Source organism: Pseudomonadota bacterium (assembly GCA_018823285.1).
In the GTDB taxonomy this organism is placed as follows: Bacteria; Desulfobacterota; Desulfobulbia; order Desulfobulbales; family JAGXFP01; genus JAHJIQ01.
The window spans coordinates 1-57,671 of record JAHJIQ010000047.1; the positions used below are offsets into that span (position 1 = coordinate 1).

The window sequence follows — 57,671 nt, forward strand, 5'->3', positions numbered from 1 at the left end:
AGAATGGAAATAAATTTCTTCACTCTTCACTCTTCACTCTTCACTCTTCACTCTTCACTCTTCACTCTTCACTCTTCACTCTTCACTCTTCACTCTTCACTCTTCACTCTTCACTCTTCACTCTTCACTCTTCACTCTTCACTCTTCACTCTTCACTGGTGGCCACTGGTCACCTCACAATCTCCCGCCAGTTGATGATCCGGTCATTGCCGCGGTAGATGCCGAAAAATGCTTCAACGGCGAGATCATCCAGCCAGAGCGGGAAGTCGTAGTTGAGGTCAACCGAGCCCCCGGCTGGAGCCGGATCGGCAGTGGGCCATAATGACAGGTTGCCGATGCCGCTTGAGGTCGTGATCGGACTTACGGGGCTGCCGGTGACGGTGATGGTGCCGTTCGGGGTGATCAGGTAAGTAAAACCTGTGCAGCTGTCGCTGGTATTGGTGACCCAGGCGGGGGAGCTGTCGTAATATTCAACCGCTATCGGCATCACCAATGGATTGGCCGCGGTTGCCGTTTCCGGGCCGTAGGCGTTCCCGGCCGTTGAGCGGCCGTGCCGCAGATTGGCCCCGGTGATCCCGGCCCGGGTAAAGGGCAGGCAGCCGGCGCCGAAGCAGACTCCATCGCTGTCGGTAAATTGCGCTGGGTCTGCGGCGAGATCAATGGCGGCGGCAAAGGGCTGGACCGGTGCGGTAACGGCCGGACGGGCATAGCTGAGGCTGTCCGCGACGGTCACGGATATTGAGCCGTTGCAGTCGGTCGTCTCTCCAGCAGCAGGGCTTGCGGTACCGTTTGCCGGGGTGAGAGCAGGTCCGGCCCCGGAGGAATCGGCAAAGGTGTAATTCAGGGTATATGGATCGGGCAGCTTCCAGAAACTGCCGCAGTCATAGTTGCGGGTGGTTGCGCCAACGCTGTTCCTGGCGGTGATGGTCAGGACCGGGTTCACCGTAAAGTTGAGAGGCTGACCGAGGTAGGTGTATCCTCCGACGAGGCATGAGTCGGCAAGAGTCGGCGGGTCGGGTGCAAGGCTTACATTAAAATCTGCCGGGGAGAAACGGCCTACATGACCGGATCTGCCTGTTACGCTGCCGGCGCCCAGATAATTGTTGTCGGTCAGATTGGCTATCAGTTCGATGATCCCGACCTCGTCATAACGGACGTTACCGGATGAAGTTCCGTTGGTAAAACCGGTCACCGTCGGAGTCCCGGCCAGGGCTGGATCATTTCCGCCGCCGGGCAGGAAGAGCAGAGATGAGAGTGTTACGTCTTCAGAGGTTGTTTCCTGTCCGAAATTTAATGCCGCGGTGTTGTCGGCCAGATCAGCATTGTTGGCCGGGTCTGTATCACCATGATTATCCGGGACACCGTCATTATCGGTGTCATCTGCTGCCTGCCAGAGAACGGCGCGGACATCTGCCTGGAAAAGAGTTCCTGCTGCGGTGTACAAATTCCCTGCCGCCGTGGTTGCGCCAGGATTGCCTGCGGCGGAAACATCAAACCCGAAAGGTCGGGCCACAAAGTTGTTGCCGGTTCCGACCATCAGATTGCCCGAGGGTGGTCCGCTGCCGAACGGGATGTCGTAACGGGCGTGGAGCTGAAGTTGTCCCACTTCCGGATAGGTCAGGATAAATGTGGCCGTGGTATCGGTGTTATTGCCGAAGTCGAGTGAGACTCCGGTATAGCTGGCGACCGCTCCGCTGTTATTGGCGGCTATGTCAGTGCCGTTGATGTTTACCAGGTTGGCGGTACAGGTGGGAGGATTAATGCATTCAAAGGCGAGATCGATGGTATTGGCATTGACCAGGGCGGCTTCACATTGGCCGGTATCATCACTGGTCCGGATCGCCTCCAGTTCAAGAGTCTGGTTGCCCGGCGCAATGTTGGAAGCCTTGCCGCCGATCTGATTGCCGATGGCATTGATTACACCTCCTGCCAGAAAATTAAAACCGGCCTCGGCAAAAGCGAGGTCTGCATCCTCAGCCGCCTGGGCTGAACCGGTCAGTTCGGTAGCTGAACCATCGGTCACATTGATGTTGGTGTTTTCAACAAAGGTGTCTTTTAACCCCAGCACCACAGCTCCTGATTCCGTGCCGTCAAAGGTATAGGTCCCGTCACCATCTCCGGAGTTGACAAGATTGGCCGGATTGCCGCTGATGACCGACCAGTCCCCATGGCCGGTGCTGGTGGATAAGGTGATGAGACCGGTATGGGCAGCGATTACCCCATGGGCTGAATCGTGGGCGCTGAAGGTTACCGGTTCCGCCTGGCAGTTGATCCCGTTCCCGTCATGAAGGATTTCGTAATGGTCAACCCCGGCACAGACGGGAGGCGCCGAGGCGGCGATTTCGATGTTGTCGAAATAGACGATGTCGTTATTTGACAAAGTTGACGAACTTAAGAACCTGATACGGGTGTTGGCGGCTATATACAAGCTGATATCATAGGAAAATGATTGATATGCTGCATCATTTCCCGGCCCCGCAAAGCGGCCGCCGGGCAATTCCGTCCACGAGCCGCCGCCGTCTCCTGAGGCATATACCGCCACATAGTCGCTGGCGCCGTCCAGGCCGTTTCTGCGGTAGTCAAAGCTGAGGATGGCGGTTGTGAACAGGGAGAGGTCCGCTTCCCGCTGCACTCCTTCACCTGAACCGTCGTTGTCTTTAACCTGCAGTGAATAGTTGTTGCCGAGATCGGTGACCACCTGCTCATCGCCATTGGTCGGGCCGTCGTTTTCCGATATTTCCAGCCAGTTTGTGGCCCAATTGGCGCTGCCGTCGTTATTGGTATAGGCCCTGAGGTCAAAGTTGTCGGCAAAGGTTTCAGAAAGGCTCCCGGAAAAAACCAGGTCGTTGTCTTCGGCCGGGTCTTCACTTGCAGTCCCGTCGGTGACATTGATATTCAAGGATTCGCTGAAGGTATTCAGCAGGCCGAGGACCACAACGCCTGATTCGCTGCCGTCAAAGGTGTAACTGCCGCTGCCGCCGCCACTATTAACAAGGCCTGCAGGCGTACCGGTTATAACAGACCAGTCTCCATGGCCGGTGGAAGTGGTGAGGTTGATGGTTCCGGTATAGGTGGTCTCGGTGCCATGCAGGTCATTATGTTTGGTAATAGTGATCCTTTCAGCTGAGCAGTTATCGGCGCTGCCGTCATGGGAGATGGCGAAGTGGCCGCTGGAAATACATGGATGGGTCTGGAGCATGACCTGATTGATTTCGGCAGCGCTCAATACTCTGGTATACACCCTTGCTTCGTCTATGCTGCCGTCAAACCGCCAGTTGGTTGTGGATTCACTGTTGCCGTCCACCTCACCGCCGATTGCCGCAAGACCAGGGTCTGTGCCCCAGGTACCGGTGTAGGCCGGAGAATCCTGTACCTGGAGAACTCCGTCCACATAGATACGCCTTACCTTGGCGGCTGCATCATGAACTGCCGTGACAAACTGCCAGGAACCGGTTGTGATGACGGTCGGGCTGTCGAGGCTGACTGGATTGATGTTTCTGGAAAATAAGCGCAACTGTCCATTGCTGTTGTCACCCAGACTGAATGCAAACCCCCCTGAATTTCCGGCGTCATCGACGAAAATGCGCTGGTCTTTATCGATGCGCGTGGGGTTGATCCAGGCGGTAATCGTGAAATCGGTATTGAGGTTCGGGAAGCCCGGGAGTTCGATGTAATCATTCGTGCCGTCGAAAACGCCGTAGCGGCAGGTGCCGGGATTTCCGGAAATAGCCGGGGTTGTAATGTCGGTAAAGGCGCCATTTACCGCCCGGCCATGATAACTGCCCGGCTGCTGGTCAACTACCTCGTTTGCCGTGCCGTTCCAGGTTGCCTCGTCCATCTGCCACCAGGCGGCAAGTCCGGTCAGGACTTCCGAACTGCAGACGGTCATTGCCGCATTTTTGCCGCTGTAATAAACCGAACCGGTGGAGGAGAGCCAGACGTCTTTGAGGTCTTCCGTTCCCTGAGCCAGTTCCTGCCAGGAGGTGCCGTTGTAATACATGACCACCCCGTTGTTGCCGGCACTATATATCTGTCCGGTTGAAGTTGATCCGTAGATACCGTTGAGTTCATGGGTGGCGGTGGCCACCGATGAGCAGGATGAACCGTTGTACAGATAAATGCTGCCGTTTTTACCGGAAAGAATGACATTGCCGGAGGCGTCAATCCAGAGATCTTTGAAATCATCGCTGCTGGCAGCATCGCAGAGAGTGGTATTGCTCCATGTCCCGGCACTCCGGTTGAAGATAAAGAGTTCCCCTCTCTGGCTGAGCACATACACCAGAGCGGAAGTGCCCCAGACTTTTACCAGATTGTCGCTGGGGTTGAGGCCTGGAACCGCAGCCGCGACATCGACCCAGGCGGTCCCGTCATATCGAAGCAGGGTGGCGTTCTTGCCTACCGCATATGCTTCAGTGGCGGACAGGGCCCAGATTCCGTCGATGTCGTGGACTTCTGTTGAAGTCACTGAGCTCCAGATCGTGCCGTTGAATGAAAGAATGGTGCCATGGTCTCCCACGGCGAAGCCTGTGCCGTCAGGGAGCAGAAAAATGTCGCGCAAGGCTCTGACGGTCGGTGAACTCATCTGGGTCCAGGAAGTGCCGTCGAAAATAAAGATATTGCCATTAAGGCCAACGGCAATGACGTTGTAGTCGGAAGTGCCGGATATCCCCTCAAAGTCGTTGCCGCCGGGAAGAGTGGTGGTTGTACAGGTAAGGGCTGCGAATGATTGGGAGACATTGAAGAGCAACAAGAAAGCCAGGAATGGTGTTTGAAACTTCATGTTCTTCCCCGGTGAAGGAATGGATGAAAATTGGTTTTTTTAAGATGCTACAGCATTAATTTATCACAGTCCTGCCGGTACATTCAAAATTATCAGGATGAATATTGACCTTTATAGAAGTGTTGCATATGAAAACAGTCAAGTCGACAAATTGATCACATGAAATACTTCTTAAAATTCCTTTAAGGAGGGCTGGACTTCCGGCAATTTTATGGAGATCGAGTTACGGGCAAGGAAAGAGTTCTGTAAGATGGGAAATGCCAGCCAGCTTGAGTTTCCAGTGATCGTTCAACTATCGGGGATCGTGGTCGCGGTTTAACCGTTCTGATCGAGCAGTGATTGGATAAGGTGTTTAAGTTCGGCAAAGCTTTTTGTGGCGTAGATCTTTTCCCTGATCGATTTTCCATGCAGGACTCCCTTGAAATACTTGCCTGCGTGGTTTTTCATTTTGCCGAGGATGGATTCGGTCGGCTGATACTGCTCCACCAGTTCAAGGTGGCGGGAGAGGGCTTTCAGCCGGAAATGCAGGGAGGGCAGGGGGTTGGTTTTTGCCGAAAAGATCCAGGGGGCGCCCAGGGCGGCCCGGCCGATCATCACCCCGTCGCAGCCGGTCTCGGAGAGCATTTTCAGCCCGTCGTCATGGCACAGGATGTCACCGTTGCCGATGACCGGGATTGAAGTGGCTTCCTTGACCTTGCCGATCATCTCCCAGTCTACAACACCTGAGAAGCCGTCGGTCCAGGTCCTGGCGTGCAGGGTGAGAGCGCTTGCTCCGGCCTCCGCCACCATCTGCGCGAATTCCACCGCCACGATCTCGTGGTGGCTCCAGCCGGTCCTGGTCTTGACCGTTACCGGATGCTTGCTGTTGGCGCAGACTGATCGTATGATCTCTTCGGCGATCTTCGGTTGCCGGATGAGAGAGGCCCCGGCTCCTTTCTTGATCACCTTTTTCACCGGGCAGCCCATGTTAATATCAATGATATCAACAGGATACTCGGAGAGAATTGCAGCCGCCTCCCCCATGACCCCGGGTTCCCCGCCGAAAAGCTGCATGGCCACCGGCCTTTCTGCCGAGACGGTCTGCAGCATGTCGATGGTGTTCTGCTGGCGGTAGACCAGGCCGTGGCAGCTGATCATCTCCGAATAGCAGAGGGCGGCCCCGTATTCCCGGCAGAGCCGGCGAAAAGGCAGATCGGTGTATCCGGCCAGCGGGGCGAGGATGAACGGGTTTTCCAGGGTGAGGTTTTGGATTTTCATGAAAGCTGATATCTGTTTTGTTCATTTTCTTTGCTTGCCCAAAGAAAACGAACCAAAAGAAAAGGCACCCGGCCACTTGTCCCGCCAAGGGCGGGATATCCTGTGCTCCTCGAACCTGCCGGGAGTTTGAAAACTCGCCCCGCTGAAGCGGGTCTCAAACAGTTCAAACTCCTTAATCGGCAGTTTCTGCGGTGCTCGGCTGCGTGACATGGGGAAGGAAATACAGAAAGTTTTGTCTAAGCCCCCTATCAGGGGGGCTTTCTGATTCATCCACTATGCTGGAGGAGAAGCTCTTAACTTAATCAGATAAGTGCTTCGATTTTGTCGACGATGTTTTCGGTGGTGAAACCGAAATATTTAAACAGTTCATCGGCGGGGGCCGATTCGCCGAAGGTGTCGATGCCGACCACGTCGCCGTTTAAGCCGACATACTTGCGCCAGAAGTCGGAAACGCCCGCTTCCACGGCAACCCTGGCCGTAACTGCAGCGGGAAGGACCGATTCGCGGTAGGCAGCGTCCTGGCGGTCAAAGGTGTCGGTGCTGGGCATCGAGACCACCCTGATCTTTTTCCCTTTTTCCTGCAGCATTGCCGCCGCCGCCATGGCGAGTTCCACCTCGGAGCCGGTGGCGATGAGGATCGCGTCCGGGATCTTACAGCCGCAGTCATGGAGGATGTAGCCGCCTTTGGCGATATTGGCGAGCTGTTCACCGGTTCGCACATGGTGGGGCAGATTCTGGCGGGAAAACATCATGCTGGTGGGGCCGTTTTTCCTTTCGATGGCAGCTTTCCAGGCCACCGCCGACTCGACAGCGTCGCAGGGTCGCCAGACACTCATGTTGGGGATCATCCGAATGGTTGCGGTCTGCTCCACCGCCTGATGGGTCGGGCCGTCTTCACCGAGACCGATAGAGTCGTGGGTGAAGACCAGGATATTCTGAATTTTCATCAGGGCCGCCATCCGCAAGGCGTTTCTGGCGTACTCGGAGAACATCAGGAAGGTGGAACAATATGGCATGAATCCGCCATAGAGGGCAAGACCGTTGCAGATGGCCGCCATACCGAATTCGCGGACCCCGAAGTAGATGTAGTTGCCTGCCGGGTCAACGTTCACGCCCTTGCTGCCCTTCCAGATGGTGAGGTTCGAGCCGGCAAGATCCGCCGAGCCGCCGATCAGTTCGGGAAGCGCCGGGCCATAGCCGTTCAGGCAGTTCTGGGAGGCCTTCCTGGTTGCCACCTTCTCGGCCGCCTCGTTGACTGCATTGACGTACCGGTTTGCCTTGCTCTCCCAGTCTGCTGGCAGGTCGCCACTCATCCGCCTGGTGAATTCGGCGGCCAGTTCCGGATACTCTTTGCGGTATGCGGCGAATTTCTCATTCCAGGCGGTTTCAAGATCAGCGCCGGACTTTCTGGCATCCCAGCCCGCATAGATTTCAGCGGGCACCACAAAGGGAGGGTGCTCCCAGCCCAGGGCCTTTCTGGTGAGTGCGATTTCGTCGTCCCCGAGCGGGGCGCCGTGGCAATCTTCCTTGCCCTGCTTGTTGGGGGAACCGTAACCGATGATGGTCTTGCAGCAGATCAGGCTCGGCTTGTCGGTGACTTTCCGCGCCTCGGCAATCGCTTTTTTGATCGCTTCGGGGTTGTGCCCGTCGACCTTGTCGATCACATGCCATCCATAGGAGGTGAAGCGCTGCGGGGTGTTGTCGGTGAACCAGCCTTCGACTTCGCCGTCGATCGAGATGCCGTTATCGTCATAGATGGCGATCAGGTTGCCGAGTTTCAGGGTGCCGGCGAGCGAACACGCCTCGTGGGAGATTCCTTCCATCATGCAGCCGTCACCCATGAACACATAGGTGAAGTGATCGATGAGATCATGGCCGGGACGATTGAACTGGGCGGCCAGTGTTCTTTCACCAAGGGCCATGCCGACCGCGTTGGCGATCCCCTGGCCCAGCGGGCCGGTGGTGGTTTCCACCCCCGGAGCGTAGCCGTATTCCGGGTGGCCCGGCGTTTTGGAATGGAGCTGACGGAAATTTTTGATTTCATCAATCGAGAGGTCATAACCGCTTAAGTGGAGCAGGGAGTAGATCAGCATCGAGCCGTGGCCGTTGGAGAGCACGAAGCGGTCACGGTTGGGCCATTTCGGGTTGGTCGGATTGTGTTTTAGAAAGTCGTTCCAGAGGACTTCGGCGATGTCGGCCATGCCCAGCGGGGCGCCGGGATGTCCTGATTTGGCTTTCTGGACGGCGTCCATGCTTAAGGCTCTGATGGCATTGGCTAGATCTTTACGGGAAACCATGGTTCTCCTCTTGAAGTTGATAGTGTTGCCGGGCGTTTCCGCCTCAATTTTTATTTCTGATAACCGGTCAGGGTGTAAAATACTTCCAGGTAAATCTGTTCACCGATCGCGTTCGCAATGGTCGCCAGGGCAACCTCCTTGTTGCTGCGGGTCCTGACACTGTCACTCGCAACACTGTAGGAGGCCTCCCTGACCGCATTCTGGGAGGTCTTGACCTTTTCCCCGGTTTTACGCCTGACCAGTTGGTAGCTGGTTGTGACCCTCGCCTTCAGGGTGGTCGCCCGGTCGTTACCGGAAAAGGCGGTGGCCGGCAGATCGATGGAATCGATGGAGCCGCTTAAAATATAATCGGCGTCATCCCTGTAGGCGGTCAGGGTGATATGCTTTGATTCCTGCAGCCAGTCACCGATTCTCTGCAAAATTGCCCCATCGAACCCCAGTTCATTGGTGTTGTTCTTCCAGACGCTGACATATACGGTCGCGTTTTCGCTGCTGTCCGCGTTACTTTTGCCATAGGGGCTTTGATAGCCGCAGCCTGTGAGCAGGAGCAGGAGGAGTGCCGGAAGAACCGTGCGGCGGAATGAAGCCTGCTGCATGATCAGGTCGCCACGATGTTGACGAGTTTGCCGGGGACCACGATCACCTTGCGGACGGTTTTCCCTTCAATGAATTTGATGACCTTCTCATCGGCCATCGCCTGTTCTTTCACAGCCTCATCAGCGATGTCGACCGCGACCTGCAATCTGCTTCTGACCTTGCCGTTGACCTGGACGACAACGGTGATTTCATCGTCTTTTGCCGCTTCCGGATCAAAAGAGGGCCATTCTGCGGTATCAAGGGGGGTCGGGTGTCCGGTTGCCTGCCAGAGTTCCTCGCAGAGATGAGGGGTCATCGGGTAGAGAAGCAGGATCGTTGCCTCTACCGCTTCTTTGATGACCGCGGGCTCGATATCTTCTTTTGCCTCCTCACCGGTTAAGGAAAAGAGCAGGTTGGTGAGTTCCATCACCGCGCTGATCGCGGTGTTGAAATGGAACCGGGTCTCGATATCAGTGCCGACCTTGCGGATCGTCTGGTGGGTTTTCCGGTGCAGGGAACGGCTGCTTTCGTTCAGGGTTGCGATATCGACCGCCCGGTCGGTTGCCAGCTTTTCCAGGTTTGCCATCACATAGCGGAACACTCTGAACAGGAAGCGGGAAGATCCGTCAACGCCCTGATCGTTCCATTCCAGGTCCTTGTCGGGCGGGGCGGCAAAGAGGCTGAAGAGCCGGACCGTATCGGCTCCGTACCTGCTGATCAACTCATTGGGGTCGACGACATTGCCCTTGGACTTCGACATTTTGGAGCCGTCTTTGATGACCATCCCCTGGGTGAGCAGGTTGGTGAACGGCTCGTCAATGGTCAGATAGCCCATATCACGCAGGATCTTGGTGAAGAATCGGGCATAGAGCAGATGGAGGATCGCGTGTTCGACCCCGCCGATGTATTGGTCGACCGGGAGCCAGTAGTCGACATCTTCCTTGCGGAGAGGTGCGTCGTCAAGCCTGGGGCAGCAGTAGCGGGCGAAATACCAGGAGGATTCGACAAAGGTGTCCATGGTATCCGTTTCACGACGGGCAACACCGCCGCAGGCCGGGCAGCTGGTGCGGTAGAATTCTTCCAGGGTATGAAGCGGGGATTTGCCGGTCGGGTCGATGGTGACCTTGTCGGGCAGGACGATGGGTAAGGATTCGACCGGTGCGGGCTGAACGCCGCATTTTTCACAGTTGATCATCGGAATCGGATTGCCCCAGTAACGCTGACGGGAAATACCCCAGTCGTGCAAACGGTAGTTGGTCTGCCCCTTGCCGAGTCCTTTTTCCTCCGCATGGGCGATAATGGCCCCTTTGGCCTCCTCGCTTTTCATGCCGGTAAACACGCCGGAAGCGGTCAGGACACCCTGATCGGTGTATGCTTCGCGCATCTCGGCGGCGACCAGTGTTTTTTCCGGCGGATTGATCACAACCTTGATCGGAATCTCATACTTCCCGGCAAATTCAAAGTCCCGCTGGTCGTGGGCGGGAACGGCCATGACTGCACCGGTGCCGTATTCCATGAGGACGAAGTTGGCCACATAGATCGGCACCTCTTCACCGTTGAAGGGGTTCGTGCAGTAGCGGCCGGTGAAGACGCCTTCTTTTTCCATCTCATGGTCGTCTTTCTGAGCCTGTTTGGCGGCAACGGTCTTTTCGACGAAAGCCGCAACCGCTGCTTCCTGCCCGGTGTTTCTGGTGAGTTCCGGAACCAGTGGGTGTTCTGGGGCAAGAGACATGAAGGTCACACCGAAGATCGTATCGGGCCGGGTGGTGAAGATCGGCAGGCTCCCTTCGAGGTCGGCAAGGGGGAAGTTGACCTCGACCCCGACTGATTTGCCGATCCAGTTTCGCTGCATGGTCAGCACCTTTTCCGGCCAGCCGGTCAGGTTGTCGCATTCGGCGAGGAGTTCTTCGGTGTAGTCGGTGATCTTGAAGAACCATCCGTTCATCTGCCGCGGCTGGACCAGGCTGTCGCAACGCCAGCACTGGCCGTCGATCACCTGTTCATTGGCCAGAACGGTCTGGCAGTCTTCACACCAGTTGACGGTGGTGACCTTCTGGTAGACCAGCCCTTTTTCGTAGAGTTTGATGAAAAAAAGCTGCTCCCAGCGGTAATAGTCGGGTTTGCAGGTTGCAAGCTCGCGGTCCCAGTCGTAGGAGAATCCCATGCGCTGGAGCTGGTTTTTCATGTAATCAATGTTTTCGTAGGTCCACTTGGCCGGATGGGTCGAATTCTTGATGGCCGCGTTTTCCGCAGGCAGCCCGAAGGCGTCCCAGCCCATCGGGTGAAGAACATTGAATCCCTTCATTCTCTTGTAGCGGGCGACCACATCGCCGATGGTGTAGTTGCGGACGTGGCCCATGTGAATTCTGCCGGACGGGTAGGGGAACATTTCCAGCAGGTAATATTTTTCCCGGTCGGGATCGGCGTGAACCCTGAAGGTTTTTTCGTCAAGCCATTTGGTGCGCCATTTCGCTTCAATGGCGGCAAAGTCGTATCTGATGTTCTGGTCTGTTGCCATTACTGGTTTTCCTTAATAATCAGCCGTTTGGATAATCCTGATGGGCAAGATTTTCAAAAGTGGTTATGTGGTCGAGAAAGGCAAGTCTGACGGTGCCGGTCGGGCCGTTCCGCTGCTTGCCGAGGATCAGCTCGGCAACGCCGCGATTGGGATTGTCTTCCGCCTTGTTATACACTTCGTCACGATAGATAAAACAGATCAGGTCGGCGTCCTGCTCAATGGCGCCCGACTCCCTGAGGTCCGAGAGCTGGGGGCGTTTGTTCGGCCGGTTCTCAAGGCTTCTGTTCAGCTGGGAAAGGGCGATTACCGGGACCTGCAGCTCCTTGGCCATCGCCTTGAGGGATCTTGATATCTCACTGATCTCCTGCTCCCGCCTTTCCGTTGAGGCGCGGCCTCGCATCAGCTGGAGGTAATCGACCACGATCAGGCCGATATCGTGCTCGGTCTTCATCCGCCTGGCCTTGGCGCGAATTTCGAGCACGGTAATGGCCGGGGTGTCGTCGATATAGACCGGGGCTTCCGAAAGTATGCCGGTTGCCCGGGCAAGTTTCGGCCAGTCGCTGTCTTTGACGTGGCCGGTTCTTAGATTATGGGAGTCTACCCGGCTGATCGAGCAGAGCATTCTCATGCCCAGTTGCTCCTTCGACATTTCAAGGCTGAAAACCCCCACCGGGACCTTGTTTAAAATGGCCGCATTCTGGACCATGTTCATCGCCAGAGCGGTCTTGCCCATACTGGGGCGGCCGGCCAGGATTATCAGGTCGGAAGGCTGGAGGCCTGCGGTCATCCGGTCGAAGTCGTCAAAACCGGACGGAACCCCGGTGATCATCTCCTTGCGCTCGGAGAGTTTTTCAATCATCTTGAAGGCGTCGTTGACAACCGAGTTGATCTGGTAGAACGACTGGCTGCTCTTGGCGCGGGAGATTTCAAAGATGGTCTGCTCTGTTTCATCGAGCAGGAGATCGATGTCATCCTGTTCTTCATAACAGCGGCCGGCGATGGAGGTGGTGGTGGAGATCAGCTGGCGCAAGATCGATTTCGTCCGGACAATCTTGGCATAATAGCTGATGTTGGCAGCCACCGGCACGATGTCGGTCAGTTCGGCCAGATAGCCTGGGCCGCCGACCTTGTCCAGATTGTTCTCGTCCCTCAGGATGTTCGAAATGGTGACGAGATCCTGGGGCTCGGTCCGGTCGAAGAGCTTGAGCATGGCTGAGAAAATCAGCTTGTGCTCCGGCCGGTAGAAATCTTCAGCGGAAAGGGATTCGACGGCCCTGACCATGGTGCCCTGCTGGAGAAGAATCGAACCGAGGACGCATTGCTCCGCCTCGATATTCTGAGGGGGCAGACGGTGAATTGTCGCAGTCTGTTTTTTGGCCGGTTCCATGGGCGTCAGAATGTGGTCCGAAACTTTAATGGCCTCGTAAAAAGTCGAAATCGACCAATTCGGCCAACGATATATAATAAAAGTTGAGTAGTGCCGTCCATCGTTCTCGCGGTTCTTTGCGAGATCGACAAACTTGAGATAATTAGTCTTCGAGAAGTAGGTTAACTTATTAAAATTAGCGGCCCTCGTCCACTAATATTTTCCCCCGCCGGATTTGCCGGGGGAAAAGCGTTGCTGCTTGAGATCCCTTTGCCGGAAAGGGTTTTCGGCAGTACGGGCGGGTTGGCTGCTCTGCAGTTGTGTTAATGGGCATTAAAAAAACCCCGGGTGCCTTGGGCAGGCAACCGGGGTTGTAAATCATTCCTGTACTGGTACGGTAATTGTGAAAAAGGGGCGGCTTCAATAAACCGACAGGTTTATGCCTCTTCTTCGCTTTTTACCAAAGGCACGACCTGTACTTTCACCTCGGCGTTGGTCTGGTATCCGACTTTGATCGAAACCATGTATTCGCCGAGGGTCTTGATCGGTTCATCAAGGTTGATTTTCTTTTTGTCGACGGTGATGCCGAGGGACGCGAGCTTGTCGGCGATATCCGAGCTGGTTACCGATCCGAAGAGCTTGTCTTCATCCCCGGCCCGCTGTTCAATAATAACAGTGGTGCCGGTGATTTTTTTGGCCATGGATTCGGCGTCACTTTTCATTGCCAGCTTACGGGCCTCGATGACCTCTTTCTCTTTTTCGAGAATGGCCAGGTTCGATTTTGTAGCCGCAACGGCTTTGCCTTGGGGCAGCAAGTAATTCCGGCCGTAACCATCTTTGACTTTGACGATATCGCCTTCCTCGCCGAGGGTGTCGATTGTTGTTTTAAGTATGAGTTCCATTTTCTATTCCTCCTCACGGATTATAACGGGGTGAGTCTCTTTATTTATCATTCTCTTCAGGAGAGATCGGCTTTTCCTTGCCGAAATCAACCCAGATGTCTGCTACACCAAGAAAAGCCAGCATGATCACTCCGTATGCCTGCACCAGGATCAGCAAGTATACCAGAACTTTCAACGCTGTCGGTACCGACCACTTGTGGAGCAGGGTGCCCAGTACCGCTATACCCTGGAAAAGGTAAAGGGTTCCGGCCGCAAACAAGAGGTTCAGGCCAAGGACCTTGAAAAACTCCACCGGGAGCAGGAAGGTGATCCCGGCGGCTATTACAGTTACGACCATCTGCTCCGGCAGTCGCCATTCCCTGAAGGGCGGCCAGGGCAGATTTGTTCTGCTGAAGCGATGAAGCAACCACTGACCGAGAAGCAGGTTGCAAAAGATCGAGTTCAGCATCGTGATAAAAAGCAGCCCCGGCATAATTCCCGGCAGCAATTTCCGCAGCTGGTCAAAGGTCGTTTGCAACTGGGCGACATGTTCCGCCGAAAGTTCCGAACTGGCGATAATGGCCTGACCGGCTGCGGCTACACTTCCATCCACCGTGGTCAGGATCTCCTGATACAGACCGACCTGATGGGTTACCCCATGGATTACCGACCAGATAAGCCATCCAACCAGAAGTGCGGCGAGGCCCTTCATGCCGGTTTTGACCGGGCTGTTCCCCATGAAGGCGGATCTTGCCATGGAGTAGCCTGTCGGCAGCAATATAAAGGTGAAAACAAGCGCTGCGGCAGTTCCAGTAATCGCAGCAACCGCCCCGGTCAGAACAAGCGCTGCCGCCAGGGTGTTTATCCCCTTTGCATAACCGGAATCATACAGGTAGTAAAACACCGGCAATGGTGAAAAAAGCTGCATCCATAATAACCCCGGCACGATGACCGGAAATGTCCAGACTGATGCGGCCACTGCCGTTCCGGATAAGCTGATATCCAGTTTTGAGAACAAGCTGCCCTGCCGGTCAGCCATGAAACACCCGGTCTGAAATAATATTAAAAATGGGTTGCGCCTGAATAGGGCAGCAACGCTATCTGCCGGGCCCGCTTGATCGCCTCGGTAAGCTGTCTCTGGTGCTTGGCGCAATTGCCATAGATCCGCCTGGGGATAATCTTGCCCATTTCAGTGACAAAATTCTTTAAGGTGCGGGTCTCTTTGTAGTCTATGACAAGGTTTGTGTCGGCACAGAAGCGGCATACTTTTTTGCGGGTAAATGTCCGTTTCTTTTTTCTATATACAGGTTTTTTTGCAGTACGATTCATATTGAGTACCTCCGAAATAGTTATATCCAGTTCCTATGAGTTCATAACGGGGAGAGATCAGATTCACAGATCTTTATGCATCGTCTTCGTCGTCTGAATCATCATCGTCATCGGCCAGGATTTTGCTCACCGGGGGAGCCGGTGGCCCGCTTATTTCGAGGTCGTCTTCCGGAAGGTGGGTGTAGACATCCTGAAGTTTGACGGTCAGGTATTTCATGACCCGGTCATCGATGCGCAGGAGTCTCTCCATTTCAGCAACAGCTTCCGGTGTGCCGGAATACAGCAGGTAGAGATAGTAGCCCTGTTTTTCTTTCTGGATCAGGTAGGCGAGGGTTTTAACCCCCCATTTGTCGACTCTGATGGTGGCGCCGCCGTCGGCTTCGATATTGCCAACGGCACGATCGAGCACGGCCTGGTTTTCATCATCGCCCAGGGTGGGTTTCAGGATAATAATTGTTTCGTATCTTCTCATGTGTTCTCCTTGTGGACTGTTGGAAGATTCGGCCCCGGCCTGCTGGTAAGAATTAACAGGATCCGGAGCAAGGAGTTATGTTGCCGCCTCCCGTGAGGCGAAAAAAATAAGAGGTCTTGATAACATGACCGGGTTGGGGTGTCAACAGTTTTCACTCTGTCGGTGAGGGGTTGCGAGGAAGAGGCGCAACCCGGAGGATGTTTTTTTGCGGCAGAGGTAATGGAGGGACTTTTTAAAGCTTGTCTTTCTTGGCCATTTCCCAGAAACGTTTCATTTCGGTGATGTCGAGGTCTTCAATGGAGTGCCCCTCGTTACCGGCGATTTCGCTCATACGGGTGTAGCGGCGGATAAATTTATCGGTGGCTCCCTGCATGACCGACTCTGAATCAAGGTTGTTCTTGCGGGCCACGTTGACCAGCGTGAAAAAGACATCGCCTATCTCGTCTTCAATGGCCTGCCGGTCACCACCGGTGACAGCCTCTTTGAGTTCGAGAATCTCTTCATCAAGTTTATCGATCACGCCCTGCAGGTCGGGCCACTCAAAGCCGCTGCTTACCGCTCTGTTCGAGACCCGTTGCGCGCGGAGGAGGGCCGGCAGGCTTTTCGGAAAGCTGAAGATGCCTTTTTCCGTTGAGTTTTTTTCTTTTCTTTCCTCTTCTTTGATCAGGTTCCAGTTCTTGCGGAATTCCTTGTCGGAATTGTACTGGGTATCACCGAAAACATGGGGGTGCCGACGCACCATTTTTTCGCAGATGGACCTGATGGAATCCGCCACGGAGAACAACTCCTTTTCTTCGAAGAGATTGCCGAGAAAGAGGAGCTGAAACAATACGTCGCCAAGTTCCTCCTTGATATGTTCGTGGTCGGCACTGGAAATCGCTTCCAGCAGTTCGTGCATCTCTTCTATCAGGTAAGGGGAGAAGGAGTCAACGGTCTGTTTCTGGTCCCAGGGGCAACCGCCTGGTGCTCTTAGTTTATTAATAATAATTATTAGTTTGCCAAATTCTTCCGTAGTTCTTAAAATCATAACAATTGGCCTTTTAGGTGTTTTTCATCCTTACGAGTCCGGAGCAGGGTATGAAAAACAAAATAAAACAAAAAAAAGAAAAATTAATTTGATGTAAGTCAAAAAATAATAATAGAATTTATCGTATCATAACAGATGGAGTGCTGAAGCCGGGGAACAGGATCGCGTGTTCCCAACCTTTGAACCTGAGTTATGCAGCATGTCTGTTCGTACCGATGTGAGCCTGCGAGACATCGAGACTGATACCCGAAGGGTGAAAGATCGGGATATCAAAACGTTGTAGCGGTCATGAGGGTGCCCCCACTGTCCCGTTGATTATTCCAATCGGGGCTTTTCTTTAAACAAGGAGCCAGCAAATGTCAAAGAAAATACTGCTTGAAAAACACAAGGATGTAGCAAGGATCGACCAGGAGTCAAAGAGGACTCATGGCTGGTATGTGCGGGTGAGGTTTCTTGGCAAGACCCACTCAAAGTTTTTTTCAGACAAAAAGAACGGCGGTCGTTATTCGAGCCTTCTCGCAGCGCTGTCATGGCGTGATAAAAAAGAAGCCGAACTTGGCAAGCAGCGGACCGACAAACATGTGGTGACCGTCAGCAACACCTCAACTGGTGTTGTGGGGGTCAGGCTGAATGACAAGCTGCACCGTTATGAAGTCAGCTGGGTCAACAAGGAAGGCAAGCAGGGCAAGACCTCGGTCTCGATTTCACGGCATGGCAAGAAAAAAGCCTTTGAACGGGCCTGCACCATCCGAAAGAAAAAAGAGTCCGAAAGGCTTTCTTCATCATAATGCGGTTCTCTCTGTCTCAGATGTCGTTGCTCCAGATCTCATAAAGCGGACAGAGTTGTTCGTCGCCCGATGAGGGGGATCAGATCTTGTGGATGACTGATGATATAATCCGCACCATGTTCAAGCAGTTCGTCCCGGTCTCTGAACCCCCAGAGAACACCAACGGCGACCATGCCAGCTCCTTTAGCGGTTTGCATGTCGGTTGCGGTATCACCGAGGTAGAGAACGCTCTCCGCCGGTAAGGCAAGGTTTTCGGCGCTCTTGATCGCCCCGGCGGGATCTGGTTTCAGGGGTAAGAGTTCTGTGGCCCCGATCACGGAGTTGAATTCCCACTGCTGCAGGAAATGCTCATAAAAAGCCCTGGTGAAATTGTCCGGCTTGTTTGAAAAAATGGCGAGGCGGATCCTCTCACCGGCCAGATAATTCAATAGTTCCGGGATTCCTTCATACAACCTGCTTTTTCGGTTCCATCTTCCATTATATATGAGGCGCATTTCCTCCATACATGCTTCAACCAGGGTTGCGTCTGCGGAGTGGACGGCCGGTAGGGTCCGGGTCACGAGCTTCATCAGGCCGTCGCCAACATGATACCGGTAGGAGTCCACGGGATGGGTCGGGAACCCTCGGGCGGTCAGAACTTCGTTCATTGAGTCGGCGAGGTCTTCAAGACTGTCGACCAGAGTACCGTCAAGATCAAAAAGGACACCCCTGGTTTGTTTTAAATCAGGCATGGCGAGAGATAGAAGGGAAGGGTTTTAGGAAAGAGTATGCTTGTCGCATGCCGCTTTAGCTGGTGGAAAGCAGGGCATCGTTATCTGGAGTCAGTTTTTCCCGCTCAAGGCCAGTTCTATTATACGTCTGCCGACGTCCAACCGGGCTCGGAGCACCGCAGGTTTGCTCGGTTTCACAAGATAGTCGTCAGCTCCCCCGTCGAGGGCCATGATCTGCTCTTCAATGGATTTTCTGGCGCTGAACATGATGATATAAATGTATTTTCCTGCAGGGCGGCTTCTGATCCTCTGGCAGACCTGCATGCCGCTCAGTCCCGGCAGGTTCCAGTCGAGTATTGATAATCTTAAGTCCGGATGCTCGTCAAGAATTTTGACCGCATCATCACCGGTTTCCGCTTCAATCCCTTCATATCCCCATTTGTCGAGGAAGTTGTGCAGGCTTTTCCTGATCACCGGGTTGTCTTCAGCGAGGAGTACTTTCGGTCTGTTGCCGGATAATTTTTTCCCGGCGCCGGAGTCGACAGCATCTTTGCACCCTTCGGGTATAAGTCTCGATGTCTCACAAGTTCGCATATCGGTACGAGCAGACGAGCTGCTCAACTCAGCTTTATCTGCAGCAGGAGTTTCCTGGTCTGTGATTTTTTCATCAGCCATGATCTTCTCAATCCGGATTGAATATTTTAGATCTTGAGCGGGATGGAATCCGAGCAACTTTCCACTACTAATATTTATATCATTAATAAAGCATTGATGGAAATCTAAAAAAAAATTACCGCAGGGAGCTTCAAGCATGGATTGACAAGCTTGGGAGAAAGCTCGTCCGGAGGATTTTTGCCGGGATAGGTCAGCCGGTTGATGCAGTCATCGAAGTATATTTGGTCAGGAAACTTGTACATTATTCCGATGGTTTATTTCAATTTGGTGAATACGTATTTTCTCCTTGACTGAAGTCGGTATTAGCACTAAAATCCCACTTTTTTAATCGGTCAGGCTATGCATTACGGCTGTGTTCGATACCTTCGAGGGAGAGAGAGTTTCTTATTGTCTGTTATTCTTCAACAGGAGCGTTGTAAAGATTATCGGCCGGGTTTTTATCAGATTCAGGTCAGTCTTTTATTAATTGTTATTTTGAGAAACAAATTTACTGGAGGAAATGAACCATGAGTGTAAATGTTGTCGGACATTCCAACCCGGATACTGATTCCGTTGCAGCGGCGATTTCTTATGCCAACTACCTGAAGGCCACCGGAACGGATGCGGTTGCCTGTATGCAGATTGCTGCAGCCGATCTGAACCCGGAATCCAAGGTTGTTCTGGAGAAATTTGGCCTTGCCGCTCCCCAAACCTTGATGGATGCTGCCGGAAAAGATGTTGCCCTTGTAGATTTCAGCGATATTGGACAGGCTCCGGCGAATATCGGCAGCGCCAACGTTGTCGGCATTGTCGACCACCACAAGATTGGTGACATCACCACAAACGGCCCGATCTTTTTCTATGCCAAACCAGTTGGCTGTACCTGCACCGTTCTTTTTGAGATGTACAAAAACAACAAAGTTGATCTTCCTAAAAATATCGCAGGCGCCATGCTCTGCGCCATTCTGAGCGATACCGTCAATTTCAAATCTCCAACCTGTACTCCTGCCGACAAAGCAGCCGTGGCCGAACTTCTTAAAGTGACCGGTGTTAAAGATCAGGACGCGCTGTTCATGGAAATGCTGAAGGCCAAATCTTCAGTTGCCGGAGTGCCGATCAAAGATCTTCTCTTCCGGGACTACAAAGATTTCGACATGAACGGCAAAAAAGTTGGTATCGGCCAGATCGAGCTTGCCAGTCTGGATCAGGTTGCTGATATCCGTGACAATCTGTTCAAGGCAGTTAAGGAAGTGAAGGCTGAGGGTCGTCATTCAGTACTTTTCATGCTGACCGATGTTGTGAAGGAAGGAACAGATCTGATGGTTGTTTCTGATGATCCTGCTCTGATCGAGAAAGCCTTCAACTCCAAAGTAAAAGGTCAGTCAATGTGGGTTGACGGAATGATGAGCCGTAAAAAACAGACTGTACCGCCCCTGCAGAAAGCTTTTGGTTGCTAAGAAACTTTTACATATACATAATCAGTGAAATAAAAAAGCCCCGGACAATATGTCCGGGGCTTTTTTTTTGCATGAGTGTCTTCAGCTTTTTTCGGGTATCGCCGTTGAGCAGTGGAGCTTGTCGAGGTCGCGTTTGAAGTTGAAGTCGTCATCATGATCCGGCACATGGCACTGGGCGCAGGTTTTTGCTGTAACCGGTAAAAGTTTTTTGTCCGTCGGGGCGTTGGCGTGGGCGGTACCGGGTCCGTGGCAAGACTCGCAACCAACATGCTGGAGTTCCGGGGGCAGTCCCGGGGCATTGGCGGCGGCATCTTTGGTCATCCCGGTAACATGGCAGAAAACACATTGCCGGTTGAATTGCTGGTTTTTACTGATCAGGGTCAAGTAGGCCCTTGCGTGTCTGCTGTTCTGCCAGGTTCTGAGCTGGCTCTGGTGGCACTCGCCGCATTTCCGCCAGCCGGTGTAGGCGGTGAAAGAATTGTTAATGCCCGCCTCAGTGCCGTTTTTCGCACGATCACTGGTGGCGAGTTTGATGTTGTTGACTACCTCCAGAACTTTGGGGTCATCGGGCAGGATCTTGTCGATGGCGATAAACTGGTTGCTGAATGTGGATTTTCTGATTCCGGTAGGCGGCTCCTTTTCAATTTCATGTTTCAATGCATCAACTTCCGTCCGGATCTTTACCCGCTGCTCCTCCAGGGCCCGGTATCTGCTCAGCAGTTCCGGCCGGTTCTGGTAGCGGTTGATCTGCCAGTCGAGCCGTTCGAGTTCGCGATGTTTCTCAATGAGTTTTTTCCGGGGATCGGTGTCCCAGATGGTGTTGTTCTCCCAATCAATCTTCATGGCACCGATGTATTTTCCCTGCTTGCCGGTGGCGGTGAGGAGGGTTTTTTCGGCGATCAGTTCGGGAGCAAGGTTGTTGCCGGTTCCGGTGGCCCTGATGATCAGATTGATGTCGGGATAGTTTTTTGTGATCTCCTTGCAGGTCTCCAGCGGAAGATCGGTGAGCAGAACAATGAAGTTGCCGGGATCTTTGATAGATGAGAAAACAGCGGGCAGGGCGGAATCCCAGGAAATAATGGCATTGTCCGGTCCAACTGATTTTTTGCTGTAGGGGTCACCCTGGGTGAGACCGATGATAATGGCATGTTGCGAGCCTGCCTCGATTGTGATGAAGGGTTTGAAAACGGGTTTGCCGTTTTTGTTGCTGATGATGTTGGCGCTCAGCCAAGAGAAGGTGGATTTTTTCTCGATATCCTGAAGGAAATCGAGACCGGCCGCCAGATCTCTGCCGGTAATGCCGACCCCGTCATAGCCCATTAAACTGTAGGACTCGGCAATGCCCTCGGCGGTTATTTTCCCCTGGTCAAGGAGATTTGTCGATACAAGGGGGCTGCTGAACAGGAGCCCTCCGGCATCGAGGGTCAGGGAGGGCAGGGCTGTTTCCTTGCGGAGCTTGTTGTACTGAAATGCTTTCTTGGACAGACCGCCCAATTGCTTGCTTTTTCAGCCGCAGGGTTCGGTTTCGCCATGGACATCGTTTGAGTAAAGGACGAGGAATTGAGCGGATTGGGCCTTGAGCAGCCCAGGCCGCATTGACCAAGAAAAAAGAATCAGCATCATCACCAGGGTGGTGAGGAAGAGGTGCGATCTCCCGAAATAACTTGTAGTGCTGGAATACATGGTCAATTCACTCTCCTTTTCTTTCCGGATTGTTCGGCAGCCTGCTGGCTCAGAATCTTCTGCCATTTGGCCAGTCGGTCGGCGATGATCGCTTCGTGGCCGCGGTTGGTGGGATGATAAAATTTTCTGCCGGAGAGTTCTTCTGGCAGATGTTCCTGGAAAACCACACCTCCCTCATGGTCGTGGGCGTACTTGTATCCCTCGCCGTAGCCAAGGGTTTTCATGAGTTTCGTGGGTGCGTTGCGAATGTGCAGCGGCACCGGCAGGGAGCCGGTACGCCTGATTTCGTCCATCACCTTGTTATAGGCCATGTAGGTGGCGTTGCTTTTGGGGGCGGTTGCCAGGTAGATGACCGCCTGGGCAAGAGCGAGTTCGCCTTCCGGGGTTCCGAGGGTCTGGAAGCTGTCACGGGCACTGATGGTCAGGGTAAGGGCAAGCGGGTCGGCATTGCCGACATCTTCGGAGGCGAACCTGATCAGCCGCCGGGCGATATACAGAGGTTCTTCACCCGAGGCGAGCATTCGACAGAGCCAGTAGAGGGCGCCGTCCGGGTCGCTGTCACGCAGACTTTTGTGAAGGGCGGAAATAAGGTTGTAGTGTTCTTCGCCATTGGCGTCGTATCTGAGACTGCGGTGTTGGATCGCTTCTTCGATGGTGGAGATATCGACCAGCAAGCGACCCTCGGGGTCAGGTTCGGTAATGGAGAGTGCGATGTCCAGGCTGTTCAGAGCGCTTCTGGCATCTCCATCGGATTGTCTGACCAGATGGTCCATGGCCTCATCGGAGAGAATTATTTCCTGGTTTCCGAGCCCTCTGTCGGTATCGGTGAGGGTGCGGACGATTACTTTCCGGATCTCTTCCGGGGTTAACGGATTCAGCACCAGGACCTGGCAGCGTGAGAGCAGGGGGGCGATGATCTGGAACGATGGGTTTTCGGTGGTGGCCCCGATGATGGTCAACAGGCCGCTCTCGACATGGGGAAGAAAGGCATCCTGCTGTGATTTGTTGAACCGGTGGATCTCGTCGACAAAGAGGATGGTGTTCGGCCCTTTGTCATTGAGGAGTGCCTTGGCCTGGCCGACAATTTCCCGCACTTCTTTGATGCCGGAGAGAACGGCCGAGAAAAACACAAAGTTTGCCCCGCACGACCTGGCGAGAATATGGGCGAGAGTGGTTTTGCCGACTCCGGGAGGCCCCCAGAGCATGAGGGAAGGGATTTTCCCGTGGCCGATCAGGCGGCGCAGGAGTTTGTCGGGGCCGAGAAGATGTCCCTGGCCGATGAAATCGTCCAGGTTTTCGGGGCGCATTCTTTCAGCAAGAGGTATGTGGCCCGCCATCTTGTCCATTGTCTGTTCTTTCATGGATTTAGTTGATTATAGGGTAAGCGAAATGTGTCCCCCATTATGGGGCGATGACCCTGCAGCGCAAATTCTTATGCTGTTCATCAAACTGCCGAGGGAAAAATCAAATCTAGCAGAAATGGAATGAAAGTTCAAAGGAAGGGAGTTTCACCGGAAAAAGCTTTTTCGGCACCACGCAGGTAAAGCAGCTCAGGGGAGTGATCCGCCGGAATGATGCAGGATGTGTGTTTCCCGGCGCTCAGGCGCTCTGGGTGTGTGGTAACGGGTGAGGCGAAGGGGTTTCCGATTTCTTTTTGTCCTCGGCACCGCTCGTCTGCAGAAGCTTGACGCTTCTGCTGGTTACCTGTGATTTTATTTCACCATTCAGTACCCCGCCCGATTCAACAGAGAGGTCCGAGGTTTCAAGGCGACCGTTAATGACGCCGTCTTTTTTCAGGTAGACTTTGTTCACCCTGAGATTGCCGTCGATCTGACCATGGCAGACCACAGTGTCGGCGTCGATATCGCCGGTGATGTTTCCTGACTCACTGAGAATGAGATATTCACCGGTGATATTGCCTTCGACATTACCGTCGATTCTGACTTTACTGTTGAAAGTCAGGTCGCCGATGATCGTCATATCCGTGCCGATGATGGAAGTGATGGCATCCGAATTATTCAAGAGTCCGCCTTTGTTTTTGCTGTTAAAAAGAGACATGGATGTTGCCTGGATTTGCGGTTGCTGATCAACCAACTTTGAGAGATATCAGTCTGTTGATGTTCATGAACTTCATCGGATTCACAGGCTGGTCATTGTATCTGATTTCGTAATGGAGGTGCGGGCCGGTGCTTCTGCCGGTATTTCCCACCAGCGAAACAACCTGACCGCGTTCTATGAAATCGTTTTTTCGGACCAGGATCTTCTGATTATGGGCATACATGGTCGAGAAACGGTTGCCATGGTCGATTTTTACATACCAGCCATAGGTTGGGTTGTACCCTCGTTCGATAACCAGACCATCGGCGGTAGCTCTGACTTCGGTGCCGCGCTCGCCGCTGAGGTCAACCCCGTCATGGTATGCGGTTTCGCCATTTAAGGGGTCAGCTCTTCTGCCGTATCCTGATGACATGCGTTTTGCCTGAATCGGGTAGCCGAGTGGAAGAGGGCGAATGGTTTTGATATCGTGATCGACCTTCATGATCAGGGTTTCACATGACTTGTCAAGAACACTTGTGAAAGGACCACCGCTGTCTTCTCCTGCCTTGGATGGTTCATCGGAGGCAGGAACAATATCGAGAGTTGAAAGAATCGAATCAATGACCTGGCTTCTCTGATTGAGTTCCCCATAGGCGCCGGTCAACTGAGCCTTGTTTTTTTCTTCCAGAAAATGGACCTGGTCCTGAAAATGCTTGTTCTCGGTATTGAGAGTGGAAACATTTTCCTGGAGGTCGTTTATGTTGTTCTTGAGACTGAAGTTTTCGATGGAGTATTTGATCCCTGCAGCGGTGGAAACAAGAAAGACGACCAGCAGGGTAAGCAGGCTGTTTTTCAGCAGCCCTTTTGATATGACGAAGGATTTTGCCTGACCCTGTTCACTGGCAATAATGAAATGTAACTTAGGATCCATGCTCAAAGCCTGCCGATAAGATTAACAAGATTCACCCCTGACAATATCAAAACGAGTCAATAAAAACATGGATGTAAAAAAAAGTCAATTCTCAAGAGCTGGATTAGTGTATTCTTGATAATTGTGTAACTTGTTGTAGTTTTGTTTGAAATGTCGAATATATGGATTGTGCTGGCCGGTCCTGCTTATGGATTTAACCTGAAAAGGGGGTGTTTTTGCGGGGAATTTTTCCCGGAGTCCTGTCGAAACCTGTGTTTTTCGGATCGGGAAAATAGAGTGCCTTAAACCTGGAGTAATGAAAGTGTGGGTGGAATCTTCACACCGGTTGTCGGACGAAGACCGCTACTCCGGTGATGTTGTCGGTACCACCGGCGTCATTGGCGTACTTCAGCAGCTGGGTCACTGCATCTTCAGGGGTTTCAGACGAGATCAGGGTGTTGTATATCATCTGGTCGTCAACCATTGACCACAGGCCATCAGAACAGAAGAGAATGCGGTCGTTTTCGGAGATCCTGGCCGAATTGTACTCAGGTGGTTCGGGGAACGGGTAGCCGATCACCCGGGTCACGACATTTCTGGTCGGCAGTGTTTCAAGGAAGTCATGATCACTGCCGAATTCTTTTTGCAGTTCCACCAGGGTAGTGTGATCGGTGGTCAGCTGCTGCAGGCCGTTCCCGGAAGCGATGTAGCATCGGGCATCGCCGACATGACAGGTGTGCAGAGCATCGCTATCAACCAGGCCCAGGACCAGCGTGCAGCCCATACCGTGCAGATTTTCATTTTCAACGGCCATTTTCATCACCATGTCGTTGGCGAACTGAAAACTGCTGATCATCGCATGCCGTATTTCCTGGCTGTTGCCCCGGATGGAATTCAGGGTTTTTTTTGAGAAGTGATTCCGGATTGTTTCGACGGAGAGGCGGCTGGCAACCTCTCCGGCATTATGGCCCCCCATGCCGTCGGCAACGATGAACAGATTGCTGTTGGTGTCGATGCCGAAGTTGTCTTCGTTGTTTTTTCTCACCTGACCGATGTCGGTCTTTCCGCTGGAGATCAGCGGCATTTCAGGGTGGCGGAAGAAACTTTTCAGGAAGTTGAGCATATTTTCAAGAGTGTGCTGCCCCGGCATTCTCCGGGGAGTCGGCCACGGCTTTTTTTTTGGGGCGTATGTGCCTGTTAGTCAGATTACTCTACCTGTTAATTTTCCAAACTTCGAGAAATATTTCCCTTTGCTGAAGCGCTGCGCTTCGCAATCAAATTTGTTTGCAGGCTCTTTCCCGCCGGATTGAAACCGCACAGGGTGACGGTTGGTTTTTACGGCAGTTCAGGGGAAAGAGAGTTCATTGACAAGCGTGACCAGAACGATTTTCCCATTCCGGCAGCCCGCCATGAATATATGGGGCCGTGGCCCCCTGGCCAGACAGCAGATCCCGTCTCCCCGGGCATCGAGGCTGAAGGTGGATTTCCCATCCTTCAGATCAAGAACCTCGATGATATCGTTCTCTCCTCCGGTGATCGCGTTTCGGTTGTCATCCAGGAGAAGGGTGTTAGCCGGGTGTCGTTCGCCCAGTTCACTGGACCTGATTATTCTGCCGGTAACGGTTTCTACGGTACAGAGTAAAGCATCTCCGCCGGTCGAAAGAAAATAACGGCTGCCCGGGTTTTTGCTGAGTGACAGGACCGGGGCCGAGTGGCCGGAAATCTCCCGCGTGCTCTGTTGGAAGGGAGGCTGCCAGAAACTGAGTGTACCATTACTGCTGCCTGCAGCAAGAGAAGAGGTGTCGTTCAGAAAAAGCAGGGAGGTGACTCCCTGCTCCTGATGGAAGGTTTTGAGCGGCCGTCCATTTTCAATTGAATAGAGATGAATCGCGCCATTTTGACAGGCTGCCGCGATGTTTTGCGAGATATCGTCAACGGCGATGGCCATGATCGGCGAGTCGTGGGCGATGGTGATCTCCTTTGCCGTGCTTTCGTTCGGGAGCAGCGTGATCTCCCCGTTCGCCGAACCAGTGACGAGATGTCTGCCGTTGGGGGTCAATACCATACAACAGATTGCGGAACTCTTTTCCCTGACAACTTTCCTGGTCTTTCGGCCGAGATCCCAGGTGAGCAAACTGCCGTCTCGGGTGACAAAGAAAATGGTTCTGCTGCCCGGAACACAGGCGAGACAGATCACCGGTGCATCAGACCCCGGAAGGGTGTTCAATCGCTGGATCCCGGCAATGGCCCCTTTTGTTCCCTGTTGCAGAAGGTTTTCATAGGTTCTGGAAAGGAACCGGTCTTTAATGAAATATCGGCTTTTCCAGGTGGTGATCAGGGTTTGTGCGCATTCAGGAAACCGACGGTTTTTCAGATGGCTCTCAATGGTGTTGCGTACCGACTGGAACAGCTGGTTTTCACGGTAGACCTCGGTCGAGTTGGGGGGCAGGCATAGTTTGAACTCCGGGAATTGCGGGTTTTCGCCTTTGCCCCGTGATCTGGCCCATTTCTTGAGTTCGGAAACAAGTGAAGAAAGGATTTTCGGTGAACCAAGCCTTTTGTCGGCAGCCTCGAGGGATCTGATCAGGCGTGAAGGAGCGGTTTTCTGGTTTCGCCAGCCGTAGAGGGCCAGATTGTAGATCGCTTCAATCAGATTGTCGTTCAGCTCCAGAGCTTTGTGAAGGTATCTGCCGGCGCCTTCGATATCGTGCAGTTCGAAGAGAGAGACCGCATGATTGTTGAGGCTTTCCGCTCGCAGGTCGATTTCGTCAAGCCTGGCAAAGGGGCAGGGGACCCTGAAAAACTCGCTGTAGACATCGGTCAGTTCCTGCCGCAGAACTGAGAAATCCTCGAATCGTTCCTCAGGATCATAGGCGACGCATTTTTTCAGAATATTTTTGAGCGAAACGGATAATTCAAAATTCCTGTTGCCGGAGACCGGTTCAGGGATCGGCAATTCGATATCATTTCTGGCGAAGGGTTTGGTACCGCAGAGCATCATCCACAGGCAGAGGCCGAAAGAGTAGATATCAGACCTTTTGTCAACGAGATGGGTATTTATAAACTGTTCCGGTGACGCATAACCCGGGGTCCCCCTGAATCCCTCGGTGGTTTCGGAAATGGCGGGTTGAGTTTTTTTGGATAAGGGTTCTTCGGCTGCTCCGGACCGTTGAAGATCAAGAACTATCCCGAAATCGGTGATTTTCAGCAGCGAATCCTGGGTGATCAGAATGTTCTGGGGTTTGATGTCCCGGTGAATGATCCCTTTGGAATGGGTGAATTCCATGCCGTGACAGAACTGGACGGCCAGGGAGAGGATGTTGCGCAGGTCGCCGAGTCTTCCCGATTGGATCCACTGATTCAGGCTCCCGCCATTGACATATTCGATAAAGAGATGGGGAATGCTGTTGAAGGAGAGAACATAATAACAGGTTGCAATGTTCGGATGCATTCCCATCCTGATCCAGGCGTCGGCTTCCTTGAGGATTCTGCCAGCTGTTTCGCTGTCTTCAAGGAGTTCGGGGCGGGGGGCCTTGATGGCCATTTTGATTCCCCAGCCGAGGTGCTCACAGATGAAGACGTGACCCATGGCGCCGGACGCTTTCTCGCTGATCAGGTAGCGCTCAAGAACAGTGTCGCCGATTTTCCAGGAGACCGAAGGTGGTTCGGAAGAGTCGTCCGAAGGAGGAAAAATTCCTGGTTGTGCCGTTTCGCCAACCCGTTCAGGTGGTGTAATGAAGCGGGTGAAAAAACGGGAAATCTTTTTCAAGGCAGCGCCTTCCGGGGTCTTTTATTCCAGTCGCAGTCTACTCAAATCTCATGGAGTTCTTGCCGGCCATGATAATGTCTCCCCGGTTCAGGGGCTGTTCGGAGGTGATCGGGGTGCCGTTGACCCGCGTTTTTGCCCAGGTGACTTGAGGGATAATATGGAAGCCGTCTTTGCGCCTGCTGACGAAGAACTGGGTCCCTCCGACAAACCAGCCGGAGATAGTGATGTTGCAGCCCCGGTCCTTTCCGACCTTGATGCTGTCGAGGCCCTTGAGCGAGAGTGAGGCGGGGGATCCTTTTCCTTCGATAACGGTCAGGGTTGGCTCATTTTCCCGGGCGACCTGCTGGGAAATGTTTTTTGATTTCCCGCTGACAAAAATCGTTTCATCGTTGTTGTCCATGCTGGCGGCTGAGGAAGCCGAAACCTCATCGGCATTGAGACCGGCGGTAGGTTTGAGTAGGAATTTGCCGACTTCGATCACATCGGTCATGTTGATCGGAACCGCAGACTCAATCCTTTCCCCGTTCACTTTGGTACCGTTCAGGCTGTAGTGATCAGTGATGTAATAGGTCCCGCCTTTCAGTTCGAGAGACGAGTGCTGTCGGGAGATAGCGGTGTTGTCGACCTGCACATCCGCGTCACTTCCCCGGCCGATGGTCAGGCTCTGGCCTTCGCTGATCGTGAAACGTTTGACGATCCGATTATTGAGCAGTATGGCCCATTCATCCATGTTTGTTGACTCCTTCGGGCAAATAAAAATTGTCTTGGGTCAGCGACCCGCTTTCCTCTTTCAAAATTATCATAAAATACCTGCAAAAACTAATTAAAAAAACAAATGATCTCAGGTTTCAAGCGCCGGTTGGAATTATTTCGCCAGATGAATTTTCTATGCCTGTTGTGGTTTACCGGGTGATAAGGCCCGACCGGTTTCATAGATCACTGGCAGGCAACGTGATCTTCTGTGAACATGCAGAGCGAAACACATTCCCCGCAGCTTGAGGTAGACGACTGCAAAGTGACTCGGAGTGTCGCAGATAAGCGCAAGACTTCGAGCTCCCCTTACCGGAGTCTCACGCTGATCGTTATCTGCTGCGGGGTTAGTGAGCGAATCTGATGTAAGTAACCTTCCATACGGAGGTTTCCCGTGACTCGCAGTCGCACTCCGTTTGCTATCTGCCGCGGGGAGCTTCAATAGAGCAAAAACGTTTTGGCCAATCTCGCGAAAGGATGATCTGGACCCTGATCATTGGTTCTCGTGGTGTTTTTATTCTTGAGTTCTCATCTTTTACAGTGATAGACTTTCCTTAAGAATCCATAGATAAACATCATCAGATTTTTCCTGACAAGGGGTATATGACGGACCAAACCGGGCAGCAGCCATCGGAACAGCTGGCGGAAATTTTCTCAAGAATCAATATGAGCGAATTGCCGGCCATGTCCAATAATGTCCGGGAGCTGATATCCCTCACTCATAGCAGCAGGAGCGCCGCAAACGAGCTTGCCAAGGCTATTCTCAAAGACTACTCGTTGACCAACAAGGTTCTCCAGGTTGTCAATTCTGCCTATTATTCATTGGGCCAGAGGGTTACTTCCATCTCGCGGGCGGTGACTGTCCTGGGTCTTGATGCCGTGCGGGATCTGGCCATGGCCATTGCCCTCTTTGAGGATTTCCTCAAGAGCGGGGTGGACAAGGATGGGATTTCCAAGGTGCTCACCAAATCTTTTCTGAGTGCCCTGCAGGCAAAAGAAATCGTTGAAAAGAAGAAAATGAAGGTCTCCAGTGAAGAGGCCTTCATCTGTTCTCTTTTTCATAATCTGGGTCGTATCATTCTCTGCCTGTATCTTCCTGATAAATATTATGAAATCGAAGCCATGGTCGCCACCGGGGTTTCTGAAAAAGAGGCTGCCCGAAAAGTGCTGGACGGAGTTGATCTTGATACCATCGGCATTGAAGTGGCCAGATTCTGGAATCTTTCCGAGAAGGTCGTCGGATCCATGGAGAGCGACCCGGAAGTTCCAAGTACGGCCAATGATGAACGGCTGGTCCTGAAAAATATCGCTTCGTTCAGCAACAAGGTCGTTGACCGGGTCTGCTGCGGCCAGGATCTTGAGCCGCTCCTTGCCAGATATGGACAAATCATCCGAATAGACAAGGAGGAAGCATTCAAGATGATTGACCGCAGTATTGAAGCCTCTGAAGATGTTTCGGATTCAATGCGCTTCGGGCTTGCGAAACTGAAGATCAGAAGCCGTTTGCGGGGCATGGAAAAGGGAGAGCCGCCTCCCGGTCCGAAAAAGCAGGAGGGGGGCGACAAGAAAGAGCTGGCGGAAAAAGAACTGCCGCCGCTGCCGGTCAGCAATGATAAGTCAGTGAACGATTTTGTCAGGGAGATCACCGAAACCCTGACCGGGGATTTTAAGCTGAACGACTTCTATCTGAACCTGCTGGAAGGGCTTTACCGCGGGATCGGTTTCGACCGGGTGATTCTGGCGATTGTCAGCCTGAAGACTGCGAACAAGATCCTTGTCGGCAGATTCGGGCTCGGTGACATCTCCCAGTCGCAGGTTGCCGGTTTTACCCATCCGCTGGTTTCCGACTACCTGATGTCTGAATGTCTGGCCCGGAAAAAGGATGTCACCATTTCCGGGGACAGTCCGGGCGCTTTTCCTGAAAATCTGAGGCTGCTGGTAAAGGGAAGGAGGGTTTGTCTGTTGCCCTTGACAATCAACAACAAACCCATCGGTATGATTTATATGGACCGATTGGCCGGACGGCCGGAGTTAACCGAAGAACAATATCGATCGGCAAGGCTGCTGCGGGATCTAGCGATCATGGCCATTCAGAAGATGATGATGCGGTAGATTGAACATGCACAGCGAAACGCATTCCCCGCAGCTCGAAGTCTCACGCTGCTCGCTATCTGCTGCGGGGTTAGTGAGCGAATCTGATGCAAGCAACCTTCCATACGGAGATTCCCCGTGGCTCGAAGTCTAGCGCCTATCTGCCAAGGGGAGCTTCAATCAGAGCTTTTCAAGTTTTTCGACGTTTCCGAGCATTTCCCTGGCTTTCACCTTCAGAGGGTCATCGGCGGGTAACTTCTTGATGGCCTCATTCAGATGATATTTCGCATTTTCGGTGTTCCCCTCAAGGAAGCTTAAAACACCGGTGTGGTAATGGCTTTTTCCCAGCAGGCCCCTGGTGGCGTAATTCTGGCTCAGGTGGTAGTGGAGGCGGCCGAATGCAGGGATGCGCCTCAGGAGCTCTTCGTACAGTTCGATGGCCCGGTCGATTTTGCCTTCCTGCTCCAGGGTCCGGGCGAGATGATATCCGGTGAATGCATCGTCCCGGTCTGCTTTGCGGGCCTCTTCCAGCAATGACAAGGCTTTGGCATGGTTTCCCTGGCGGGAGAAGATCACCGCCAGGTCAGCAAGCAGGACAGGTTTATCCGGATAATGGTCGATGACCTCCTGAAGGTATTTCTCGGCGCTGCTGAAATTTCCCTCTTCAAGACTTCCCAGGGCAAGTCCGTAATGGGCCATGAAAGAAGGGTCTTTTCCCTGTCTGATCTGCTGCCTGAGACGGGGCATGATTTCCGCAGGGGATTTGATGGTGCTCAAAATCCGGTAGCGGATCCGGTGAAAAGAAAAATCCTTTCTGCCCCTGTCAGTCTCTATTATTCCGGAACTGCTGAGGAGGTCCTGAACATATCCCATCCTCATGGCCGGATCTGGATGGGTAAGCAGGTAGGGTGGCACCTTGCCCATTTTCAGAATCGAGATGCGGCGCATTTTGCTTAACATGCTCAACATGGCCCAGGGGTCTCTTCCCATGGCAGTCATCCAGGTAAAAGCCATCCGGTCGGCTTCTTCCTCATTTGCCCGGCTGAATTTAAGGTTCATGGAGGCGCCGGTCGCGAGGCCTCCCGCAATAACCGCCTCCGACATCGGGCCGCCTCCCATGGCGATTCCTGCCAGGACAAGAGCCACGGTGCCGATATTGACTTTGGTGGCCTTGTCGATCCGGTCGGCGATATGCCGATTGGCGACATGGGCGCATTCATGGGCGAGGACACCGACCAGTTCGTCCTCGTTATCCATGTGATCTATGAGGCCGGAATGCATGAATATAAGCCCGGAAGGGGCTGCAAAGGCGTTGAATTCCTTGTCGTCGATGACGAAGAACTGATAGTCGAAGAACTGGGGCCCGGCCACTTTAAGAACTTCGCGGCCGAGTTCACTGATGTATTGAACGACGTCGGGTTCGTCGACGAGCTTGAACGCTTTGCGGACCTCACTCATCATTTTTTCTCCGACTTTGCGTTCATCTCCAACCGAGAATGCCTGCGGAGGAACGAGCAATAGCGGCTCGGCAAGGATGACGGTCAGAAAAATCCCGAGAATGATGCAACTGAATCCTGCCGGGAAGTATGGATGTCGGGATCGGGAGATCATTTTTACTGAAGTAGAGCCTCTGCTGTGTTGTTCTTGCTGCTATAAAAGTTTTTTCCTTTCGCCGGAATGGAGTTGCGACTTTGCCGATTGATGCCATCTGCTGGAAGGGACTTTGCCGGGAATTTGCACATTCTTTCACTATAACGCGCAAGTTTCGTAAAAGCATCACCTGATTGAAGAAACGTCCTGCCTGCGCTTCCTGTAATGATTCCTGAAAGTCGTTGTCCATTCGCTTCATCCGCCCGGTATCCGGGCCGCGCATCATTTTGAAAGGAATCGCTTTCTGGGAATATCATGGCATATTGCAATCTTTAATGAATGAGGTATAGAAGAGTCATGCTGATCGAATTGAAGATAAAAAATCTGGCCCTGATCTCCTCGCTCGACATCGGATTTGGTGATGGCCTGACCGTGATGACCGGGGAGACCGGTGCCGGAAAATCCATTATTCTCCAGGCCGTGAATCTGCTTTATGGCGAAAAAGCGGCTGGCGGGTGGGTGCGAAACGGAGCGGAGAGCGCTGTTGTTGAAGCGTTGTTTTCTTGTGCTGAAGGTTCTCCGGTTGTCGATCTGCTCGTCGGGAACGGTTTTGAAGGCAGTGAGGAGGTCATCCTGAAGAGGGTTGTATCTTCTAAAGGGAGCAGTCGCTATTATATCAATTCCAGTCTGGCAACGGCCAAGGTGGTGGGGGAGATTGCGGAAAATCTGGTCAGTATCGCAAGCCAGCATGATCACCAGCGCCTGCTCTCACCAGCCTACCAGCTTGATTTCATAGATCTTATCGGCGGGCTCATGCCGCTGCGCAATACGATGGCGGAAAAATATGGAGAGTGGCTGGAACTCAAAAAAGAACTCGCTTCGCTGCTGGCGCTTGAGAAGGACAAGGAACAGCGGCGGGACTTTCTTTCCTTCCAGTATCGGGAGATAACCGATGCCGGGATCCGTCCCGGCGAGGACGAAGAGCTTGAGGTGCTCAAGAACCGTCTTCGGGCATTCGAAGTGCTGAGAACTCTGGGGGGGAGGAGTCATGAACTTCTCGACGGTCAGGTCAACGATTCCCTGGCAGAGGTGAGAAATGATCTTGCCCAGATGGCGTCCCATGATCCGGGGATTCAACAGCTTGCCGAGGAATTCGCTGATCACAGTTTCCAGATAGAGGAGCTCTCCCACGGTTTGCGGAATTATCTCGATAACATGAGCGATGATCCGGACGAACTCGATGGTGTAACCGCCAGGATCGATCTCCTGCAGAAACTGAAAAGAAAGTACGGCCCGACCCTTGAAGAGGTTGTCGCATTCGGCGCCCGGGCGGAAACTGAACTCCAGGGGATCACCGACCTTGACGAAAGGATTGGCGAACTGGGAGCACAACTGCAGAAGGCGGAAATGGGTATGCTGTCATGTTGCCGTGAGCTATCCCGGGCGAGACGCAGCGAGTCGGTAAAGCTGGCCGAATCCGTGACCGTGGTGATGAAGGAGCTTTGTCTTGAGAATGCTGATTTCAGGGTGGAATTCACCGCCCCCGAGGAGCAGGAGGTTTCGGGGATAACTGCCTGTGGTTGGGACAGGCCGCAGTTCGTATTTACGGCCAATCCGGGTGAACCTTTGAAGCCGGTTGCAAAAGTTGCTTCAGGCGGCGAATTGTCCAGATTGATGCTCGCCCTGAAGAGCATCCTGGCCAGCCATGATCAGGTTGAAACGGTTATCTTCGATGAAGTTGATGCCGGGATCAGCGGGAAAACAGCCGAGGCGGTGGCCAGAAAAATCCGGGCACTGTCGGCCCACCATCAGGTACTCTGCATCACCCATCTTCCCCAGATCGCTTCGGGGGCTGGGGCGCATTTTACGGTCAGAAAAACCGTGGCGGAAGGTAGAACTCACACCACCATTACTGTCCTTGACGACACTCAGCGGGTTGCCGAACTCGCCAGGATGCTCGATGGCGATTCGGTTACCGAGCAAACCCTTTCCTACGCCCGAGAACTGGTTGGCAGGAATAAAGCTGAGTTGAGCAGCTTGCCTGCTCGTACGAAACTTATGCCCGAAGGGTGAGAAAATAGATGAGCAGGGACAATATCAGGGCCCTGGCCCTTTTTTCCGGGGGGCTCGACAGTATTTTGTCGTGTCGGGTCATTATGGAGCAGGGTATTGAGGTCATCGCCGTACGCTATGTGACCCCTTTTTTCGGTTATGAGCTCCTGGCGCGGGAAAAAGAATATGCAGCTGAAACCAGGGAGAAATATGGGATTGATCTTCTCCTGCGGGACGTGAGTGGAAAGTATTTGGCGATGCTCGGAAATCCGCCTCACGGTTACGGTAAAAATTTCAACCCCTGTGTGGATTGCAAGATTCTTCTCGCTGCGGAATCTCGAGCGATGATGCATGAGATCGGCGCTTCATTTATTATTTCCGGTGAGGTTCTCGGGCAGAGACCGATGTCGCAACGGCGTGACACCCTGCGCGTCATCGAAAGAGATAGCGGGTGCGAAGATCTTCTTTTGCGGCCCCTGTGTGCCAGGAACATGACTGAAACCCTGCCGGAAAGGATCGGCATGGTTGATCGCGGAAGGCTGCACGGATTTTCCGGCCGGTCCCGGGCTCCGCAGATCGAACTCGCCGCCTCTTTTGGAATCACCGATTTTCCCAGTCCGGCCGGAGGGTGTGTGCTCACGGACCCGATACTCGCCGCGCGGATTGCCGCCTTCTATCAGCGTTCTCGGGCGGTCTCGGTTTCCGATGCAAGGCTCTTGCAGATCGGCAGGCATTATTATCTGCCTGGAGGAGGCTGGCTGGTGATGGGGCGTGATGAGGGTGAAAACTCGAAGATCCTCGCTCTTGGCGAACCCGGCGATCTTGTTCTGGAAACCGTTGACTGGCCTGGGCCTTCCGGGCTTCTGCGGGGCGGCACGGTTGATGATCATGAGAGGGCCGCAGGACTCCTGATCCGGTTCAGCAGGAAAGGAACGGGGCGATCCGGAGCCTCGGTGGCGCTTAAGAAAATCTCAACCAACGGAAATGCGGTCCAGGTGGAGACTGCCAAGGTTCCGCCGCTTTCGGACCAGCTGTTTGAAGAAATCGCACACCCGAAAAGGTGATGGTACGCCTAGTTTTCTTCCAGGACCTCTTTGACATGGCTGGAGAGAGTCTTTCCCGAAAAAGGTTTCATGACAAATCCTTTTTCGTAATCCGGGATGGTCTGGCCGCCGTTCATTGAAGGCCTGAGATATCCCGACATGAAGATCACCTTGGTCGAGGATGATTTTTCAATTAAATTCTCGGCCAGTTCAACCCCGTTCATCTTCGGCATGATCACATCAGTCAGAAGCAGATCGATGGGCTCTCCGTTTTTTCTCGCAACCTCCAGAGCCTCAACACCGTTTTCGGCCACCAGGATTTTATGCCCCAGATGCTCAAGGCACTCTGATGCAATATTTAAAATATCCACATCGTCGTCGACGATCAGGATCGTCCTCACCTTGGTTTTATTCACCGGCTCTCCCCCGTTTAATAATTTTTTCTCAGGCTCAAACTTTAAGTTAAACTATACCATAATATTGATTTATAATATCATTGTCCATCAGTTGGGTGCTGATAATTTTGCGGGAAAAGCCCTACGGTCTGTAGGTCTTTACCTACACCATTTCAGGTTCTCCCTGTTTGCGATGAAGAAATGCTCTTTTTCTTTGTCGCGTGAAAGTTAAGAGGGCAGTTGTGAGGGAATCGGCATGAAAGAAGGTAGTTTACCCGTGCCTCCCAGGGGACGGGTGCTGATTGTCGATGATGAGGTGAGCCTCCTGAATCTTTTGTTCAGGATGATAGAAGGTTTCGGCTATCAATGTCTGAAATGTACTGATGGTCTCGCTGCGGTACGCATTCTGGAAAAAGAACGGGTTGATGTGGTTCTCACTGATATGGTCATGCCTGAAATGGGGGGGATGGAGCTTATCGTCCACTGTCGCGAGAATTATCCGGAGACCGATGTGATCGTGATGACCGGCTACGGGCGAAGGTACAGCTATACCGATGTCATTAAGGAAGGCGGTGTTGATTTTATCGAGAAACCTATTGATATGGACGAGCTTCAGGCCAAACTGCAGAGGGTCACCAGGGAACAGCAAATGCGAAACGATCTCAGAAATGAGATCGCAGTAAGAATCATGGCTGAAGAAGAGCTGAAAAAACACCAGCTGCAACTTCATGTACTCATTGATGAGCGGACCAAGGACCTGAAAGAGGCGAACAGGCTGCTTGGTGTTAAGGTTGAGGAACACCGGCTGGCGGAAGAGGCCGTACGCGCCTATGCCGAAAAGATCAAGATTTTTGCCTATTCAGTTTCCCACGATCTCAAGACACCGGCCATCGCGATCAACGGTCTGACCTCTCTCCTTGAAAAGAGGTATCTGGAGGGCAATCGTGAAAAAGTGGCGGACATCTGCAGGCAGGTGAAAGATTCATCCGAACAGTTGCTGTGCCTGGTGGATAACATCAATCTTTTTATCAAGGCCAAGGAAAACCCGATTGTTATCGAAGATGTTCCACTGGAGAAACTGTTTGAATCGATCCGCCGGGATTTTGCTGCGGAGTTTGAAAGGAGAGGTATCTCCTGGGGCACCGAATCCGATCGGACTACCGTAAGGGCCGACAAGCTTGCACTGACCAGAGTGTTCCGGAATTTTGTCGATAATTCTCTCAAATATGGCGGTGAGGCGCTTTCCAGGATCACCCTCAGCTGCAGGACTTCAGATTCATGCCATACCTTTTTTGTTCATGATGATGGGGCCGGGGTGGGTGACGACGAGAAGGAGTCGATCTTTGAACTGTTCAGCCGCAGCAGAAAAGCGGCAACTCACACAGGTACGGGGATGGGCCTTGCCATTGTGAGGGAGATTGCCGAGAAGCATAACGGCGCTGCCTGGGCCGAGCCGGCATCCGGCGGAGGGACCAACTTCTTCTTTTCCATTGACGCTTCACTCTGATCTTCAAGCTGCTTGCTTTTCTGTTGACGGGTCATACCCAGAACCTCTTGTCTCTACATGGAAAGCGATAGGTTTTAAACCCTCAATGGAGCCAGGTGTTCGTTAATCACGCGTTTCCGGTGAGCAATTTCTCCCTCGGCTCGCTGTCTCCCGCAGGTGGATCCAATTTGTATCAGGCGCCATTTTTTTGTTTGTCCTTTTGTTTTTCGTACCAGAGAAAAAGGTCGTCCGGCGGCAGGGGATGGCTGATGTGGAATCCCTGCAGGTAATCGCAGCCGAGTCTTTTTAAAAGGACCCCTGTCTCGTGATCTTCAACTCCTTCGGCGACCACCTGTCTGCCGATATTATGTGCCATATCAATGGTTGATTTGACAATGACCGCATTGTCTTCGTTGGACAGCATATCAGTCACAAAAGATTTATCTATTTTTATTTCCCTGGCCGGGAACTGGCGCAGATACTGGAGAGAAGAGTACCCTGTACCGAAATCGTCGATGGCGAGGCGAACACCGAGTTTCTTCAAACTCTCCACGACCAGGGCCACTCTTCCAGGGTCGGCCATGATGCTGCTTTCGGTTATTTCCAGAGTCAGCCTGTCGGGCTCGATCCCCCATTTATCCAGTGTCGCCTTGACCTGGCCGGGAAAATCGAAGTCGTGCAGATTCTTTACCGAAATGTTGATGGAAATCCCGGTCTTCATCGCACTTTCCCGCCACAGGGAGTAGTGTTCGAGCGCCTTGTCGAGTACAAAATTTGTGAGCGGTTTGGAGAGGCCGGACTGTTCGATAAGCGAGATGAATTCATCGGGCTGGATCAGCCCTTTTTTCTCGTGCTGCCAGCGGACCAAAGCCTCAATGCCGCTCAACCTGCCGTCCAGGACTGAGATCTGCGGCTGAAAATGGAGGATGAGGTGACCGCTTTCGATCGCTTTTCGCAGCTCACCCATCAGGATGAGACGGTCCCAGGTGGTCCTGTTTTTTTCCGGATTGAACAGGCAGTAGTTCACCTGGTTGCGTTTGGCCTCGTACATGGCGATGTCGGCGTGCTGGAGCAGGGTTCCGGTATCCTGGCCATGTTCCGGATAGGTGACGATGCCGATGTTGACCCCCACGGCCAGGTTGTTGCCCTCAACCTGGAAGGGCGGGGTAATGATTTCGGTTATTTTCATCGAGACTGCTTCCGCTTCCTCGACACTGGTATCTGGGAGAAGAAGCGCAAATTTGTCACCGCCCCAGCGGGCGAGGGTGTCACATTTTCTGACAGCCTTGCTCAGTCTTTCCGAGACTTGCTGCAGAAGATAGTCGCCATAGAAATGCCCCAGCGCATCGTTGATCTCTTTGAAGTTGTCCAGGTCGATGAGGAAGATGGTGAAGGTATGTTCCGATCTTTCGGAAAGGAGGACCAGCTGGTCGATTCTGTCCTGCAGGAGGGTGCGGTTGGGCAGGTCGGTGAGGTCGTCGTGGAGGGCCCGGTACTTTTCCTGCTCGGCCATTCTGAGGATGTGATTGATGGCGGACTGGGTCTGTCTTACGACCGCAGCGACAAAGACCCCGCCGCCGAACATAATTAGTGACACGATCACATGGATCGATTGCAGTTCTCCGGTTTTTAGGATCAAGGACCCGTACAAGCCATATCCGCCGATAAACAGCAGGATCAGGATTCCCAGGATGCGCCAGACGAAGGTGCCCGGATGGTCCTGCCGGCAGAGCCTGCGGGTGGGGAACAGGCTTGCGAACAGCAGTATCGCGCCGAGGTAGACGAATATAAGTGAAAGGAATTTCAAATCAATACGCTTTCATGACCTGGGATTTGTGGGGTCAATTTCCATCAAGAACGGCCCGGATTTTGGTGGCCAGATCCTGGTAGGATATGGGTTTCAGCATATAATTTATACCATCTTCAAGCAGGCCATGCTTGTTTATAATGTCGTTGGTGTAGCCGGACATGAAGATGATTTTCAGGTCCGGAATCATCCTGCAGGGCAAGCGCCGGATCATGGCCGTTCATGAGCGGCATAATCACATCCGTCAGCAGCAGATCGATTTTCCCCGCGTGTTGATGTGCTAGATCGAATCCTTCCCGCCCATTGCCGGCGGTATGGACGGTGTAACCGATTCTGGTCAGTGAATTATTAAGCATCTCCCGTATATGGTGATCGTCTTCCACAAGAAGAATGGTCTCCTTTCCACAGGGAAGGGCAGGGGGTGGCCGTGAAAACTCTTCTTCAATGGGAGTGGAAACCTCGGGAAGATATATTCTGAATGTTGCGCCGTTTCCTGGTTTGCTCGTAACGGTTAATCTGCCCGTGGTGCTGACGGGTGATGCCGTAGGTAGTGGCGAGTCCGAGGCCTGTGCCGTGTCCGATCTCCTTGGTGGTGTAAAAAGGCTCGAAGATTTTGTCGCATAATTCTTCAGGAATTCCCGAACCGTTGTCGGAGAATTCCAGGAGGGCATATTTTCCCGTATGATTTTCAAGATCGACCGCAGCGTCAGTCAGTATCTCGGGGAGGTCAACGGTCCGGGTTGAGATGGTGATTTCGCCACCGTTCGGTATGGCATCCCTGGCATTGACCGCAAGATTCATCAGGATCTGTTCAAGCTTTCCGGCGTCTCCCATGAAATTGCCGGGCGAGTCTGCCGGCGCAAGATTGATTTTGATGTCCTCCCCGATCAGCCTGCCGATCATTTTCACAAATCCTCTGACCGCATCCCAGAAGGTCGACGGCGATGACATCGTAATGTTCTGCCAGGGAGGGAAAGATATTTCTCCAGATGAAGGAATAGGTGGTTATCCCGTGGACCAGAAGTACCGTGCTGCCTCTCCCGGCGCGGTAATAAGTCAGGTTGTGGCCGTAGACCCTGATCTGCCGGGGTTCTGCTGGAATCGACATCTGCACGCCCCTGTGCGTCTCTCCCCGAAGTTCGTAGTCGGAGAGGTGTTGAGAATTCTGTCACATTTTGAAATAAAGAGAACAATTGAATGCTATCGAAAGATCAGTCGGCAAGTCAAATGCTAATTTTCGATCAGCAGGGGGGATCAATCCTGTTTTATGGCGTATTTACTCAGCTTGCTCTGCAGGGTTTTTCGGGTAATATTGAGTCTCCTCGCCGCTTCGCTCTTATTCCAGCCGACCGCGGCAAGGGTTTGGGCAATCACCATTCTTTCCGCGCCTTCAAGGGTTTCGGGGACCTGTTCCGACCCGGCCGGGGTTTCGATGCGATTGCGATTGATCCAGTTGCGGATCGTCATGGGCAGCGATTCTTCATCGAGATAATCTCCCCGCATCAGAATGATCCCCCTTTCAACGGCATTCTCGAGTTCCCGCACATTACCGGGCCAGGGATAATGAAGCATCATGTCCATACAGCCCGGGGTGATGCCGGCCAGCGTCCGGTTATTGTTGCGGGCAAATTTTTCTGCGAAATAACGGGTGAGCGGAGCGATATCGTCACGACGTTCCCGAAGAGGAGGAACCTGTAGATTTACCACATTGAGTCTGTAGTAAAGGTCTTCACGAAAGGTGTTTCGTGATACCTCCTCTTCCAGGACCTTGTTGCTGGCGGCAATGACTCGCACATTCACTTTGATAATACTGTCACTGCCGACCCGCTGGATCTCGTTTTCCTGGAGAACGCGCAGCAGTTTTGCCTGCATCGCAGGAGAGGTTTCGCCGATCTCGTCGAGAAAGATGGTGCCGCCATCGGCCTGGAAGAATTTGCCCTCACGACGTTTGTCGGCCCCGGTAAAGGCTCCCTTTTCATGGCCGAACAGTTCCGACTCAAGAAGGTTTTCGACCAGTGCCGCACAATTGACCCGGACGAAGGGGCCGTTTTTTCGGTGACTGAACTTGTGGAGGGCCGCTGCGACGAGCTCCTTGCCGGTCCCCGATTCACCGCCGATCAGGACCGTCGCTTCGGTGGGCGCAACCTGGGCGATCATATCAATCAGTTCATCCATTTCTGCAGATTCACCGATGATGCCGGTATTGGCGGCGGAGAGTTTCCTGCTCTCTGCAGGATGCATTCGGTTCTCGAATACCTGCTTGTGTTCCAGCGCCTTGTCGAGGGTCAGGCGCAGTCGGTCGAAATCGAGAGGTTTGGTCAGGTAATCATGGGCGCCGATTTTTATCGCTTCAACTGCGGCATCAACCGAAGAGTAGGCCGTCATGATTACCACCGGAATGGCGGGGTTGTGATGATGGATCTTTTCCAGCGCTTCCATGCCGTCCATTCCGGCCATTCGGACATCCATCAGGATCGCATCGAAGGGTCTTTCGATCACCAGCTCCACTGCGATGCTGCCGTCGTCTGCTTCACTGGTGACCCAGCCCCACTCTTTGAGCATGGCGGCGAGCATGTAGCGATGGGAATCATCATCATCGACAATCAGGATATTTGCGGGTGGAGCGTTTTTCATGATCCGGACTCCGGTTCTGGATAAATGGAGATGATAGCGGGTTGCAATACTTCATTGCCCGAACAATTATACTGCCGGGGACTCTTTGTGTAAATGACTGGATACTTCTGTTCTCCATCCGGCTTGACAGTTATTTATAAAACTGCTACTAGCAGAACACACGATTCGGGAGTGAACCAATCTCTTCCCGGAAGGTGGTGATGCTGTGTGTTCGCGGAGTTGAATTTTTCGTTGGCTTTTCCCGTCGGAAGACACTCTGCAGCCGATTGCGGCGGAAAACTCATGGCTCCCTGAAATCATGAAGCCACCGTAGCTCAGTTGGTAGAGCAACTGATTCGTAATCAGTAGGTCAGCGGTTCGACTCCGCTCGGTGGCTCCAGAAATCAGGCGACAAATGTTCTCCGGATAGTGTAAAATCCGTTATCTGCTCCCGGTTTTCTGTATCGGCGGGAGATCTTCTGTGGATGGTTTGACTGGCAGGAGTCAATGATGCAGGTTGATGAGATTACCGCTGTATTGGAGAATGTGCAGGGAAGGGTGGCCGATGTTGCGGCCCTGCTTGCGGAAAACGGGATAAATATCCTGGCCTGCTCCCTTGCAGATCACGGCACTTCCGACAGAAGGAATCTGCAGATGATCGTCAATGATACGGAAAGCGCGGTTGTCATCCTGGCGAAGAACGGCATCGAGGTCAGTTGTTCTCAGGTTATTGTCGCTGAAACACCTGATAAGCCTGGCGGACTTGCCCAGATTCTCCTCACCGTTAAAAAAACAGGTCTTTATATCCAGCGTCTCTATGCTTTTTCCCAGAGAAGAGGTGATAAGGCGATTGTGGTTCTGGGTTTTGCAGACATTGATCAAGCCTCGAAGCTGCTGAGCAGGGCGGGGATCCGGTTGCTGAGCAATGAAAAGCTCCTGGCGATGTAAAGCGGTTCCTGTTCAGTAAATCCGAAAATTTCACCACTCGCTTTCTTTCAGAATTCTTCCCGGGGCAGCTCTTCTGGTGACAGGTTGGGGCGTTTCTTCAATCGGAGGCGTCGCGGCCGGCTTTTGCGCTATCTGGTTTATGGGCTGGGTTGCCGGAGAGGCCAGATTCGCAGGGGGCGGCTCTCCTTTTCCTGGAATCTGTCTGTCAACCTCCGGGGCCGGGCTGGCAGGGGCGGAGACTTTAATCGGGGCCGTTTTGCCGGGTTTTCCCTCTTCCTGCCCATATGAAGCCGTATCGTTTTCAGCCAATGGTTTTTTCTTGCTGGACTGGGTGATCTCCTGAATCGGGGCGTCGCTGTTTGTTCTGCCGACGAGGGAGAGGACGGCCTCGTATTGTTCAGTGATCAGGAGTTGCAGGTCGTCTGCCGAGAGTTTTTCCGTGTAGATTTTCCAGACCATGAAACTGCCGGCACCGAGAATGATCAGGACGAGAAGAGTCAATGCCCAGCTCCGCCCGCGGCGATAGAGAATAGTCTCTGTTCCTGGCTTTGCCGCGACCGGCGGTCTGTCGCCATGGAGTTGAATTGTCTTTTCGTCGCGGGTAACCGGTATAACCGGGTGGGAGCCGGTCAGGGATGAAACGCCATCGCCGGCAAGTCCGGCATTGTTGAGGGCGGCTGCAAATTCTTCTGCATCCTGGAAACGATCGTTCGGATTTTTAGCCAGGGCTTTGTAGACGATGGAGTCAAAACTTGGCGGCACCTGGAAGTTAAGTTCAGAGACCCTTGGCGGGTCAGTGTTCAGGGCGCGGTGCATGATGGTGGCCATTGAATTGCCGGGAAAGGGTTTCTCACCGGTGAGAAGATGGTAAAGAATAACCCCGGCCGAAAAGATATCGGATCTTTTGTCGACCTGTTGCCCCATGAACTGCTCCGGGGACATATAGGAGGGAGTTCCCATGACATCACCGAACTGGGTCAGATTCGATGATTCGATCCGGGCAATACCGAAATCGGTTATCTTGATGTGGCCATCTTCCAGAACCAGAATATTCCCCGGTTTGATATCCCGATGAACCACGCCCTGATTGTGGGAATAGGCGAGGGCGTCCAGAAGCTGGTTGGTGATGGAGAGGGTTGTGCCAAGAGGAAAGCGTTCGTTGTTGTCAAGGAACTCCTTGAGTTCGCGCCCGTGGACAAATTCCATTGCAATAAAGGCGGTGTTGTCCTCTTCGCCATATTCGTAAACGGTTACAATGGAAGGATGGGTCAGACGACCGGCCGCCTGAGCCTCCCTTTTGAAACGGGCCAGCAGCGGTTCGAGTTCTTTAGGATCGAAGGAGTCAATACGGATGGTTTTGATTGCCACCGTGCGCTCGATATGTGGGTCAAAACCCTTGTAGACAACCCCCATGGCGCCCTGACCAAGGATCGATTGGATTGTGTACTTGCCTAAGGTTTTGAGATCAGTCATGGATCAGTGTGTAGATACAGGTGGTGATTTGGATGGTAAATTTCATCGGTGTAGTAAGAATTCATAAATGAAATTGCTGCCGGTGGCAATGCAAGAAAGAGAAAAAAACAAAAAAACGCAACCTCTGATGAGGTTGCGCTGATCTGTCGGTTTATTTGAAGCTCCCCGCGGCAGAAAAGCGCTGGACTTCGAGCCACGGGGAATCTCCGGATGGAAGGTTGCTTGCATCAGATTCGTTCACTAATCACGCAGCAGATAGCGAACAGCGTGAGACTCCGGTAAGGGGAGCTCGAAGTCTTGCGCTTATCTGCGACACTCCGAGTCTCCTTGCAGTCGCTTCCCTCGAGCTGCGGGGAATGCGTTTCGTTGTGCATGTTCAATGGTCCGGCAAGGCAAGGGTTTTATTCTCCAACGTAGTTGCCGTCGCGAAAGAAACCTTTGATTTTTTTACCGTCAGGGTAGGTATAGGTTCCTTGGCCGTTGGGGACGTTGTTCTGCCAGTTTCCGGTATAACTGCTGCCGTTGGAATACAACATGGTGCCCTCGCCGTTGGGCAGGCCGTTCTCGAACCGGCCGGTGTATTTGTCTCCTTTTGGAGAAGTCAGGACTCCCTGGCCATGGGCGACATCGGCGATGAATTCACCTTCATAGGTGGTGCCGTCTGTGAATTTAAGGCTGCCTTTTCCCTGCTTCCGGTCCTGGTCGAACTGCCCGATATACTGTTTGCCGTCAGCAAAAGTCTGGGTTCCGTTGCCATGCCTTTTGCTGTCAATCCATTCTCCCTCGTATTTGCTCCCATCGGAGGAGATATAGGAACCTGAACCGTGGAAATGGTCATCCTTGAATTCTCCGGCATATTTATCGCCATTTGAATATTCCAGGGTTCCTTGCCCCTCAAGCTTTCCGTCCTTGAATGAACCGACATATTTTGCGTTACTATCAAAAACCAGGGTTCCCAAGCCATTCTTACAGTCGCCATCTGTGCATTTCGCAGCAGCAGGAAGGGTCAGGACGAGTGTCGCAACCATGGCAAGAAGGACCGGGGTGATCAAGTTTTTCATGATGCTTTCCTTATCTGATGAATGGATTTACTGATTCACAAAAATCAACAGGCACGGGTCCAGTAGGGAGAAAAAGCCGGAAAATTCCGGAAATAAGATCTCTCCCCCAAGAGTCCGGTGCGTTTTGAGCTAACAAAAATTAAAGAAAAAACCAGAAATAGCTGGTATGAGAAGGTCAAACATTTATCTTGAGTTCTCTTTATCCATAAATTAATTGTTTCCCTTCTGTCAAGTAAATTGTCCCGACCTGCAGATGCTGTTTTTGGAGATTTTTTTTAATCTAATATATTGATATTAAAAGTAAAATTTCGTGAGGTAAAAAATTGTTCGAATGGTCATTGACCGCTCTCAGTCTGCTGGGATGCTGGTTCAACATACAGAAGAAAGTGGCAAGCTGGGTGATCTGGTCTCTGGCGAATATCGGCTGGATTATTTGTTTCGCTTCAAAAGGGATGCTGGCAGAGTCAACCCTCTTTTCGATCTACCTGGCCCTGTCTCTCTATGGGATTTTTAAATGGCGGCGTCCGGCAGTGATTGATGATGTCTGCAGTGAAAAGTGAAAGGGTGGATATTGGCTCCGCCTCCTTTTTAGAGCCTTGCCGCCTTGGAGAGATGATGAACAGCTCTTTGATCATATTCACGCTTATGATCCTGCTGTTTCTTTCAGGCTGTGCCGCCAGACCGGTTTCCAGGCCAATGATTACAACCGCATACTGTGGCTGCGGCGATTGTTGCAGCTGGGAACGGGGCAGCTGGAAATTTCTGAAACTTGATTTCTGGAACAGGTATGTCAGCGAAGGAAGAAGGAAAGGCCGGACTTACACCGGCAGAACCGCCAGCGGCACAGAACCCCATGAACCATACCCCGGGCTTTTCTCGATGGACAGCCTGCAAAGACCGTGGATGATCCCGGTGAGAATTGTTTTCTTTCCGTGGCTCCTGATGCCCGAAGACGGGACGATCGCCGCCGACACCAAATACTATCGGTTCGGCACCAGAATGTATGTCCCGGGCTATGGCTGGGGTATGGTTGAAGACAGAGGGGGAGCCATCAAGGGGCCGGACCGTCTGGATCTGTATATGGATGATCATGACAAGGCCCTGCGCTGGGGCAGGAGAAGAGTGCCGGTACGCATTGAAAATCAATGAGGTTGGGTTGTGGAGAGTAACGTGTGCAAAACGAAGCCTGATATTGAATATCCATGTTCCTGGCATTTCAAGGTGATCGGCGGGCAGGGAGCCGAGCTGGAAAAAGTGATACAGCGGGTGGTTGGAGAACGGGACTCGCTGCTTACTTATTCCAGAGCAAGCAGTGGCGGGAAATTTCAGAGCATGAATCTGGAAATAGTTGTTCAGAGTGAGGATGACCGGAATTCCATTTACAGAGACCTCGTCAGCCAGGCTGCGGTAAGAATGGTTCTGTGAGATTTGCGCAGAAAAGGCTCCATGAAAAAGGACTCCCCGGCCTTGATCCGGCCGACCGGGGAATCTGTATTTTGAACGTGCACCGCGAAACGCATTCCCCGTGGCTCGAAGTCTAGCGCTTATCTGCCGCGGGGAGCTTCAATGTTTATCTGGCCCAGAGGAAAGAGGCTCGTCACCCGCCATCACCATTTCTACTCGACTTCGAAACCTATGGCGGTGATAGCCTTGGCGATCTCTTCCCTGCTGACCGGCTTTTCTTCATCGTAGGAAGCTTCGCCTTTTTCAAGGTTGACCACAGTGTTTTTGATTCCCTTGAGCCCATTCAGGGCCGTGGTTACAGCTCCGACACAATGGCCGCATCTCATGCCCTTAATTTTTACAATTGGCATCATTTTCTCCTTTTCCGATAAATTGTCAGCCAGAAACGCCTGAAATCCATAAAGAAATAGTAAATTCTCTTGTTTATTATTATCTCATTATTACTATTGTCAATAGGTTGTTAAGAAAATACTTAACTGTTTTTTCGCGCCACAGGGGTAGATATGAGTGACCATATTTCGCTGGAAAACAACATAAAATCGATGGTTGCAGATATCAGGGGAATGCACTGTGCAGCCTGTTCTGCGAGGATTGAAAAAGTTCTCGGCTCCATGAGCGGGGTGAAGGCGGCAAGTGTCAATCTCGCCGCTGAAACCCTGGATGTCCGCTGGGATGAAACCGAAACGGACATCGGGGAAATCAGCGAAAAAATTTCCGGACTTGGTTTTGAGCTGGTGATGCCTGAAGAGTTTCAGGAAGCCAGCTTGTCAATCGAGGGGATGTCCTGTGCTTCCTGTTCTTCAAGGATCGAGAAGGTTGTCGCAGGCCTGGCCGGGGTCAGTTCCGTTGCAGTGAATCTGCCTGCAGCCAGCGGCCGGGTGGTCTATTCACCTGCTCATACCAGCCTTGAACAGATTATCGAGAGTATTCAAAAGCTGGGTTTTACCGCCAACCCGCTAGGTTCGAAGGATATCTCCGTTTCATCGGGTGACAAAGCGGTTGCAAAACTTGCTGCCATGCAAAAGGAGCTGGTTCCGACCCTGATCCTTGGCGCACTTCTACTTGTAGTGGCAATGGGGGAGATGGTCGGCATTTCCCTGCCTCAGTTTATGGCTCCGTCTCACTCGCCCCTTGTTTTCGGACTGGTCCAGCTGCTCCTGGTTCTCCCCTTGATGTGGCTGGGGCGGCGTTTTTATCTTGTTGGTTTCCCGAGCCTTTTTCGTGGCGCCCCCAATATGGATTCCCTGATTGCCGTGGGTACCGGGGCCGCGTTTATCTACAGCAGCTGGAATTTTGGTGAAATCTGTCTGGGCATTGATGTTTTCAATAAGGTGAGAGATCTTTATTTTGAGTCTGCCGGTGTCATTATCTCACTTGTTTCCCTCGGGAAATTCATGGAGGCCAGATCAAAAGTAAGGACTTCGGACGCGATCCGGCAACTTATGGAACTTGCCCCCGACAAGGCAACCCTGGTTAAAGGTGATGAGCTGCAGGAGATACTGGTCGGGGATATTGTCCTGAACGATGTCCTGCTTGTCAGACCCGGAGAAAGGATTCCCGTTGACGGTGCGGTGGTTAAGGGGGTCTCCACGGTTGATGAATCAATGCTGACCGGAGAGAGTATGCCGGTGAATAAAAAAACCGGTGACAAGGTGGTCGGCGCCACATTGAATAACAACGGCGTGATTCACATCAGGGCCGAGAAGATCGGCCAGGATACGGTTCTCGCCAGAATTGTCAAAATGGTGCGGGATGCCCAGGGCACCAAAGCGCCCATCGCAAATCTAGCTGATCGTATCAGCCTCTATTTCGTGCCCGTCGTGATGGTGATCGCTGTCGGTTCCGGGCTTGCGTGGTATTTTATCGGTGCTGCTGATTTTTCATTTTCACTCCGGATCTTTGTTGCGGTGATGGTGATCGCCTGCCCTTGTGCGATGGGACTTGCTACGCCAACCTCGATCATGGTCGGCACCGGCAGGGGGGCGCAACTCGGGGTTCTTGTCAAAAGCGGAGAGGCCCTTGAAAAGGCGCAGAAGATCGACACGGTGGTTTTTGACAAAACCGGGACCCTGACCCACGGCAAACCTGTGTTGACGGATTTCATCATGTTCACGGACTCCATTGCCGAGGAAGATGCGTTGCAGCTTGTTGCAAGTGTCGAGAAGGTGTCGGAGCATCCTCTGGCCAAGGCAATTGTCAACGGTGCTGTAAAAAAAGGGCTGAAGCTCAAAGAGGCTGAAGGTTTTGAGGCCCTGACCGGGATGGGCATTTCCGCTTCTGTTTCCGGTCACAACCTCCTTCTCGGGAATTTGCAACTGATGGAGCGGAAGCAGGTGGTGGGGCTCGACAATGTCACTGTTATCGATTCTGCTGCGGAACTTGCCGGGAAAGGGAAGACAGCTCTTTATCTGGCCCTTGATGGAATACTTGTCGCCCTGCTCGCGGTGGCCGACCAGATCAAACCGGAGGCGGCTGCCACCGTGAAAGCCCTCGCAGATATGGGAGTGAGATCCATCATGATGACCGGTGACCACCAGGTGACCGCCAGGGCCATTGCCGCAGAAGCCGGAATTACTGATATTATCGCCCAGGTGATGCCGGAAGACAAGGCCGGGAAAGTTGCCGGTCTTCAGGAGCAGGGCTTCAGGGTAGCGATGGTTGGTGACGGGATTAATGACGCACCGGCCCTTGCCCGTGCTGATGTCGGGATCGCCATGGGCACCGGGATTGATGTTGCCATCGAGACAGGGGATATTGTCCTGATGCGGGGAGATTTGTCGAGTTTGCTCACGGCGCTCTCTCTGAGCAGGGTCACCATGGCCAATATCCGGCAGAATCTTTTCTGGGCCTTCATCTATAATGTAGTCGGAATCCCCGTTGCGGCTGGAGTTCTCTATATTTTCGGTGGACCGACTCTCAATCCGATGATTGCCGGTGCTGCCATGGCGATGAGTTCGGTGTCGGTTGTGACCAATGCCCTGCGTCTCAGGTTCTTTCAGCCCGTTAAATCCGGAGGCTGAAACCCGCTCTGGATAATGTGAATTGTATTTGACTTTACAGCGCTTTTTGTTGATTATGGTCTAACATTAATTTGGTGTTATGGTTCCTCCGGGAGCGGTTCATCGTTGCCGGCTGGTTCGGCCATGTTGAAAGTGACGTCGGGAAATTCTACATGTCCTGTTGTTGCACTTGTCTCTTTTTGCTATGATGTTTTACGCCCGGCTAAAATGAACTTGATAAAAAATAGATTAAGGAAGGAAAGCTGATGGTTAAGAAACTGTTTTCAGTGCTGGTTGTTCTGCTGATCCTGATCACCGGGGCGTTTTCATATGCCGAGACTTTTGGCGTGAAGAAGAAGAGGCCGAAACCCCATGAATTCGGGAGTGTCGTGATCAACAACTATTCCCGTCAGGCGAATATGGCGCCGGTGGTTTTTAATCACTGGGTCCATCGGGCCAGATTTACCTGCCGCCTGTGTCATGTTGATATCGGCTTTGCCATGCAGGCAGGGGGGACCAATATCATGGAAGCGGACAATGAAAATGGTCTCTACTGCGGTTCGTGTCACAACGGTACCCGGGCTTTTGGCCCGAAGACCAGGGATGTTGAAGGAAATACGATCATGAACTGTATAAAGTGTCACTCCCAAGGGGAGAAGGTACAGTTCAAAAATGATTTTTATGATTTCAGGAAGCAGATGCCCCAGGAAAGATTCGGCAACGGTATTGACTGGATGAAAGCGGAAGATGAGGGACTGATCAAAATCAAAGACTACCTTGAAGGAGTTTCAATCAAGAGGGACAAGATTGAGAATCCCAAAGAATTCGGCTTGAAACCCCTGGAAAAAAACATGCCTGAAATTATCTTTTCGCATGAAAAACATACGGTGTGGAATGGCTGTGAACTCTGCCATCCTGAGATATTCGGGGTCAAAAAAGGTGGAAAACCATACAGCATGGAAGAAATCTTCGATGGCAAATACTGTGGTTTATGCCATGGTCCGGTTGCTTTCCCGAATATCGATTGCCAGAGATGTCATACCAAGCAGGTGAACTGATAACAGTTTTCAATCATAAAACCTCTTCAGTAAGGTGTGACTGAAATGCCCGGATATATCAGAAGATTGCTGGCCGGCTCAACCGTTTTCGCCCTTGCCTTGTGCTGGGCAACGGCTGCTCTTGCTGAGTACTGGCAGTTTCCCCCGTTACCGCCTCCCCATGAATATGGTGATATCCTGATCGGGGGGGAAGAAGGGGAAAAAAAGGTGGAAGCGGTCTTTTTTTCACACTGGAGCCACCGGTTGAAATATTCCTGCCGGGTCTGCCATCTTGAGTTGGAGTTTTCATTTTCCTCCGGGGGAACAGATATTACCGAAGAAGACAATCGGAACGGGCTTTATTGCGGCGCCTGCCATGACGGTAAACAGGCTTTCGGGCATACGGAGGAGAACTGCCGGCGTTGTCACACCGGTCGTTTGTCCTCAAGTCCTGAAAGGTTTGCAGAGTTGACCGGCCCTTTGCAGAAGGCGAAATACGGGAACAAAGTGAACTGGTCGGCAGCGATAAAAAGCGGCAGGATCCAGCCTTTATACAGTATTTTCAGCAAGGACGAAAAAGCTCTGGATTTCAGCAGAAAACTTGAACTTGAGGCCGAGTGGCCATATGTGCCGCCCGCGTATTTTCCGCACGATGTTCATGTGAAATGGCTTGATTGTTCCAATTGTCATCCGGATATTTTCAACATCAAAAAGAAAACCACAAAACATTTTCTGATGAGATATATCCTGGAAGACAAGTTCTGCGGAGTCTGTCATCTGCGCGTTGCATTCCCACTGAATGACTGTAAAAGCTGTCATCCGGCAATCAAGAATCAGTAGAGGTTTTTTATGCTCAGGACCTGTCTGTTTTGTTCGGCCTTTATTCTCTTTATTCATGTCATTGTTCCAGGGACCTGTGTGGCCGGATGGCGGGAAGATTTTCAGAAAGCGTGTGGAAACACCCAGGCTGCCGAGAAAATGAGTATGAACGAACTTGATGAGGTGATCGCCGAGTGCGACAAGATAGAAGAGGTGATCAAGGATTCGACGGACTCGGATAAGAAACTCTACCTCTTCAGGGTCAAGAAATGCCGGAATTTCTACTTGTTCATGAAAGAAACCAGGAAATAGAAGTCGGGAAGCCCTGTGATCTGTCGGTTTTTTGAAGCGCGGTTTGTTTAAAGCGGCAAGCCTACAGGGCAAAAAGATAATAGATGATGCCGCAGGCCGAGACGAGTCCGAGAATCAGAACGGAGTAGGTAAATTCGTCGGTCCTTCTTCTGTTTCTCTTCTGAACAACAAAAAATCCGATAATACTGATGACCAAGCCGAGAATCATCAGGATGAAGATGTATTTGGCGAGAATGATGTCCCAGTCGGCACGAATGGCGATGTCGTGTTTAATATCCAGCTCGGTCCGGACTTCCGGGCGGGCCTTGTTGCCAAGAGCCAGATATGAGAACATCAGTATCCAGCTGCTGACCCCAAGCCACCGTAATACGGAGCCCCAGAAATCGGCTCCGGTTTTCCGGCGTCTGTCCTTTGAAACTCCGGCAATATATCTGGGCGCCATTTCTTCCCCTCACATTAGAAATCAACGTTGAAATTATGGGTGTCTGGATCTTTTGTGAGCTTCCGGAAAGATCTGACCACTCTGAATCCTGTGTCGGCGTATTGGCCCGGCTGTTTGTTTTTGTAACGGGTGGCCGACCTGATATGACCGGCGAAACGGAACCATGAACCGCCCCGCAACACTCTCATTGCCCCTTTTTCAGGACCTGCAGGATTGCTCTTGGGGCTGTCTTTGTAATAATTTTCATCATGCCAGTCATTACACCATTCCCAGACGTTGCCGTGCATGTCGTGAATGCCGTAACTGTTGGCAGGGAAACTTCCAACCTTTACCGAACTTTTTCGATATTCGCCGCGGGTATTGAGGCCGAAATCAAACGTTCCGTTATAGTTTGCCTGCTCGGTACTGATTGAATCGCCGGTGTGGTACATCTTGTCACTGCCGCCTCGGGCGGCAAATTCCCATTCTGCTTCCGTCGGCAACCGGAACCCGCCCTCTTTGTTGGTTTCATTCAGTTTGTTGATAAAGGTTTGGGCATCGTCCCAGGAGACCATATCCACAGGAAAATCATCACTTTCAGAAAAATGAGACGGGTTATACCCCATTACTTTTTTCCATTCTCTCTGGGTGACTTCATGGATCCCGATCCAGAAAGGATCAACGCAGACTTCATGTCGCGGCAATTCGTCGGCATAGTATTTTTCGTAGTCGGAATCGCCAGCTATTTTTTTCAGCAGTTTTTTTTCTGAAGGGCTTTGCCCCATCTGGAAACAACCGCCCTCAAGCCAGACAAATTTCATGCCGGTGAGGGGTTCCTGCCAGTTTTTTTTGAATTCTGTTTCAGAAGTGACAGGGGGAGGGGAGGGATTGGAGATTTCCGGTGATGCAAGAATAAGACATGATATCAGCAGTATGAGAAAACGGGAGTTGTTCATCCATGTACCTCTGGTTTAACTTGAGAACTCTTCATACCATATAGGTCTATTGGCCGCAAACCGAGTTCGCTGTCTATGAGGGGCTCAGCGATACCCGTGGGGTAACGATATCATTTATCCGCCACCCCCGGTCTTGTTTCTGATTAAAAAGCTTGACAGATATCTTTCTTACCAATAAATTTGGATATCCTGTTTTTTTTATTCCATCCTTGACAAATAAACTGATATAATCCGATGCATCGAGGGATTATTCCTTTTTAAGATCTTATTTTATCAGGATCAAATTAACTTATTCCTACAGTAAACATTCCATCAGCACAAATTACTGCAGAATTGATCTTCAATGTATTGGTATGTTGAAGAATTCCCTGCGGAAAAGATATTAGATTTTCAACCTGTAATCTTACACCTCCGAATTCCCCTATCCTCAATATTCACAAGGAGAAGCACACAGCATGAATCTGTCCGAGCTTAAGCTTTTAAAGATCAACGAGTTGACAAAAATGGCCAAGGAGTACAAGGTCGAAGGCATCAGCGGCCTGCGCAAGCAGGAGCTGATCTTTGCCATAGTCAAAGCTCAGGCTGCTCTGGAAGACAAGAATGGCACGAACCGTGGAAGTGGTGTCCTTGAGATCCTTCCCGACGGGTTCGGATTTTTGCGCGCTCCTGACTATAACTACCTGCCCGGACCCGACGATATCTATGTTTCTCCGTCCCAGATCAGACGTCTCAGTCTCCGTACCGGGGATACTATTGAGGGGCCGGTAAGGTCTCCCAAGGAAGGTGAGCGTTATTTTGCTCTTCTCAAAGTCGATTCAGTCAATTACGATCCTCCTGATAAAGCCAGGGAGAAAACACTCTTCTCCAACCTGACCCCGCTTCATCCCGAAGAGCAGATCATTCTTGAAAGGCGTTCCGATAATTACTCCATGCGGATCATGGACATTGTCTCGCCGATCGGCAAAGGACAGCGCGGGCTCATTGTTGCCCCCCCCCGCTCTGGCAAGACTGTTCTGATCAAGGACATTGCCAACTCGATCACCAAGAACCACAAAGAGATCAAACTGATTGTTCTGCTGATTGATGAGCGTCCTGAAGAAGTAACGGATATGGCCCGCAGTGTTGATGCCGAGGTTGTCAGTTCCACCTTCGATGAGCCGCCGCAAAGGCATATTCAGGTGGCTGAGATGGTTTTGAGCAAAGCCAGGCGATTGGTAGAGCACAAGAAAGACGTGGTGATTCTTCTCGATAGTATCACCAGGCTTGCCAGAGCATATAATACCGTGGTCCCTCCCAGCGGAAAGATATTGTCAGGTGGTGTGGATTCCAATGCCCTGCATCGGCCCAAACGTTTTTTTGGTGCGGCCCGGAATATCGAAGAGGGCGGGAGTCTCACGATCATCGCTTCGGCCCTGATAGAAACCGGCAGCAGGATGGATGAAGTTATCTTTGAAGAATTCAAAGGCACCGGCAACATGGAGATAGTGCTTGAGCGAAAACTGGCCGATAAAAGAGTGTTCCCGGCCATTGATCTGAACCGCTCCGGGACCAGGAAGGAAGAGTTGCTCCTTGCGCCGGATGTCTTGAACAGGATGTGGATTTTGCGAAAACTTCTTTCCAGCATGAACCCGGTTGATGCGATGGAGTTTCTGAGGGACAAAATGAAGCGGACAAAGAGTAATGCGGAGTTTTTTGAGTCAATGAACGGATAATGTGTGATCCTGTCTTGACCGGCAGTCCATGTTTTTTTCTTTTTCACCAATTCATTGAATATGCACAGCGAAACGCATTCCCCGCAGCTCGAGGGAAGCAACTGCAAGGAGACTCGGAATCTCACGCTGTTCGCTATCTGCTGCGGGGGTAGTGAGTGAATCTGATGCAAGCAACCTTCCATTCGAAGATTCCCCGTGGCTCGAATTCGCACTCCGCTTGCTTATCTGCCGCGGGGAGCTTCAATAATATGTGAGTGCGAAGAATACGATGCGAGGATGTTTCGTATCAGGCCCCAATCTTTTCTTGCCAAATTAAGAAATTGGGGTATATTCTTCTTCCCTTGATAGAGATGAGCGGTCAGTGCAACGGCATTGATTTTTTTTCGGGCATCAGAGTCCTTTTAATACCGATTTTCTGCAATCAGAATAGTGGAGGCTGTTAAAAATGAAAGAAGGTATCCATCCTGAATACCATAAAATAAAGGCGACATGCGCATGTGGGAACGAGATTGAGTTGGGTTCGGTTGATAAAGAGATCGCAACCGAGATCTGCTCAGCTTGTCATCCGTTTTTTACCGGCAAACAGAAACTTGTTGATACTGCCGGCCGAATCGACAAATTCAACAAGAAGTACGCCAAGCATTTCAAGAAGGACTAGCCGCGACTTTTTGTCTTTTGTTTGACGATTTTTCTTTCAAGGGCTCATCTGAGGAGTTTTATCCACAGTTGGGCCCTTGGGTTTTTCAGGGCATAAGCAAGGCGGGTTTTTTTGCCGGACAGCGTATTCAATTCATCTCTGTCTGATGCCAGACAGATTACAGGACATGCATGATGTTCGCACAGTTTGAAAATATAGGGGAAAAACTCAAAGAACTTGAGAGCAAACTCTCTCAACCGGCGAAGATTGCAAATCAGGAAGAGTTTGCGAAACTTGCCAAAGAGCACGCCCATGTGTTGCGACTGAACGAGCTGTATGATGCGTACAAGACCGCTGAGAGACAACTTCGGGACAACCGGGAACTCCTGAGAAGCGAGCAAGACGAAGAGATGCAGGAATTAGTCAGGGCGGAAGTTGATCTTCTTACGGAAAGAGTGGAAGAACTTGAGCAGGAACTGAAAATCACCCTTTTGCCGCAGGACCCCAATGACAAGAAAAATATTCTTCTTGAAATCAGGGCCGGGACAGGTGGTGACGAAGCGGCCCTTTTTGTCAATGATCTCTATAAAATGTATACGCGCTATGCGGAAGCGAATGGATGGAAAGTTGAGGTCATGAGCAGTAATCCGATCGGGATCGGCGGTTTCAAGGAGATTATTGCCCTGATCAGCGGGGACAAGGTTTATAGCAAACTGAAGTATGAGTCCGGAGCTCACCGGGTGCAGCGGGTGCCCGAGACTGAAACCCAGGGGCGGATCCATACTTCCGCAGTGACGGTGGCGGTGATTCCTGAAGTTGAGGAGGTTGAACTGAACATTGCCCCTCATGAACTGCGTTTCGATGTTTTCCGTTCATCCGGACCTGGTGGGCAGAGTGTCAACACAACGGATTCCGCCATCAGGGTCACCCATTTGCCGACCGGTCTCGTGGTGACCTGCCAAGACGAAAAGTCCCAGCATAAAAACAAGGCCAAGGCTTTGAAAGTCCTTCGGGCGAGGCTTCTGGATGCGATGGAGCAGGAACGGCATGACAAAATTTCTGCTGATCGGAAAAGTCAGGTTGGAACGGGTGATCGCAGCGAGAGGATCAGGACCTATAATTTCCCCCAGGGTCGGGTGACCGATCACCGGATCAATCTTACCCTGTACAAACTTGAAGATGTAATACTGGGCAAACTTGAAGACATCATCGTTCCCCTGATTACCCACTATCAGGCTGAAGCCCTGAAAACATTGCAGTAAAAGGCCTTTTCCAGGGCTTTTGCATGGAATATGCAACACGCTGCCCTTCGGATGATCCATTGTGTTCCGGGTTTCCCGGTTTGTTTTCAGATTACGTCTGCAGTGCCCGCCATTTTTTGATAATCATATGCTTCCCAGAGAACTCTACAGAAAATCCGTTGTCCGGCTTGAGGAAAACGGCGTCCCCGATGCAGATCTAGAAGCGGCGCTCCTTCTTGAATATCTGTTTGGC

Annotated in this window: 52 protein-coding genes and 1 tRNA gene (1 of these 53 running past the window's edge); 19 read left to right on the top strand and 34 right to left on the bottom strand. The window is 52.2% G+C overall.

Features of this window, described 5'->3' with window-relative positions; genetic code table 11:
* Nucleotides 1-169 precede the first annotated feature (169 nt).
* From KKG35_11135 to mazG, 11 genes are all read right to left on the bottom strand, one after another.
* Nucleotides 170-4,780 (bottom strand): LamG domain-containing protein, encoded by a 4,611-nt coding sequence (locus tag KKG35_11135; protein MBU1738680.1) that lies wholly within the window; start codon nt 4,778-4,780, stop codon nt 170-172.
* A 315-nt stretch (nt 4,781-5,095) separates the two neighbouring features.
* Nucleotides 5,096-6,037: a tRNA dihydrouridine synthase DusB gene (gene dusB / locus KKG35_11140; GenBank protein MBU1738681.1), complete on the bottom strand. Its 942-nt coding sequence runs from the start codon at nt 6,035-6,037 to the stop codon at nt 5,096-5,098.
* Nucleotides 6,038-6,339: 302 nt separating this feature from the next.
* The gene (tkt, locus tag KKG35_11145; GenBank protein MBU1738682.1) at nt 6,340-8,334 is read right to left on the bottom strand and encodes a transketolase; all 1,995 of its coding nucleotides are present in this window, start codon (nt 8,332-8,334) and stop codon (nt 6,340-6,342) included.
* A 50-nt stretch (nt 8,335-8,384) separates the two neighbouring features.
* The gene (locus KKG35_11150) at nt 8,385-8,930 is read right to left on the bottom strand and encodes a hypothetical protein (protein MBU1738683.1); all 546 of its coding nucleotides are present in this window, start codon (nt 8,928-8,930) and stop codon (nt 8,385-8,387) included.
* 2 nt (nt 8,931-8,932) lie between these two features.
* Nucleotides 8,933-11,428: a leucine--tRNA ligase gene (gene leuS, locus KKG35_11155; protein ID MBU1738684.1), complete on the bottom strand. Its 2,496-nt coding sequence runs from the start codon at nt 11,426-11,428 to the stop codon at nt 8,933-8,935.
* 19 nt (nt 11,429-11,447) lie between these two features.
* Nucleotides 11,448-12,815, bottom strand: coding sequence for a replicative DNA helicase (dnaB, locus tag KKG35_11160; protein MBU1738685.1), 1,368 nt, complete (start codon nt 12,813-12,815; stop codon nt 11,448-11,450).
* A gap of 416 nt (nt 12,816-13,231) precedes the next feature.
* A complete protein-coding gene (gene rplI / locus KKG35_11165) occupies nt 13,232-13,696 on the bottom strand; it encodes a 50S ribosomal protein L9 (protein ID MBU1738686.1) in 465 nt (154 codons plus the stop codon).
* A 40-nt stretch (nt 13,697-13,736) separates the two neighbouring features.
* Nucleotides 13,737-14,714: a YybS family protein gene (locus KKG35_11170; protein MBU1738687.1), complete on the bottom strand. Its 978-nt coding sequence runs from the start codon at nt 14,712-14,714 to the stop codon at nt 13,737-13,739.
* Between the two features lie 23 nt (nt 14,715-14,737).
* Nucleotides 14,738-15,004, bottom strand: a complete 267-nt coding sequence (rpsR, locus tag KKG35_11175) for a 30S ribosomal protein S18 (GenBank protein MBU1738688.1) — start codon at nt 15,002-15,004, stop codon at nt 14,738-14,740.
* Between the two features lie 73 nt (nt 15,005-15,077).
* A complete protein-coding gene (gene rpsF, locus KKG35_11180) occupies nt 15,078-15,476 on the bottom strand; it encodes a 30S ribosomal protein S6 (protein ID MBU1738689.1) in 399 nt (132 codons plus the stop codon).
* A 232-nt stretch (nt 15,477-15,708) separates the two neighbouring features.
* Nucleotides 15,709-16,503, bottom strand: coding sequence for a nucleoside triphosphate pyrophosphohydrolase (gene mazG, locus KKG35_11185; GenBank protein ID MBU1738690.1), 795 nt, complete (start codon nt 16,501-16,503; stop codon nt 15,709-15,711).
* A 356-nt stretch (nt 16,504-16,859) separates the two neighbouring features.
* On the opposite strand from mazG, the gene KKG35_11190 reads away from it, so the two are divergent.
* Nucleotides 16,860-17,291 (top strand): AP2 domain-containing protein, encoded by a 432-nt coding sequence (locus KKG35_11190; protein MBU1738691.1) that lies wholly within the window; start codon nt 16,860-16,862, stop codon nt 17,289-17,291.
* A 38-nt stretch (nt 17,292-17,329) separates the two neighbouring features.
* On the opposite strand, the gene KKG35_11195 is transcribed toward KKG35_11190, so the two are convergent.
* Together KKG35_11195 and KKG35_11200 are read right to left on the bottom strand one after the other, a co-directional pair.
* A complete protein-coding gene (locus tag KKG35_11195; GenBank protein MBU1738692.1) occupies nt 17,330-18,022 on the bottom strand; it encodes an HAD family hydrolase in 693 nt (230 codons plus the stop codon).
* Between the two features lie 90 nt (nt 18,023-18,112).
* The gene (locus KKG35_11200) at nt 18,113-18,595 is read right to left on the bottom strand and encodes a response regulator transcription factor (GenBank protein ID MBU1738693.1); all 483 of its coding nucleotides are present in this window, start codon (nt 18,593-18,595) and stop codon (nt 18,113-18,115) included.
* Between the two features lie 587 nt (nt 18,596-19,182).
* Between KKG35_11200 and KKG35_11205 the strand changes: the two genes are divergently transcribed.
* Entirely contained in the window at nt 19,183-20,112 is a 930-nt protein-coding gene (locus KKG35_11205; GenBank protein ID MBU1738694.1) for a manganese-dependent inorganic pyrophosphatase, read from the top strand.
* Nucleotides 20,113-20,193: 81 nt separating this feature from the next.
* On the opposite strand, the gene KKG35_11210 is transcribed toward KKG35_11205, so the two are convergent.
* The 8 genes from KKG35_11210 to KKG35_11245 all read right to left on the bottom strand — a co-directional run bounded on the left by KKG35_11210 (nt 20,194) and on the right by KKG35_11245 (nt 29,241).
* Nucleotides 20,194-21,606, bottom strand: a complete 1,413-nt coding sequence (locus tag KKG35_11210; protein ID MBU1738695.1) for a hypothetical protein — start codon at nt 21,604-21,606, stop codon at nt 20,194-20,196.
* A 12-nt stretch (nt 21,607-21,618) separates the two neighbouring features.
* Nucleotides 21,619-21,801 carry a hypothetical protein gene (locus KKG35_11215; GenBank protein MBU1738696.1) on the bottom strand — a complete coding sequence of 61 codons (183 nt, stop codon included), beginning with the start codon at nt 21,799-21,801 and terminating at the stop codon, nt 21,619-21,621.
* Nucleotides 21,798-23,156 (bottom strand): replication-associated recombination protein A, encoded by a 1,359-nt coding sequence (locus tag KKG35_11220; protein MBU1738697.1) that lies wholly within the window; start codon nt 23,154-23,156, stop codon nt 21,798-21,800. The genes KKG35_11215 and KKG35_11220 overlap by 4 nt, the downstream gene beginning before the upstream one ends.
* A 238-nt stretch (nt 23,157-23,394) precedes the next feature.
* Entirely contained in the window at nt 23,395-23,817 is a 423-nt protein-coding gene (locus KKG35_11225) for a polymer-forming cytoskeletal protein (GenBank protein MBU1738698.1), read from the bottom strand.
* Nucleotides 23,818-23,881: 64 nt separating this feature from the next.
* Nucleotides 23,882-24,763, bottom strand: a complete 882-nt coding sequence (locus tag KKG35_11230; protein ID MBU1738699.1) for a M23 family metallopeptidase — start codon at nt 24,761-24,763, stop codon at nt 23,882-23,884.
* Between the two features lie 316 nt (nt 24,764-25,079).
* Nucleotides 25,080-25,892, bottom strand: coding sequence for a protein phosphatase 2C domain-containing protein (locus tag KKG35_11235; protein ID MBU1738700.1), 813 nt, complete (start codon nt 25,890-25,892; stop codon nt 25,080-25,082).
* 195 nt (nt 25,893-26,087) lie between these two features.
* On the bottom strand, nt 26,088-28,511 hold the full coding sequence (locus KKG35_11240; protein MBU1738701.1) for a protein kinase: 2,424 nt from the start codon (nt 28,509-28,511) through the stop codon (nt 26,088-26,090).
* A gap of 37 nt (nt 28,512-28,548) precedes the next feature.
* Nucleotides 28,549-29,241, bottom strand: coding sequence for an FHA domain-containing protein (locus tag KKG35_11245; protein MBU1738702.1), 693 nt, complete (start codon nt 29,239-29,241; stop codon nt 28,549-28,551).
* A 623-nt stretch (nt 29,242-29,864) separates the two neighbouring features.
* On the opposite strand from KKG35_11245, the gene KKG35_11250 reads away from it, so the two are divergent.
* Nucleotides 29,865-31,373, top strand: a complete 1,509-nt coding sequence (locus KKG35_11250; protein MBU1738703.1) for an HDOD domain-containing protein — start codon at nt 29,865-29,867, stop codon at nt 31,371-31,373.
* A gap of 159 nt (nt 31,374-31,532) precedes the next feature.
* Here KKG35_11250 and KKG35_11255 read toward each other — a convergent pair whose 3' ends face one another.
* A complete protein-coding gene (locus tag KKG35_11255; GenBank protein MBU1738704.1) occupies nt 31,533-32,813 on the bottom strand; it encodes a M48 family metalloprotease in 1,281 nt (426 codons plus the stop codon).
* Between the two features lie 19 nt (nt 32,814-32,832).
* Nucleotides 32,833-33,192 carry a hypothetical protein gene (locus tag KKG35_11260; protein ID MBU1738705.1) on the bottom strand — a complete coding sequence of 120 codons (360 nt, stop codon included), beginning with the start codon at nt 33,190-33,192 and terminating at the stop codon, nt 32,833-32,835.
* Nucleotides 33,193-33,299: 107 nt separating this feature from the next.
* Between KKG35_11260 and recN the strand changes: the two genes are divergently transcribed.
* Nucleotides 33,300-35,015 carry a DNA repair protein RecN gene (gene recN, locus KKG35_11265; protein MBU1738706.1) on the top strand — a complete coding sequence of 572 codons (1,716 nt, stop codon included), beginning with the start codon at nt 33,300-33,302 and terminating at the stop codon, nt 35,013-35,015.
* Nucleotides 35,016-35,023: 8 nt separating this feature from the next.
* Nucleotides 35,024-36,058, top strand: coding sequence for a thiamine biosynthesis protein (locus KKG35_11270; protein ID MBU1738707.1), 1,035 nt, complete (start codon nt 35,024-35,026; stop codon nt 36,056-36,058).
* An 8-nt stretch (nt 36,059-36,066) separates the two neighbouring features.
* Here the strand turns inward: KKG35_11270 and KKG35_11275 are convergent, their stop codons facing one another.
* Nucleotides 36,067-36,453: a response regulator gene (locus tag KKG35_11275; protein ID MBU1738708.1), complete on the bottom strand. Its 387-nt coding sequence runs from the start codon at nt 36,451-36,453 to the stop codon at nt 36,067-36,069.
* A gap of 235 nt (nt 36,454-36,688) precedes the next feature.
* Between KKG35_11275 and KKG35_11280 the strand changes: the two genes are divergently transcribed.
* Nucleotides 36,689-37,939: a response regulator gene (locus KKG35_11280; GenBank protein ID MBU1738709.1), complete on the top strand. Its 1,251-nt coding sequence runs from the start codon at nt 36,689-36,691 to the stop codon at nt 37,937-37,939.
* 172 nt (nt 37,940-38,111) lie between these two features.
* On the opposite strand, the gene KKG35_11285 is transcribed toward KKG35_11280, so the two are convergent.
* The 5 genes from KKG35_11285 to KKG35_11305 all read right to left on the bottom strand — a co-directional run bounded on the left by KKG35_11285 (nt 38,112) and on the right by KKG35_11305 (nt 42,359).
* Nucleotides 38,112-39,725 carry an EAL domain-containing protein gene (locus tag KKG35_11285; GenBank protein MBU1738710.1) on the bottom strand — a complete coding sequence of 538 codons (1,614 nt, stop codon included), beginning with the start codon at nt 39,723-39,725 and terminating at the stop codon, nt 38,112-38,114.
* Between the two features lie 116 nt (nt 39,726-39,841).
* Nucleotides 39,842-40,108 (bottom strand): response regulator, encoded by a 267-nt coding sequence (locus KKG35_11290; protein MBU1738711.1) that lies wholly within the window; start codon nt 40,106-40,108, stop codon nt 39,842-39,844.
* Between the two features lie 58 nt (nt 40,109-40,166).
* Complete coding sequence (locus KKG35_11295; protein ID MBU1738712.1) at nt 40,167-40,628, bottom strand: hypothetical protein; 462 nt, start codon at nt 40,626-40,628, stop codon at nt 40,167-40,169.
* Entirely contained in the window at nt 40,537-40,833 is a 297-nt protein-coding gene (locus KKG35_11300) for an alpha/beta fold hydrolase (GenBank protein MBU1738713.1), read from the bottom strand. Before KKG35_11300 ends, KKG35_11295 begins: the two co-directional genes overlap by 92 nt.
* 146 nt (nt 40,834-40,979) lie before the next feature.
* A complete protein-coding gene (locus KKG35_11305; protein MBU1738714.1) occupies nt 40,980-42,359 on the bottom strand; it encodes a sigma-54 dependent transcriptional regulator in 1,380 nt (459 codons plus the stop codon).
* Nucleotides 42,360-42,662: 303 nt separating this feature from the next.
* On the opposite strand from KKG35_11305, the gene KKG35_11310 reads away from it, so the two are divergent.
* A tRNA-Thr gene (locus KKG35_11310) sits at nt 42,663-42,738 on the top strand.
* A gap of 107 nt (nt 42,739-42,845) precedes the next feature.
* On the top strand, nt 42,846-43,286 hold the full coding sequence (locus tag KKG35_11315; protein ID MBU1738715.1) for an amino acid-binding protein: 441 nt from the start codon (nt 42,846-42,848) through the stop codon (nt 43,284-43,286).
* Between the two features lie 30 nt (nt 43,287-43,316).
* Here the strand turns inward: KKG35_11315 and KKG35_11320 are convergent, their stop codons facing one another.
* Nucleotides 43,317-44,759 carry a protein kinase gene (locus KKG35_11320; protein ID MBU1738716.1) on the bottom strand — a complete coding sequence of 481 codons (1,443 nt, stop codon included), beginning with the start codon at nt 44,757-44,759 and terminating at the stop codon, nt 43,317-43,319.
* Nucleotides 44,760-45,160: 401 nt separating this feature from the next.
* Nucleotides 45,161-45,820 (bottom strand): molecular chaperone Tir, encoded by a 660-nt coding sequence (locus KKG35_11325; protein ID MBU1738717.1) that lies wholly within the window; start codon nt 45,818-45,820, stop codon nt 45,161-45,163.
* Nucleotides 45,821-46,143: 323 nt separating this feature from the next.
* On the opposite strand from KKG35_11325, the gene KKG35_11330 reads away from it, so the two are divergent.
* The 3 genes from KKG35_11330 (at nt 46,144) to KKG35_11340 (ending at nt 47,245) form a co-directional block, all read left to right on the top strand.
* The gene (locus KKG35_11330) at nt 46,144-46,380 is read left to right on the top strand and encodes a nicotinamide mononucleotide transporter family protein (GenBank protein ID MBU1738718.1); all 237 of its coding nucleotides are present in this window, start codon (nt 46,144-46,146) and stop codon (nt 46,378-46,380) included.
* 136 nt (nt 46,381-46,516) lie between these two features.
* Nucleotides 46,517-46,969: a 3D domain-containing protein gene (locus KKG35_11335; GenBank protein MBU1738719.1), complete on the top strand. Its 453-nt coding sequence runs from the start codon at nt 46,517-46,519 to the stop codon at nt 46,967-46,969.
* A 21-nt stretch (nt 46,970-46,990) separates the two neighbouring features.
* On the top strand, nt 46,991-47,245 hold the full coding sequence (locus KKG35_11340) for a DUF493 domain-containing protein (GenBank protein ID MBU1738720.1): 255 nt from the start codon (nt 46,991-46,993) through the stop codon (nt 47,243-47,245).
* A 191-nt stretch (nt 47,246-47,436) separates the two neighbouring features.
* On the opposite strand, the gene KKG35_11345 is transcribed toward KKG35_11340, so the two are convergent.
* Nucleotides 47,437-47,634, bottom strand: a complete 198-nt coding sequence (locus tag KKG35_11345) for a cation transporter (GenBank protein ID MBU1738721.1) — start codon at nt 47,632-47,634, stop codon at nt 47,437-47,439.
* A gap of 213 nt (nt 47,635-47,847) precedes the next feature.
* Here KKG35_11345 and KKG35_11350 point away from each other — a divergent pair, with 213 nt between their 5' ends.
* From KKG35_11350 to KKG35_11365, 4 genes are all read left to right on the top strand, one after another.
* A complete protein-coding gene (locus tag KKG35_11350; GenBank protein MBU1738722.1) occupies nt 47,848-50,304 on the top strand; it encodes a heavy metal translocating P-type ATPase in 2,457 nt (818 codons plus the stop codon).
* Between the two features lie 245 nt (nt 50,305-50,549).
* Complete coding sequence (locus tag KKG35_11355) at nt 50,550-51,341, top strand: hypothetical protein (protein MBU1738723.1); 792 nt, start codon at nt 50,550-50,552, stop codon at nt 51,339-51,341.
* A gap of 45 nt (nt 51,342-51,386) precedes the next feature.
* Nucleotides 51,387-52,160: a hypothetical protein gene (locus KKG35_11360; protein ID MBU1738724.1), complete on the top strand. Its 774-nt coding sequence runs from the start codon at nt 51,387-51,389 to the stop codon at nt 52,158-52,160.
* Between the two features lie 9 nt (nt 52,161-52,169).
* A complete protein-coding gene (locus KKG35_11365; protein MBU1738725.1) occupies nt 52,170-52,451 on the top strand; it encodes a hypothetical protein in 282 nt (93 codons plus the stop codon).
* A gap of 61 nt (nt 52,452-52,512) precedes the next feature.
* Here KKG35_11365 and KKG35_11370 read toward each other — a convergent pair whose 3' ends face one another.
* Nucleotides 52,513-52,893, bottom strand: coding sequence for a hypothetical protein (locus tag KKG35_11370; protein MBU1738726.1), 381 nt, complete (start codon nt 52,891-52,893; stop codon nt 52,513-52,515).
* A 14-nt stretch (nt 52,894-52,907) separates the two neighbouring features.
* Nucleotides 52,908-53,693: a formylglycine-generating enzyme family protein gene (locus tag KKG35_11375; protein MBU1738727.1), complete on the bottom strand. Its 786-nt coding sequence runs from the start codon at nt 53,691-53,693 to the stop codon at nt 52,908-52,910.
* A 590-nt stretch (nt 53,694-54,283) separates the two neighbouring features.
* On the opposite strand from KKG35_11375, the gene rho reads away from it, so the two are divergent.
* The 4 genes from rho to prmC form a co-directional block, all read left to right on the top strand.
* The gene (rho, locus tag KKG35_11380; GenBank protein ID MBU1738728.1) at nt 54,284-55,540 is read left to right on the top strand and encodes a transcription termination factor Rho; all 1,257 of its coding nucleotides are present in this window, start codon (nt 54,284-54,286) and stop codon (nt 55,538-55,540) included.
* A 445-nt stretch (nt 55,541-55,985) separates the two neighbouring features.
* The gene (gene rpmE, locus KKG35_11385) at nt 55,986-56,198 is read left to right on the top strand and encodes a 50S ribosomal protein L31 (protein MBU1738729.1); all 213 of its coding nucleotides are present in this window, start codon (nt 55,986-55,988) and stop codon (nt 56,196-56,198) included.
* Nucleotides 56,199-56,371: 173 nt separating this feature from the next.
* Nucleotides 56,372-57,439, top strand: coding sequence for a peptide chain release factor 1 (gene prfA, locus KKG35_11390; GenBank protein ID MBU1738730.1), 1,068 nt, complete (start codon nt 56,372-56,374; stop codon nt 57,437-57,439).
* A 127-nt stretch (nt 57,440-57,566) separates the two neighbouring features.
* A protein-coding gene (gene prmC, locus KKG35_11395; protein ID MBU1738731.1) for a peptide chain release factor N(5)-glutamine methyltransferase crosses the window boundary here: on the top strand, nt 57,567-57,671 show its 5' end (the start). 747 nt of this gene lie beyond the right edge of the window; 105 of the gene's 852 nt are visible here — the first part of the coding sequence; its start codon is at nt 57,567-57,569; its stop codon lies beyond the right edge, outside the window.

Coding starts and splice junctions, on each gene's coding strand:
- KKG35_11150 (MBU1738683.1), bottom strand. CDS start 8,930: ATGCAGCAGGCTTCATTCCGCCGCACGGTTCTTCCGGCACTCCTCCTG.
- leuS (MBU1738684.1), bottom strand. CDS start 11,428: ATGGCAACAGACCAGAACATCAGATACGACTTTGCCGCCATTGAAGCG.
- KKG35_11220 (MBU1738697.1), bottom strand. CDS start 23,156: ATGAAAGAACAGACAATGGACAAGATGGCGGGCCACATACCTCTTGCT.
- KKG35_11355 (MBU1738723.1), top strand. CDS start 50,550: ATGGTTAAGAAACTGTTTTCAGTGCTGGTTGTTCTGCTGATCCTGATC.
- KKG35_11270 (MBU1738707.1), top strand. CDS start 35,024: ATGAGCAGGGACAATATCAGGGCCCTGGCCCTTTTTTCCGGGGGGCTC.
- rplI (MBU1738686.1), bottom strand. CDS start 13,696: ATGGAACTCATACTTAAAACAACAATCGACACCCTCGGCGAGGAAGGC.
- KKG35_11315 (MBU1738715.1), top strand. CDS start 42,846: ATGATGCAGGTTGATGAGATTACCGCTGTATTGGAGAATGTGCAGGGA.
- KKG35_11345 (MBU1738721.1), bottom strand. CDS start 47,634: ATGCCAATTGTAAAAATTAAGGGCATGAGATGCGGCCATTGTGTCGGA.
- KKG35_11230 (MBU1738699.1), bottom strand. CDS start 24,763: ATGGATCCTAAGTTACATTTCATTATTGCCAGTGAACAGGGTCAGGCA.
- rpsR (MBU1738688.1), bottom strand. CDS start 15,004: ATGAATCGTACTGCAAAAAAACCTGTATATAGAAAAAAGAAACGGACA.
- KKG35_11245 (MBU1738702.1), bottom strand. CDS start 29,241: ATGGATGAATGGGCCATACTGCTCAATAATCGGATCGTCAAACGTTTC.
- KKG35_11200 (MBU1738693.1), bottom strand. CDS start 18,595: ATGCGAACTTGTGAGACATCGAGACTTATACCCGAAGGGTGCAAAGAT.
- KKG35_11320 (MBU1738716.1), bottom strand. CDS start 44,759: ATGACTGATCTCAAAACCTTAGGCAAGTACACAATCCAATCGATCCTT.
- KKG35_11255 (MBU1738704.1), bottom strand. CDS start 32,813: ATGATGAGTGAGGTCCGCAAAGCGTTCAAGCTCGTCGACGAACCCGAC.
- KKG35_11375 (MBU1738727.1), bottom strand. CDS start 53,693: ATGAAATTTGTCTGGCTTGAGGGCGGTTGTTTCCAGATGGGGCAAAGC.
- KKG35_11170 (MBU1738687.1), bottom strand. CDS start 14,714: ATGGCTGACCGGCAGGGCAGCTTGTTCTCAAAACTGGATATCAGCTTA.
- KKG35_11295 (MBU1738712.1), bottom strand. CDS start 40,628: ATGATCGGCAGGCTGATCGGGGAGGACATCAAAATCAATCTTGCGCCG.
- KKG35_11190 (MBU1738691.1), top strand. CDS start 16,860: ATGTCAAAGAAAATACTGCTTGAAAAACACAAGGATGTAGCAAGGATC.
- KKG35_11350 (MBU1738722.1), top strand. CDS start 47,848: ATGCACTGTGCAGCCTGTTCTGCGAGGATTGAAAAAGTTCTCGGCTCC.
- recN (MBU1738706.1), top strand. CDS start 33,300: ATGCTGATCGAATTGAAGATAAAAAATCTGGCCCTGATCTCCTCGCTC.
- mazG (MBU1738690.1), bottom strand. CDS start 16,503: ATGATTTTAAGAACTACGGAAGAATTTGGCAAACTAATAATTATTATT.
- KKG35_11300 (MBU1738713.1), bottom strand. CDS start 40,833: ATGTCGATTCCAGCAGAACCCCGGCAGATCAGGGTCTACGGCCACAAC.
- KKG35_11205 (MBU1738694.1), top strand. CDS start 19,183: ATGAGTGTAAATGTTGTCGGACATTCCAACCCGGATACTGATTCCGTT.
- KKG35_11260 (MBU1738705.1), bottom strand. CDS start 33,192: ATGGACAACGACTTTCAGGAATCATTACAGGAAGCGCAGGCAGGACGT.
- KKG35_11195 (MBU1738692.1), bottom strand. CDS start 18,022: ATGCCTGATTTAAAACAAACCAGGGGTGTCCTTTTTGATCTTGACGGT.
- KKG35_11335 (MBU1738719.1), top strand. CDS start 46,517: ATGATTACAACCGCATACTGTGGCTGCGGCGATTGTTGCAGCTGGGAA.
- KKG35_11370 (MBU1738726.1), bottom strand. CDS start 52,893: ATGGCGCCCAGATATATTGCCGGAGTTTCAAAGGACAGACGCCGGAAA.
- KKG35_11305 (MBU1738714.1), bottom strand. CDS start 42,359: ATGAAAAACGCTCCACCCGCAAATATCCTGATTGTCGATGATGATGAT.
- rho (MBU1738728.1), top strand. CDS start 54,284: ATGAATCTGTCCGAGCTTAAGCTTTTAAAGATCAACGAGTTGACAAAA.
- KKG35_11325 (MBU1738717.1), bottom strand. CDS start 45,820: ATGAAAAACTTGATCACCCCGGTCCTTCTTGCCATGGTTGCGACACTC.
- dusB (MBU1738681.1), bottom strand. CDS start 6,037: ATGAAAATCCAAAACCTCACCCTGGAAAACCCGTTCATCCTCGCCCCG.
- KKG35_11365 (MBU1738725.1), top strand. CDS start 52,170: ATGCTCAGGACCTGTCTGTTTTGTTCGGCCTTTATTCTCTTTATTCAT.
- KKG35_11135 (MBU1738680.1), bottom strand. CDS start 4,780: ATGAAGTTTCAAACACCATTCCTGGCTTTCTTGTTGCTCTTCAATGTC.
- KKG35_11360 (MBU1738724.1), top strand. CDS start 51,387: ATGCCCGGATATATCAGAAGATTGCTGGCCGGCTCAACCGTTTTCGCC.
- KKG35_11280 (MBU1738709.1), top strand. CDS start 36,689: ATGAAAGAAGGTAGTTTACCCGTGCCTCCCAGGGGACGGGTGCTGATT.
- tkt (MBU1738682.1), bottom strand. CDS start 8,334: ATGGTTTCCCGTAAAGATCTAGCCAATGCCATCAGAGCCTTAAGCATG.
- KKG35_11235 (MBU1738700.1), bottom strand. CDS start 25,892: ATGCCGGGGCAGCACACTCTTGAAAATATGCTCAACTTCCTGAAAAGT.
- rpsF (MBU1738689.1), bottom strand. CDS start 15,476: ATGAGAAGATACGAAACAATTATTATCCTGAAACCCACCCTGGGCGAT.
- dnaB (MBU1738685.1), bottom strand. CDS start 12,815: ATGGAACCGGCCAAAAAACAGACTGCGACAATTCACCGTCTGCCCCCT.
- KKG35_11250 (MBU1738703.1), top strand. CDS start 29,865: ATGACGGACCAAACCGGGCAGCAGCCATCGGAACAGCTGGCGGAAATT.
- prfA (MBU1738730.1), top strand. CDS start 56,372: ATGTTCGCACAGTTTGAAAATATAGGGGAAAAACTCAAAGAACTTGAG.
- rpmE (MBU1738729.1), top strand. CDS start 55,986: ATGAAAGAAGGTATCCATCCTGAATACCATAAAATAAAGGCGACATGC.